The organism is Agrobacterium tumefaciens (assembly GCF_009649785.1).
GTDB classification, from domain to species: domain Bacteria; phylum Pseudomonadota; class Alphaproteobacteria; order Rhizobiales; family Rhizobiaceae; genus Agrobacterium; species Agrobacterium tumefaciens.
In genome coordinates, this window is record NZ_WJOK01000016.1 from 55,271 (window position 1) to 110,867 (window position 55,597).

Below are 55,597 nucleotides of genomic sequence, written 5' to 3' on the forward strand. Positions count from 1 at the left end.
GGTGGGCTGAAGCTTTCTGCAAAGCCATCCAGATAGTCTACGATTTCTTGCCTGAGCATGAAGCCATTCGGATCCGCTCCCTTATAGTGCCAGCCGGGCAGCCGGCACTGCCAGTTTGGTGTGACCAGACAGAAACTGTCCCAGCGATTGTTGCGCCAGCTTTCGAACTTTCGGTGGCGCTCGAGAACGATATGCTCGATCCCTTCCTGCATCAGATACCAACTGACAGAAAGACCAGCCTGGCCGCCTCCGATGATGAGAACTGGTACGTGTGGTACAGTGGCGTCGGTCATAACGAACCCTTTCATGACATCGAGAGGCAGGTGACCTTGGCGTCAGCCGGCTGAGCGGCAGCTGTCGTTTCGATCTTTGCCAGTTGGTCGAGTGCGGATGAGCAGGCGAAGCCGAATTTCGCCGCGACGCGGTCTGATGCCTCGTTCAGCCCGGTGCGGGCACGTTCGACAAATTCAGTCAGCGGATAGGTGCACCCGGCTTCGAGATGGTGCGTTATGGCGGTCGAGGGCGAGTAGCAGCTCTCCTCCGTCCCATCAGGCCATCGGATTGTAAAGCGTACTTCAGGCATGGGCTATCTCCTTTGCAAGCGCGATATAGGGGGCTGCCGCGTAGTCCCAGAACGTTGCCCTGGCGCCACCGCTCGTCAAATCGATCCGGGAGCTGTCCGTTGCGTGACCGATGGCAGATGCGCTGATGTCCCGAGCACCAAATACTGAGCAGACCTCGTTTGCACGTTCCCGCCGAACTGAAAGGAGGAAGCCAAAACTCGGAAATGTGCGCAGCCAGCGGTCGACTGCAACACCCCGCGGAAGCGAAATGTCAGCAAGCTCGATGTCAAACCCGCAGCGGGAGGATTCAGCTAACATAAGCGCGGTGCCGACAATGCCGCCCTGGCTGATGTCTTTTCCGGCATCCACCAGACCAGCCTCGGCGAGCTCCGGCAGGATCTCGTAGTCGCTACGCAGTCGTTCATGAGGTGCATCAAGGGCCGCGCACCAGTTGTCGAAGCTCGGCCGGTAATGCCCGCGATGATCGACAGCTGCGATAAGCACATCTCCAGGGGCGGCCGCAAAGCTGGAAATCAGCCTCTTTGCACGTCCCGTGACGGAAACGGCAAGATTGAGATCTTTGCTGCGGAGGTTGGTATGCCCGCCGACGATCGGCACGCCGTAGGCCATCGCTGCGTCGCGAAGGCCGGCAAGCAGGGGCTCGGCGGATGCTGTATCCGGAGCCCACACGGTGTCGAGCAGTGCGGTCGGGCGTCCTCCCATCGCTGCGATGTCCGAAAGGTTCACCATTACACCGCACCAGCCGGCAAACCACGGATCGTCCTGCACGAACTGCGGCATAAAACCTTCGCCCGCCAGCAGATCCCAGGTGCCGTCCATGGCTCGGATTGCTGCGGCATCGTCGCCGGGCATTCCTGGTGCTCCAGCAGACAATGAGAGCGCCCGCGTCGTGCCTGCTATGTCAAGTTTGCTGCGAATAGACGGGTGAGCTGCGAGTGCTGCCGCCAATGCATGGACATCCATCACGACCTCCTTGCTCTAGTCGACCAGCCGGTGGCCGGGTCACATGGCGGGGGATAATGGTCGAGTGAAGCCAGCATGTGCATGTGCCGCACGCCATGCAGGTCGATCTCTCCTTGCGGCTCCCAATGCAGCCGGCGAAAAAGAGGTACGTTCTGAAGCTGGACATGGGCGTGAAATTCTAGGCATCCGATGCCGTTGGCGGTGCTTACCGCAAGCCTGATCAGCTCCGCACCCAGCCGACCAACTCTACGGTATGCAGGGGCGACCGCGAGCCGCGATCCCCACCAGATGCCGGGCGCGGGTTTGTGGATGCGGACCGTTCCCACGACCTCCGCAGGCTCGGCCGCCAACGTGGCGATTGCCGCAAGGGGGATGGCACGAGCGTCGATTTCGTCGTGGTCGCTGCCGACGAAGATGCGCTGTTCCTCCACAAACACCTGGTGTCGGAGACGAGATACCCCTTGAAGTTCCCAGGTTTCGGTTGCTGCCCGGATGATGAATTCAGGGCAGATGAAGGTGGAGTGATCCATGAGGCTCATGCCGGGATCCTCAGTTTCTCGTAAGTTGAGAGCGCCGAGCACGCACCGCATTTTCCGCAACCGGCCTTGATATCCGAGGCCTTAAGTCCGCCGTCGATGATGATCTGCGACAGGGGAGCCAGGATGGAGGCCATGAAATCGGATTTCGGTGCGGGGTGACTTTCTAGCGGCGTGCCTGAGATAGGCACGAACGGGACGACAAATGGGTAGACGCCCATTGCGACCAATCGCGCGGACATATCTAGGATCGCTTCGCGCGTATCGCCCAGACCGGCGAGGATGTAGGTCGAGACCTGACCCCGCCCAAACACTCTGACTGCGGCCTCAAAGCTGGAAAAGTATTTTTCAAGCGGAACGCTTGCCTTGCCAGGCATGATCCGATCGCGGACTTCAGGTGTCACCGCTTCAAGGTGCATCCCCAATGCGTCTGCACCCGCGTTCTTCATTCGCTCATGCCAGATATCGTCTTCCGGAGGCTCGCATTGCACCTGAATCGGCAGGTCGACGACGGCCTTAACCGCGCGCGCACTCTCTGCCAAAACAGCAGCACCGCGGTCCTTGCCCGAAGGTGTGCCAGTGGTCATCACCATGTGCTTGACGCCGTCGAGTTCGACGGCAGCCTTTGCGACCTCTGCCAGTTGCGCGGGAGTTTTGTGCGCGACAGTCCGGCCGGCGGCAAGGCTTTGGCCGATCGAACAGAACTGACAGGTCTTCTTGCGGCTTTCATAACGAATGCAGGTCTGCAGAATGGTCGTGGCAAGTACGTCGCGCGAATGAAGAACTGCGATCTTGTTGTACGGAATGCCGTCTGCCGTGATCAGATCGTAAAAACGCGGCCGATTGGGAAATCGAATTCGCGCGACTTCTGATCCTTCCCTGGTGATGCGCGCGCGGCCCTCGGCATCGGGCGCTTCCACGAGATAGGGACTGTCGAATGCGGGTGCGGTATGTACCGGCACCATCACGGTTGTGTCTCCGAAATTGACCGCTTTATGGTCGGAAGGACCTGCGCCACCGCGCCTGCTCTCGTGGCCGGCACGCGGATCGACGAGACGCATTCCTCGTGTCTGGAGGTCGTTGATGAGTTCCGGATCTATCGATGGCAGCTCACGCATCCTGAACCTCCTCAAATAGCTTGTCTTGCTCCGCATCGGGAAAATCGCCTGAAAGGCCGACCTGCTCGCGTGCGCGTGCGGGCGTCGTGTCATGGACAAGGTGCAGCAGTTCAGGCCGAGCATAGTGTCCGACCGAATCCATCATCCGCTTGCGCTTGGTAATGAGCCGCATGTCCAGATCGCCGACCAGGATGCCTTCGCCCGAGGTCAGCGGCGGTACGACATGGCGTCCTTCCGGCGTGATGATGCAGGTCATGCAGCCATCGCGCAGCCCCTTTTGCAAGGCGGGGTCCGGATGAATAGATGCGATCTGCTCCTCGCTCAGCCAGCCGGTGGCATTGACCACGAAACAGCCCGATTCCAATGCGTGGTGGCGCATGGTGACTTCGATTTGCTCGCCGAATATCGGGCCGACCAGTGAGCCCGGGAAATGAGAGGCGTGAATTTCCTCATGCTGGGCCATCAAAGTATAGCGGGCCAGAGGATTGTAATGCTCCCAGCATGCCAGGGCACCCACGCGACCGACGGCAGTGTCGACAACCTTCAAGCCGGCGCCATCGCCTTGGCCCCAGATCATCCGTTCGTGATAGGTCGGCGTGATCTTGCGACGCTTGAGTTTCAGGCTGCCATCCGCGTCGAAGATCAGCTGAGTGTTATAGAGCGAGCCGTGGTCGCGCTCATTGACGCCAAGGACGATAACCGCACTGCGTTTGCGCGCGGCGTCCGCGACGGCCCGTGTTTCTGCTGATGGTACCGTGACTGCTTCCTCATAAAGCCGAAGATGCTCAGGGCCTTGCTGGACAGGTGGCAGAACGAAGCTGAAATAGGGATACCAGGGCACGAAGGTCTCGGGAAATACGATCAGCTCGGCGCCTTTGTCCGCAGCTTCGGCGATTGCATTGAGGACCCGCTCGACGGTGCCGGCGCGTGACGTCAGGTCGGGCGCGATCTGGACTGCTGCGGCACGTACTGTTTTGGGCATGACTGGCTCCTTTGAATAACCTGAAACGGCGCACCCCGTTCACTGCCGAACGGGGTGTTGAGGTCAAATCAGACGGTCCATGTGTCGATGATCAGGGCGTTGGCCTTTTTGTGCAGAAGCACGCAGTCCAGGACGTCCTGAGGCAGGATCGGGATGATGCCGGGGATCAGAGCCGGTTCGCCGTGCCCATAAAGGGCCTGCAGAGCGAAACGACACGCATAGACCTTTCCGCCTTCCTTCATGAAGCGCTCAAGGTTCTTGTTGAAGTTCAGATGGCCCGGGAACGCTTCATCCCCGAGCTTGGGGAAACCTCGCTGGATCCCCAGTGTGACGCCCGGCCCGTAAAGAAGGATCGAAGTCTCATAGCCTTTCCGCTGCAGGCGAATGGCGTTGAGAATGTTCACAAGCCCGATAGAGCCTTCGAACGCCACGGTGTGGAAGGTAACAAGCGCCTTTTCACCAGGATCGGCTTTTACGTCCTCAAAAACCTTGGACTCGTAGTCGACAAAGAAGTCACCATCCTTGTGCGGCGGCTGCGTTACTTCAGGCATGTCTGCATCTCCTTATGCGGGGTTGATGCAGAAACGATACGAACGAAATTGTATGAATCAATAGTCAGTTTATTATGCATACAATAATTCTTTGATGAAACGTAATTCTGCACATTGGACATACGTTGTGCTCAAATAATAGCTTGAAAATCAGCTTTTATGCTCAATTCATGATCAAGGATTCGTTGTCAAATCAACACTTGAATCCGCGTCGTGTTATCCATACAATGTGAAACAATCTATATTTGAGGTATGGTGAAATGTTGAAGTGGCTCCCTGAACTTCGTCCTGACGGCAAGCCTCGTTATCTTCAGATTGCGGACGCGATCGAACTGGCGATAAAACGAGGAGATATCGCCGCTGGTGATCGATTGCCGCCACAACGCAGGCTCGCCGAGCGTCTCAAGATTGACTTTACGACAGTCAGCCGCGCCTACGCCGAGGCGCATTCCAGACGTCTCGTGGAGAGCCACGTCGGAAGAGGTACCTTTGCACTCGGCCGCCCGAAAGAGGAGCATCGTATCGATCCGCGCCGCGCAGGGGACGAGGATCTGTCGATGAACATGCCTCCCGAGCCGCAGGACCCGGATCTCGTGGCGAGAATGCAGGAAGGGCTGCAGACTGTTTCAGCAAACCTTATTTCCCTTCTCCGCTACCAGTCGACGACCGGCGGAGAGCAGGATAAGGCCGCGGCATCTTCATGGCTGTCAAAAAGGGGAATGGTGCCAAGTCTCGAGCGGATAGCGATCACCCCGGGAGCGCACGCGACGATGACAGCGCTTCTTTCGACGATGACCAGACCGGGCGATGTCATCCTGTGCGAGGCGGTGACGTATCCCGGTTTGCGGGCGATCGCAGCCCGTATGGGATTGCAACTCGTCGGAATTGCGATGGACGCTTCCGGCGTTCTGGCCGATGCGCTTGACGCGGCTATCCATTTACATCAACCGAAAGCGTTGTATCTCAATCCTACGGTCCATAATCCAACGACGCTGACCATCCCGCGCGAGCGGCGCATGGAGATCGCCGAGGTTATCCTTCGGCATAGACTGCCTTTGATAGAGGATGATGCATACGGCTTCATTCCCGCAACGGCGCCCGTACCTTTTGCTACGCTTGCTCCCGACCTCACCTGGCATATCGGGGGGCTGGCCAAATGCCTGGGCGCAGGCCTGCGCCTCGCTTATACAGTTTCCCCTAACTCCAGAGCCGCCTATTCCCTTGCCCAGGCAATGCGAGCCAGCGCCGTCATGCCTTCGCCAATTTGCATGGCGCTGGCGACACGGTGGATCGAGGATGGGACAGCCGACGCGATCCGCCGGTTTGTCCGGGCGGAAAGCGCTGTTCGTCACGAGATAGCGGTTGATACTCTTTCTGGCTTGGACATCAAAGGTGAGCCGGAGGCCTTCAACATTTGGCTGAAGCTGCCAACGGGGGCGAGCAGGGCGGAACTGATGGGGCGCATGGCAGGGCGCCATATTGGCTTAATGCCGTCGGACGCATTTACCGTTCTCGGCACACCTGACGAGCATGTCCGGGTATGCCTCGGCGGCGTCATCAATCGCGAACAACTGCGCGCAGGGCTGCTTTTTATGGCGAATTCGCTTTCCGGCTCCGGCTGGATGGGCTGACGGTGCACGTCAGCCTCCTTCAATATGAAACAATTGGTGGAAAATGTTCGTTTCGGTCTGAATGGTCATATGGTCACGTCCCAAAACTGTAGCGATGGCGTTCGGCCGCCGAACGTGTGATGCCGGGAGTCCTGCAACGTCTTCCGCTTCCAAGCCGTTCGACCACGCACGGCACCGGCTTGCCCGCGTGGCTGTTGCGAGGTGCCAGATGCGTGGCCTGGTTGACAACCGAGATTAGGTCGCCAGGTTTCTCGGATCGGCCGAGACCCGATCATAGAAATTTCTGGATCACCGCGGATCCCAAGAAAACTCCATCCGACATCCTCCCGGTTCGTAGATCATGAAGTGGATTTTTGGCCCGGTGCCAGAAGCTTCTGGACTAAATTCAATACGAACATCGGGCCACTCTCTGGTCTTGTCGTAGAGCAGATGAAGGTCCTCGAGGGTCCGCACTTTCAGTGCAAGATGATGAAGCCCGACATTTTGGTGACGGTCGAAACCTTGGCTGTGAGATTGATCTTTGATCTGCCAAAGTGTCACTTTGAGGTGGCCGTCTGTAACGAATGCCGCTGGATAGTCGGGCTTTTCGCCGAATAACCTCCAGCCGAGGCAGTTCGTGAAGAAAGCGAGGGAAGCGCTCAAGTTCATAACGGTTAGCCCGATGTGATCTACGCCGGTTGTTATGCTTACCGTTGGACTGACATCGCCCATCTAAAATCTCCTTTTGCTGGCAGCGTTATCATGAGTACTTAGAACCTGGGCTTCGGACCGGGTGGGTTTAGCTTCCCAGTGTGGTGGTCTGGACGCTTCGGCACGGCCTCGGGTCATCGTTTGGGCCCTCGGCCCATTGATCAGTAATCCGGATAGCACCTGGATTTATAGAAGCTTTCTCTCCTAATTTAGCTGTTCGAAGAGCACCATGACCATATCGGCGACTAGCGAAGCGCTTAAGCGCGATGCGGTTCGTCAGATCATGGAGCGATGCTATCCGGTTGGATACAATCCGCAGCGACGCGGGGTCAGTCGCCATTCACCTTCCCATGTCTACTCTTTCGTGTCCGAGCGCGGTGCTGTTTCCGCAGAAATGTGGTGGTTGCACGAACAGTATCTTCCTGGGTCTTCACCCCTTTCGCCACCAAAACCATCGCCCACCGCGCCTGGTAGTCTCTGAGTGGCGGATGCCCAGGCGCTGCTGAGATCTGCCGAAATATACCAGCGCGCGGCCGAACGCTTTGCCAGCACTAGTCTGGCCACTTTAACGCCGCCGCCGTCGGTTCGCGACCACAAACGTCCGTCGGAAAAAATTCGCAGCGCCTCAAAAAAATCGTTGACACCCAAAATCGCCGTAGCTACTGTACCAATCAGTCAAGAGTTGACCAATAAGTACACAGAGACGGTTTGCAAAGGAAAATCAACATGTCACGTCCTCCTCTCCCCCCTTTCACCCGCGAAACTGCTATCGAAAAGGTCCGTTTGGCCGAAGACGGCTGGAACAGCCGTGACGCCGCCAAGGTTGCTTTGGCCTACACACTGGACACCCGCTGGCGGAACCGCGTTGAATTCGCCACCAACCGCGAAGAAGCCCAGGCATTTCTGACACGCAAGTGGAACAAGGAGCATGAATACCGCCTTATCAAGGAGCTCTGGGCTTTCACCGGCAACCGCATCGCTGTACGCTACGCCTACGAATATCGCGATGATAATGGTCAATGGTTCCGTGCCTATGGTAACGAGAACTGGGAATTCGCAGAGGACGGCTTGATGGCGCACCGGCACGCATGCATCAACGAAATGCCGATTGCTGAAGGCGATCGCTTGTTCCATTGGCCGCTCGGCCGTCGTCCGGACGACCACGCTAGCCTCAGTGATCTGGGCCTCTGATCATGGCCCGCATGGTCGCTGAAAGATCCGACGCCGTCGCCTCCGTGGCCGAAGTTTTTCGCGAGCATGGATACGAAGGAGCGAGCCTTGCCTTGATCGGCAAGGCCACCGGTCTTGGCAAGGGCAGCCTCTACCACTTCTTCCCGAATGGGAAGGAGGAAATGGTCCAGGCTGTGCTCGTCGAAATCGAGCAATGGTTTGAAAATTCCGTCTATTCTCCCCTGCGAGACGGAGACGATGCCGATGCCGCGATCACGGCGATGCTCGATGAAACCGCGAAATACTTCAGGTCGGGCAGGCGCGTCTGTCTCGTCGGCGCTTTGGCTGTTACCAACACCCGAGACCTATTCGCCCAAGCCATCCGAGGTTACTTCGTCGCCTGGGTGGACGCTCTGCAGGCAGCGCTCGTCCGGCAGGGCCGCGACGCTGAGCGGGCGCGCATCCTCTCGGAAGACGCCGTTCTCTCTATCCAGGGCGCGATCGTCCTCTCCCGGGCGCTCGACGATCCCGCCGTCTTCCAGCGCGCAATCGATCAACTCCATGCTCGATTGGCAGCCGATGGAAAGACGCTCGTCGATAATGCTTCGGATAGCGGGTCGCTTTGATCTCTCGCTGCTTCCTGACCTGAGGCATTGCATCTGCGGGCTCGCCGCCTTGGCGAGCCGGCGGGCTGCGTAGTTAGTGCATTTCGCGAATTCATCGTCGTCGCGATAACCCAGTTGGTTTTTACGGCGACGTAATTTGCCGCAACGGGGCCGCTCGGCGGCCGATATCTGAAGAGATCTCACATGAAGACTTTCATACTGGCCGCCGCCATAGGCGCGCTTGCCGCCAGTTCTGTGCTTGCCCACGACACCGAGCAGGAGACCGGCCTCAGAGCGAGGCTTGCGGTCAAAATCGCTGAGATGGCCGTCGCGGCGTGTGCGGTAGACGGTTACAATGTGTCGGCGGCGGTGACAGATCGATCTGGAGCCCTGCTCGCCCTGATACGCTATGAGAAAGCCGATCCACGCACGATCAACGCGTCTGCGCAGAAGGCACTCATCTCGGCATCGTTGCACAGCCCCACAAGCGCGATGGTCGAGAACCTCATCGGCAGCGCGCATGAGGCAGCGTTCACAGATATTTCAGGCTACTTTGTCTCCGGGGGCGTTCCTATCAAAGCCGGCGAGGAGACGATTGGCGCACTTGGCGTTGCGGGCGCGCCGAATGGCGGCTTGGACGAAGATTGCGCCTACGTCGCAATCGAGGAAGTCAAAAGCGTCCTCAAGTGAGCCCCCCACAAAAATGTGTTTCTTGAAGCCGCGTCTAAGGCTCGGTGGTTTTGGAGATTGGCCATGACTGGCGCTGAACTGCTCGTTAGGGCCCTTGAGAATGAGGGCGTAGAAAAAATTTTTGGCATCCCCGGGGAGGAAAATCTTTTCCTGGTCGAAGCCCTGCGGAAATCCTCGATCCAGTTGGTCGTCACTCGTCATGAGCAAGCGGCGGCCTTTATGGGGGCAACCTATGGCCGGCTGACAGGAAAGCCGGGCGTCTGTATTACGACGCTCGGGCCAGGCGCGTTGAACTTATCCACCGGCGCGGCGTACGCCCTTCTTGGTGGGATGCCGTTGATCCTCATTACGGGGCAAAAAGGCGTCATGTCTTCCCGGCAGGCACGTTTTCAGGTCGTCGACGTCGTCGCTAGTATGAAGCCGCTGACAAAGCTCACGCGTCAGATCATCTCGCCCAGGATGGTTCCAACCCTGGTTCGTGAGGCCTTTCGGGTGGCGCAGGAAGAGCGCCCCGGTCCAGTTCATCTCGAATTGCCCGAGGATATCGCCGCGGCAGATGGCGGAGAGATCATCATGGTTCCTCCACACGCTCTCGATCTTCCAGTTGCGAGCGGCGAGGCGATAGATCGGGCCGCGGCAATGATCGGCGCTGCAGAACGGCCCTTGATCATGCTCGGTGCGGCAGCCTCGCGTCCGCGATCGACGGCTGATCTTGCAAATTTTGTGATCCGCACAGGGATACCATATTTTACGACACAGATGGGCAAGGGAACCGTTCCCGGCGGTATGGAGCTTTATCTGGGCACCGCCGCTCTTTCCGAACGGGACTACGTCCACGAGGCCATCGAACGGGCTGATCTCATCATCACGATCGGGCACGACACGATCGAGAAGCCTCCCTTCATCATGAACGTCCACGGAGCCAAGGTCGTTCATGTCGGCTACCAGCCCGCCACTGTCGAGCAGGTCTATTTCCCGCAGGCTGAGGTGATCGGGGATATCGGCCCCACCCTCAAGCTCCTGGCGGACCGCCTCGAAGGCAGGCTTCCGAACGCAAAAGCGCTGATCTATCTCAGGCAAGGGATCCTCGCACGCATTGCCGATCGAGAGCTTGAAGCTCGCTTCACTCCGCAACGGATAGTCCACGATGTTCGCGCCGTTATGCCAGCCGATGGGATCCTTGCGCTCGACAACGGCATGTACAAGATCTGGTTCGCTCGCAATTACCGGACCCATGTCGCGAATACGCTGCTTCTCGACAATGCCCTGGCGACGATGGGGGCGGGTTTACCTTCCGCAATGATGGCCTCCATGCTTTACCCGACCCGGCGCGTCATGGCTGTCTGTGGGGATGGCGGCTTCATGATGAACAGTCAAGAGCTCGAGACCGCGGTGCGTCTGCGGCTCAACCTTGTCATCCTCCTGATCAAGGACAATGCATACGGTATGATCCGCTGGAAGCAGGCGATCGACAGGCTCACCGACTTCGGGATGAGCTTCGGCAACCCCGATTTTGTGAAATACGCCGAGGCCTATGGTGCAAAGGGCACACGCGTCGAGCGCATCGAAGATCTGGAAACGACCTTGGATAATGCGTTCAAGGGCGGCGGCGTACATCTTGTCGAAGTCCCAATCGACTACTCCGAGAACGAGCGCGTTCTGATCCGAGAGTTAGCGCAGAGGCTGCCGGTGGTATGAGATGGTCTGTGATCCTATCGATCCCGCTCGGTAACGACGCGAGCATTGCTGCAAACTGGTAGCAAGATCGTCGCAGTGTTTCTGGTTGCGATAGCCGCGGTCGGCCCTCATCGCGTTCTTCGTGATGACGGGTGCTCTGTTTGGACCTGGGCCTGCCGCATCATCGATAAACCCACGACTGTAAGCGTCGAAGGGGTGCCGTATGTTGCACCTGAAGTTGGCCCCTTCATTTGGAACGTCTCTGGTCTCTCGCTTCTGTGAGCTGTATGAGGAACTCTGGATGAACCGGCGGAGGCATGATCTCCTGCCGACTAAATGACTATCTCCTATATTTGTTAGCAAAAAGGACGCATCGGCCGTGGCAAAGCAATTCGAGAGCATCGACGCTCGTCTCCAGGACTTTATCGGTCGGCAGCACATCTTCTTTACCGCCTCGGCCACCGGCCATTCCCGGGTGAATGTGTCGCCGCGGGAGACCGGCTGCCTGCGGGTAGTCGATGCAAATACGGTGGTCTATCTGGACAGGACCGGGAGTGGAAACGAAACCGCCGCGCATTTGCGCGCGGATGGTCGGCTGACGATCATGTTTTGTGCCGTCGAAGGGCCGCCAATGATCTTGCGCCTTTACGGTCGCGGACGCTCCATCCGCCGCGACAGCCCCGAATACGAAAATATCTTGACCACTCACTACAACGGTTCGGAGCCCTCAGGAGCCCGGCAGGTCATTCTGCTGGACATCGACCTGGTCCAAACCTCTTGCGGCTTCGGCGTCCCTCTTTTCGACTACAAGGCCGAGCGGCCAAGCCTTGACCAATGGACCAATGCAAAAGGCCCTGATGGTATCGAAATCTATCGTCGGGAAAAGAACACATACAGCATGGATGGCCTACCGACGGGGATGTTCGACGACGCCTAGTCGGGCCGCGAACAATTTCCGCTCCGGCTGGGTGGGATCGCCATTGCCGCCAAGGTTGCCCTGACGACCTGGGTCTGGCTTCAATCGGCCATCCGCCGTTTCCCTTGACGCTCGATCGACCTGCGCGCGCTGGGTTCGCATCAAATCCTGATGGCAGTTGGCGTCGTTGCCATTACCAATTCGCGATTAGCCAGATGCGGGTTTGCTCCGCCGCCGCCGCGATCCCAAGGGGCGGGGAGCGGAATTCAGGGCACCCTCGGTCAAATCATTGGCCGTTAGTGTCGCGCAGAATCTCGAACGGGAACCAGACACGCTTCTCGGCTTTGTCGATCCAGTTCTCGATCAGACTGGCGGTCGCGCCGTCGCCATACTCATCGCAGACGTCATGCAGCGAGCGCATGCTTGCGACAAGGCTGCCATTGTCGTCGCGCAGTTCGGCGAGCATTCCATGTGGATGCACGCAGTCGGCATCATTGTCCGCGATCTGTTGCTTGCGCGAGATGTCGCCGATCGACCGCAACGTGTCGCCGCCAACCTTGCGGACCCATTCGGCGAGCGGATCGGTCATCGCAAACAGTTCGTCGCCGTGCTCGTCGAGCAGCAGATGGTAATCGCGGAAATCCGATCCGGACATATGCCAGTGAAAATTCTTGGTCTTGATATAGAGCGCGAACACATCTGCCAGCACGGTGGGCGCGCCGGCGGAGATGTCCCTGACCGCGTCGCTGTCCAGTCCTGTCGGACCTCTCAGCGCAGCGGCAGCACGCGATTTGACCGATTTTCCTGAAAATGAATTGACTATGACGGAGCTGGCGAATCGCTCGAGCGTGCGGCGCGATTCGCCAGGTTGCGGTCGCCGAAGAGGGGCGAAAGCGCCGCCCTTCGGTTTCATTGGCCGAGACAGCCGCGGCGCGGATCATTCGCGCCGTATCGGGGTCAGCCCTTGACAAAGGCCAGCAGATCGGCGTTCAGGACATCGGCGTTGACGGTGAGCATACCGTGAGAGAAGCCGGGATAGGTCTTGATCTGGCCGTTCTTCAGAAGCTTAATCGACTTCCTGGCGGCATCAGCAATCGGCACGATCTGGTCGTCCTCGCCGTGCAGGACGAGCGTCGGGACGGTGATCGCCTTCAGGTCTTCCGTCTGATCGGTTTCGGAGAAGGCCTTGATGCCGTCATAATGAGCCTTTGCGCCGCCCATCATGCCCTGGCGCCACCAGTTCTGGATCACGCCTTCCTGTACCTTGGCGCCATCCCGGTTGAAGCCGTAGAACGGGCCAGCTGGAACGTCACGGAAGAACTGCGCACGGTTGGCGGCAAGCGCTGAACGGAAGCCGTCGAAAACCTCGATCGGCAGGCCTTCCGGGTTGGCGGCGGTCTTGACCATCAGCGGTGGGACGGCCGAGACGAGAACCGCCTTGGCGACACGACCGGCCGGCTGACCAAACTTCGCCACATAGCGTGCCACTTCGCCACCGCCGGTGGAATGGCCGATATGCACGGCATTTTTCAGATCCAGCGCTTCGACGACAGCGAAAGCGTCGGCGGCATAGTGGTCCATATCATGCCCTTCGGAAACCTGGGCAGACCGGCCGTGGCCACGCCGGTCGTGAGCGACGACCCGGTAACCGTTGGCGTGGAAGAACAGCATCTGCGCGTCCCAATCGTCCGACGACAGGGGCCAGCCGTGATGGAACACGATCGGCTGGGCATCCTTCGGGCCCCAGTCCTTGTAAAAGATTTCAGTGCCGTCTTTAGTTGTTACGAAGCCCATGTCGATATCTCCTTGTGATGAACTGTTTGTGGAAGAGGTTTGTGAGAAGGCGAGCGCCGGGATGCTCACGCTGGCAAGTGCGATGCTTCCGATTAGTACGCTGCGTCTCGACACGAAAAACCGATCTGTGTCGGATGCCATTGTATTTCTCCTGTCGCGCTGTGTTTGCGAATTCCGTATTTGACAAAGAGAACTTAGCGCCATTATCTGGCGGAAACACGTGGCGGAAATGACTTTATCCGAGGCAAAAGTGGCAAATACCAAAGCGCCTGATTTCATTGAGGTGGGCTTACTGGTCTACCCAGACTGCCAATTGGCTGCCGTCTACGGATTGACCGATCTGTTCCGCGTCGCGAGCGTCTGGTCGACGGATCTGCAGGTGCCGACAAGCCTTCGCAATATCCGCGTTAGCTATTGGAAGATGGCGGACGGCGATGTGTCGTGCACATGGGATACACACCCTGGAATCCCGCACGTGCTGAGCTACGTTATTGCGCCACCAAGTATCATCATGCCGGAGAAAATGCAGAGCATGAGTCCCGCTTCGCAATGGCTCGCGGCCCAGCACGCGCGCGGTGTTACCGTCTGTTCGATTTGTGCCGGGGCGTTTGTCCTTGCTGAGACCGGGCTCATCGACGGCCGACGTGCCACGACCCACTGGGCTTTTGCAGACAGGCTTGCTGAACAGTTTCCCAATATCGACGTCTCACCCGATAACATGATCATCGATGATGGCGATGTCATCACCGCTGGCGGAATTCTGGCCTGGGCTGATCTTGGTCTGCTCCTTGTCGAGAAGCTGCTCGGGCAGGCCGTGATGCTTGAGACGGCACGCTTTCTTGTCGTTGATCCGCCGCGTCGCAGTCAGAGCCAGTACAAGGCTTTTCTTCCCCGTTTCGATCATGGCGATAAGGAGGTCCTGCAGGTTCAGCACCATTTTCATGCGACGCCTGAGCTGCAAAAATCGATCGGTGAGTTGGCGGAGAACGTGCGTCTTTCAGAACGGACACTTCAGCGCCGCTTTTTCCGAGCGACACGGCTGAAACTGACCGAATATCTGCAGAACGTTCGCATCATGAAAGCGCGACAGCTACTGGAAACGACAAATGGTTCCATCGAGAGCATTGCCTGGGCGGTCGGATACTCCGATCCCGCAGCATTCCGAAAAATATTCGGCCGATTGACCGGTGCAACTCCAAATGTTTACCGTGGCGATGCGCGACATTGATGCAGCACCAAACCTGGGGCTATTTCGAACTGTAGTGTTACGACAAGCGCAACCCGGCTGGAATGATGCCCGATCTTAAAAATGAACGCGCCAGCGCTGAGGACTGCGCCGGCGGGGTCAAACGTCATTGATAGAGCGATTTAGAGGCCGAGATCGCTCAGCGATGGATGGGCGTCTGGACGGCGGCCCAGCTCCCAATGGAACTTACGATCCGCCTCGGCGATCGGCATCTCGTTGATGCTAGAGTGGCGGTGCGACATCAGACCGTCTGCGGCAAAAAGCCAGTTCTCGTTGCCATAGGCCCGGAACCACTGACCGCTGTCGTCGCAATATTCATAGGCATAACGAACGGCGACGCGGTTGCCGGTGAAGGCCCAAAGCTCCTTGATGAGCCGGTATTCGTGTTCCTTATTCCATTTGCGGGCCAGGAAAGCCTGGGCTTCCTGCCGGTTGGAAGCGAATTCGACGCGGTTACGCCAGCGGGTGTCGACCGAGTAAGCCAAGGCGACCTTCGCTGCATCCCGCGAGTTCCAGCCGTCCTCGGCCAGGCGGACCTTTTCGATGGCGGTTTCGTGGGTGAAGGGCGGTACCCGAGGGCGTGTCACTGTCGCAGCTTTCGTGATTTGACTGGTTTCGGCAAGTGCCGAACCTACGAGGGCAACGGCGGGCAGGGCTGTGATGAAAGTGCGGCGTTTCATGCGAATGTACCTATCAATCTATTGGGCTGCACCGATTGGTACAGACAGGGTGCGCTTATGCGTGCCTTAGGCAATCAAGCGGGTTGATACCGCAAGCCCCCTGAGGATCCGAGCTGTCTGCACATCAACTCGGGTCACAACCCGGGGGCAATTCACGGCGGCGCCCGTGGTTGCGGCCGTGTCAGGTGCGAGGCATGGCCCCGCGACCGGAAAGAGGTAGCCCGAGCGCGCAAGGCGTTGCGGTGGCTATCAGCATCGTCAAAACGGCTTTGTAGGAAGGTATTTGCCGTCGAGCGTAATGACTGCTCGGGAGCCGCCTTCTGGATCTTCAACCTTCTCGATGCTCAGCTTGAAGTTGATGGCGCTGATAATGCCGTCGCCGAATTTCTCATGGACCAGAGCCTTCAGCGTGGTCCCATAGACCTGCACGATCTCGTAGAAGCGGTAGATGGTCGGATCGGTCGGCAAACCATTCCCGATGCTGCCGCGGATCGGAACCGTCTGAAGCAGGGCAACGGCGGCGTCGTCGAGATCGAGCGTCTTGCCCACGGCCTTGGCGGCGTCCGCTGGGAGAGGATGCTGGCCGAGCAGGGCTGCGGTGACGAAGGCCTCCGACAGACCGGTGCCTTCAGTGATCTGGGCGTAGCTCAGGTCCTTCTTGAGTTTCGATGCGAGGATGACGTCCGTCAGGTCTTGGCGAGCGGCCTGCGTGGCTTGAGACTGCAACATTGGTATTATCTCCTTGGTTGGGATTGGGGCTCAGGCAGCGCGCCTGGCCTGATATTGGATGGCCTGGACTTCGGGATTGTCCGCAAGGGAAACGAAGGCGCCCTTGCTGCCATCGAAAGCTTCGATAAGGCCGCTCGCGATGTCGTAAATCCAGCCATGCAAGGCTATGCGGCCCTCTTCGAGAGCCAGGCGCACCGACGGGTGCGTCTGGATATTGGCGAGCTGGGCGATGACATTTTCACGCACCATGGATGCGACCTTGGCAGGCTCGTCCTTGTGCTGCCGGGCCTCGTTCACCACACGGGCTGAGTCCGCGTAGCGCAACCAGCTGCCCACAGCAGGCATGTGGTCCAGGCATTTGCATGTCGCGATGGCCGTCATTGCACCGCAATCGGAGTGACCGCAGATCACAATGTCAGAGACCTGTAGTGCCGTGACCGCATATTCGACGGAGGCAGAAACGCCGCCCGGCTCGGGGCCATAAGACGGAACGATGTTGCCGGCGTTTCGGATGACGAAGAGGTCGCCCGGCTCGCGCTGTGTAACCAGCTCAGGCACCAGGCGGCTGTCCGAGCAGGAAATGAACAGAGCCCGCGGATTCTGCTGATTTGCCAAGTCCTTGAACAGCTTGACCCGCTCAGGGAAGGCTTCCCGCTGAAATTTCAGAAAGCCGTCAATAATGTCTTTCATCGCTGCAATCTCCGTTTCGCGATCTGTCGAGGATGAAACTACGGAGAGCGTGGCATAATGTAAAAGTCTCGTTTATTATGCGCTGGATTAGATAATCTTATAGGTCTTAATATGCTCTCTCGACAGGTTCGTTACTTTCTCGCAGTGGCGGAGCAAGAGAGCTTCACGCGGGCTGCGGCGGCCTTGCATGTCTCCCAGCCGGCGCTTTCGCAGCAGGTCAGGTTGTTGGAGGAGAGCCTGGGTGTGCAGCTGTTCGACCGAACGGGTCGTACGACACGATTGACGGACTCCGGGGAGGTTTATCTGCAATACGTGCGCCGCGCTTCGCAGGAGTTCCTTGAAGCCAAGCGCGCCCTCCACGACGTCGACGACCTCAGCCGTGGTTCGCTGAGGGTGGCGGTGACGCCGACCTTCACGACCTATCTGGTGGGGCCCTTGGTCGAGGCGTTTCACAGCCGCTACCCGAGTATCTCCCTCAATCTGCGAGAGATTTCCCAGGAGCACATGGAGAATCTACTCCTGTCTGACGAGATCGATGTGGGGATCGCCTTTTCCGGCACGCCGACAGCAGATCTCGACCTCGACTCCCTCCTGGTGGAAACCCTCGCCCTAGTCGTCAGAGCCGGGCACCCTCTGGCAAGTGAAAGATCCGTTGGACTTGATGCGCTGAGCGCGGAGTCACTGGTGCTGTTGAGTGCTGAGTTTGCGACGCGAGATCAGATCGACCGATTCTGCCGTCAGCACAGCATTCAGCCGCGTGTTCAGATAGAGGTCAACTCTATAAGCGCAGTGGTCGAAATTGTACGCCGGACAAGTCTCTCTACACTCCTTCCCGCAACAATCGCCTTCGCGCATCAGGATCTGAAGGCTATTGCACTCGATCCGGTGCGCCTCGAGCGTACCGCTGTACTGATGCAGCGCCGGCACGGCTACCGAAGTGCCGCGGCCAAGACCTTTGTCGCACTGGCAAAAGAGGTCGCGGCCGGGTTGGAGGGTATTCAGGAAGCGTGACGCGACCGCGCAGTTGTTCAGCCGCAGAAAGCGACGTCCACGCTCACCTTGCGGATCATCTGCGCCACTTGCGGTAACGCCCTGACCACTGCGCCCTTGTTGGTCCCGATAAACACGTCCTGCATCGGGAGACGGGAGTGGGTCCGCAGCGAATGCACCTTGCCTGCTTTAAGCTGCGTATGAAGCAGTCTGCCTGGCAATATGCTGATGCCCGTGCCCGCTTCGACCAGATTGAGGATGGCTCCAAGACTGTTGCAGACATTGAGGCGAAGACCAAGCTCGCGGTTACCGCTGAGAGCAGTGGTTGTCAGGGTGTGGAGATTGGATGGCGCGGGTGTCGAGAATATCCGTTGTCGCAGGAGCATCGCGTCCGAGACGAATTCGCGGGGCATCTCAAGTTTGGGGCTGGCAAACCATTCCACCGTCTGACGGCCGAGGAGTTCCAGCGCAACGTTGTCGTGCTCGGGGGGTGTCGACAGGACGGCGATATCGAGAAGCCCTTCAGAAAGCTGTCGGGCGAGGTTATGGCTCGTGTCGACAGTTGCTGCAACGCGGGTCTCGGCAAAGCGGCCGTCCAGTTCGTCCAGCAGTGCCGGGAGGCAGACTGTGGCAAAACTATCCATCACACCCACTCTGAGCGTCGGCAGGCGCGTATTGCGTGTCTTGATGTTAGATTCGATATCTCTGGCAATGCCGATCATCGCCTCGGCGTAGTGCTTGAGGGCTTCACCCTCGCTGGTCAGCTGCAGCTGCCGTTTTTGCCGAATGAAAAGCGGAACACCGAGTTGTTCCTCCAACTCCTTGATCCGATACGAAACCGTCGGCTGCGTGATGCTCAGCTTTTCTGCCGCGGCGTTGAAGCTGCGCAACTGAGAGGCCCAATAAAATGCTTCGACCGCCGAGAAACTGAGAGCCATTTTCTTCCATAGAAAAATTCGATCGATACCTGCCAATATCCTAATTGGATTTTGAATTCATTCAACCTTAAGCTCGCTCAATAAGCAGTTTATACAGGTGATCAAAAAATGTACAAAACGATTTCGCGTGAGCATATTCTCGAAGATCTGCCTGAGATAGCGGATATCCAGTCGGACGAACTTCGAGAGAAGGTTATCGACGCCTGGGTTTTTGCTCTCGAGCGCTCATCTTTTGATCGCGTCACCGACATCCAGGGCGAGGGAAGCCCGAACATCTTTTCGCTCAAGCGTGGTACGCAGGACGCGCATCTGCGCGGCGTGACCCGGCTTGCACTGTCGATCTACGAGGAGTTCAAGGCCACATATCCCGAAGCCAAGGTTGATCGCGACATTCTCCTGGCCGGCGGGCTTTGCCACGACATCGGCAAGACCTGGGAATTCGATCCCGTCATGCTGAAGCGCTCCGAAGAACGTGGCGACCGCTATGGCGATCCCACGTTCCGCCACTCGGCCTACGGCGCGCATGTCTGCCTTTCCGTCGGTCTGCCCGATGAAGTCGGCCATATTTGCATGGGTCACGCAATGGAGTTCGGTCAGATCGGCCACAGTACAGAGTGCTTCATCATCCGTCAGGCCGACCACACCTGGTGGCTCGTCGCTGCAGCCCTCGATCTATGCCATCCCGATACGATCGCACAGGCGGGCAAGAACATTCGCGTCCGTCCCTTGGGCGCCGAATAAAACCGGGCACGGACTGTCACCATACGCGAGGGCAAAATGGCATATACATTCCAGTTCGCATCGTTGGTCCCATATCTGTCGCAGTTTCTCAGCGGTCTCTGGCTGACCATGCTGCTTTCATTCGTGGGCATATTCGGCGGCTTCGCCCTTGGCGTCTTCTGCGCGGTCGTTTCCACGCTTCCCGGACTTGTGCCGCGCCTGCTTGTACGCTGTTACGTGGAACTGATGCGCAATACGCCGCTGCTGGTGCAGATCTTCGTGATCTTCTTCGCACTGCCAAGCCTTGGGCTACGGCTTTCTCCCCTGACATCGGTGCTGGTCGCGCTCATCCTGAACAATGGCGGCTATATTGCCGAGATCGTTAGAGGCGGCATTCAGGCCACTCACCGGAGCCAGTTCGAAGCGGCGGAAAGCCTCGGGCTGACGTACCTCCAGACACTTCGATTCGTGATCCTGCCGCCCGCACTGGAGAAGGTATTCACGCCGGTCGTTTCGCAATGCGTCCTACTGATGCTCTCGACCAGCCTTGTATCGGCGATCGGCGTCGAGGACCTGACAGGGGCTGCGATGATCGCAAGTTCCGAGACGTTCCGGACGATGGAAGTCTATCTGGTAATCGCCGCGATCTACGTAACCCTCAACTTTGTCTTCCGAGCCATCCTCAACGCCGCAGGTCTGCTGATATTCACACGTTCGCGCCGTAAACTCCTCGGGAGGGCATGATATGCGCACATTCGGTACCAACGAATTCCTCTTCATCGTCTATGCCCTTCAATGGACCCTGACCCTGACCGCAATCGCCTTCGTAGGCGGGGGGATACTTGGGGCGGCACTTGCCCTGCTGCGGATATCGACCAGCCGGACACTGAGAACTTTGACATCGGCTTACATGCAATTCATCCAGGGATTGCCGCTGCTGATCCTGATGTTCATCTGCTACTACGCGCCGTCGCTTTTCGGCTTCGAGCTTAGCGCGATCACGGCGGCCGCAATCGCCTTGACCATAAATTCGGCGGCGTTCCTTGGTGCCATCTGGGAAAGCGCCTTGCGCGCCATTCCCAAAGCACAGTGGGAAAGTGCCGAGGCACTCGCCATGCACCCGCTGAAGGTCCTCCGCTTCGTCATTGTGCCGCAAGCGGTCCGGCTGGCAATGCCTTCGACTGTCGGCTTCCTGGTGCAGATCATCAAACAAACGTCGATTGCGTCGATCATCGGCTTCATCGAGATCACACGTGCCGGACAACTCGTCAGCAATGCCACGTTCGAGCCGCTGAAATCCTTCCTGGCGGTTGCCGCACTTTATTTCATCGTCTGCTTCCCGCTGACACAAATCAGCCTCTGGCTGGAGCATCGAGCTGCCAAACGCGGATCGCGCGCCTAAATTCTTAACGACACGCAGAAGGTCGTTTTCACTAAACCCGGAACTCAAAAACTGTGAGGATAACAATGCGCTTAAAGTCTCTACTCATGCCCCTTGTCGGATTGGCAATCGCGTTTGGAACAACCGCTGCTTCCGCCTCATCGCTCGACGACATCATCGCCCGCAAAAAGGTCATGATTGGCGTGGATCTATCCGTTCCTCCCTTCGGAGTGACCAATGAGCAGATGCAACCCGATGGCCTTGACGTCGATGTTGCGAAGCTGCTCGCGAAGGATCTCGGCGTCCAGCTCGAGCTTGTGCCCGTTACCGGCCAGAGCCGCATCCCGTCGCTTCAGACCGGCAAGGTCGACTTCGTTGTTGCCAGCTTCGGCATCTATACCGAACGCGCCCTGTCTGTTGCTTTTTCCAATCCGTACGGCGGGCACAAGTCGGTCATCATCGCCCCCCAGGGTACCGAGATCAAAAGCCTCGAAGACTTGAAAGGCAAGCGCGTTGGCGTGCCTCGCGGAACCGCGCATGAGAAGATCCTTTCTGCGGCTAAGATCGACGGTATGGAACTGGTTCGCTTTGACGACGACAGCACGACGCTAAACGCACTCGTTGCCGGGCAGGTCGACGCAATCGGGACCGTCAATTACATCGCAGCTCAGCTCCAGCAGCGCTATCCCGATAGCAAGTTCGAGGAAAAGGTGACCTATCTTCAGAGCTTCTACGGCGTCGGCATGCGTCGCGGCGATCCGGATCTTCTGCACTGGTTGAATACCGTCCTGTTCGTTCACAACCAGAGCGGAGAACTGGGGCAAATCTACGAGAAGTGGATGAAGACACCGATGCCAGCTCTGCCATCCTTCTAAGCGCGGCCTATCGCGAGGTGCCTTGTCGCACCTCGCGTCCCCACCAGGAGATTTGAGATGTCCGTAGTAGTCGCAAACAATATCCGGAAAAGCTTCGGGCCGCTGGAAGTGCTTAAGGGCGTTTCCCTGACAGTTGGGGGCGGTGAGGTCGTCGCACTGATCGGCCGAAGCGGGTCTGGGAAAAGTACCTTCCTGAGATGCCTCAACGGTTTGGAAACGATCAACAGCGGCGAGATTCAGATCGCCGGCCATGCGATGTCACGCAAACCCGCCGCGCTGCGCGAACTGCGACGCGACGTCGGCATCGTTTTCCAGAGCTACAATCTGTTCCCTCACCTGACCGCTGGCGAAAACATCATGCTCGCGCCCATTCAGGTAAAAGGCGAGGCCAAGGCTGCGGCCCGTGAAGAAGCCAAGCGGTGTCTCGCACTGGTCGGCCTGGAAGATCGCTTCGATGCCTATCCCGATATGCTTTCGGGTGGACAGCAGCAGCGTATCGCCATCGCACGATCACTGGCCATGCATCCCAAGGTCCTTCTGTTCGATGAAGTCACATCCGCACTCGACCCGGAACTGACCGGCGAAGTGCTTGCTGTAGTCGAAAGCCTCGGCCGTCAGGGCATGACGATGCTGTTGGTCACCCATGAAATGGGTTTCGCTCGTCGGGTCGCCAACAGGACGATCTTCATGAAGGACGGAGTGATCCACGAGGAAGGCCCGTCTTCCGAATTCTTTTCATCGCCGAAGACACCTGAGCTCCAGGCCTTCCTACGGTCTGAAGACGGCTGATCGAGCCGTCCATTCTATCGCGAAACATTGGCTGCCTTTGGCAGAAGAGGAATTGCTATGTCCACCAAACGGAAAATCGCGCTCATCGGCTGTGGTGTGATGGGAAATGCGATTGGTTCGCGCCTTCTGTCAGCAGGGCATGATTTGATCGCATTCGACCTGGATCAGGCCAAGCTCGCGCAGCTTGAGGCCAAGGGCGCATCCCCGGCGACGTCGGCATCGGATGCGGCCGCTCGCGCCGACGCCGTTGTTCTCAGCCTGAACTCGGCGCGGATCGTTCGAGAGGCCGTCTTCGGCGAAAAAGGGGTCGCAGAAGGAGCCCATCAGGGGACCGTGGTCATCGACATGTCGTCGATCGATCCGATCGCAACACGCCAGCTCTGCGCGGATGCCCTTGAGTCCGGTATGAAGTGGCTGGATTGCCCGCTTTCGGGCGGCGCACCGAAGGCGCTGGAGGGTAAGCTCACCGTCATGGTCGGGGGCGACCCGGTAGATTTTGCCGAGGCGAAGCCAATCCTCGACGACCTGTGCCAAAACCTGACTCTCATGGGCCCGAGCGGTGCTGGCCAGACAACCAAGCTGATCAACCAGGTCCTGTGTGCGCTCAATTTCGTCGCCGTGGCCGAGGCGACCAAGCTGGCAATCGATTCCGGTGTGGATGCGCAGCGGATTCCCGCGGCGCTGAGTGGCGGCCGCGCCGACAGTGCGATCCTGCAGGAGTTCATGGGTAAGATGGCGCGCAACGACTACTCGCCGACCGGCCGCATCGACAACATGGTCAAGGATCTCTCAGCCGCGCAGTCACTAGCCATCCACACCGGCACGGCAATGCCCATGACATCGCTTTGCATGGAGATCCATCGGCTGATGGTCTCCGCAGGTCTCGGTGCGGCGGACAATGCCGCCCTGATGAAGTTTTACGACGGCCCGAAGGCCTAACGAGGAGGAATGACATGCTGATCCGCTACGCAGAATTCGTTGGAACGATCAAGGCCGGCAAGGAGGACGAATTCTACAGTTTCGTAGAGAAAACGCTGACGCCGCTATGGGCCAAATTTGACGGCGCGGTGAGCGTTGCCGTCTGCCGCGAGCTCGAACGCGACGAGGGTGCGCCGTCCATGCCCCTGCTTCTGGCCATCACCTATCCGGATCAGGCCGCGCTCGAGCGCGCCATGGCCTGCGACGCACGCTTTCAGTCGCGCGAACAGACACAGCAACTGCTGACCATGTTCGACGGCAAGGTCTATCACCGCGTCACCAGTGCCGCGATCCACGATCTCTCGGCACAGGGGTAAGCGCAATGACGTTCCCGCTTTTCGACCTTGCCGGTCTGTCACTCCGGCGGGCGATGTGAAGGACTGTCCGACATCGCTGGCCGTTTCAACTTTTTCATCCAACGGCGCTTGAAAATTCGCGACGCTTGTATCAGTGCCGCTAGCAACCAGCAAAGATTGCGAGGACCACTATGGATCGAGAGATCATTATACCCGACGAGATGCAGGAGATCGTCAGTCGAGCCGGCTATGCTCCCGCGGTTAAAGTCGGAGACACAATTTACGTCGTCGGCCAAGTCGGGCGGACCAAGGATCTCAAGATTATTCACGATCCTTTAGAGCAATTCAGAGCTATGTGGGACAATTTACGGATTGTCCTCGAAGCCGCTCATTGCACGTTCGATGACATCGTGGAAATGACAAGCTATCACGTCGAAATGTCCAAGCACATGGACGTGTTCCGGACAGTCAAAAACGAGGTGTTTCCGAAGGGAACCTATGCGTGGACCCGGATAGGTGTCTCTGAGCTCGCGCACCAGGGGCTCCTCGCTGAGGTGAAATGTGTTGCTGTAAAGCGATGCTGGAACCTTTGTGTCGCGAACGAACCTTTCCACGCTGAGCATTAAAGTTACAGCATCTTAGTTTATCGGAGGCGGTGGACTTTGGTTCGATTCCCTTCAAGTACACGATGCTGGCAGCGCGGTTTTGATGGGCCACTCGCGGTCCGCACGCAATGATCGCTTCGCACCCCACATCCGGCCATTTTGAGTCTGCTGCACCCGGCTGAAGTTTGTGTTGAGGGAGAGCCTCGGGAAATACAAGTATACATGGGCTACCTGTGCGCATAAAGATATCGACATGGATGGATTGTGAAGGTGCGTATCGTCATGGAATTAGATCCGATTTGCTTCTCCTCGGACTGCCCCAGCAGGACACTCTTCGATCAGATCGCCGATAAATGGTCCATGATGGTTCTGGCGGTTCTGTCGGACGGACCTCATCGGTTCAACCTCATCCGTAAGCGTCTGGAGGGCGTGAGCCAGAAGGCTCTGACACAGTGTCTCCGCAAACTGGAACGCAACGGCCTCATCACTCGTCGCATCGTGTCCGTATCGCCGGTGGCTGTGGAGTATGAGATCACAAAGCTGGGCCAAACACTGCAAAAGCCGTTCGGCGAGCTTCACCGGTGGACGCTGGACAAGCTGCCGGAGGTCAATGCAGCGCGAGAAGCCTTCGACGCCCGACGATCAGATGACGGTTTCAGCGGTATTCAGCTGGGAAAACGCGCTGATTGAGCCCAACCAAGACGGCGACCAGGTATCCTCAGGCCTACCAAGGCGATTCAAGGTGCCTGATTGACAGCAAGTCTACAACGTATACCTAGGCGTCCAGATCAACTGGAGCGTCAAAATGACTGAGTTAAAACTGCTGACCCCGCTGAAGACCGAGATGTTCGAATTCAAGAACCGCGTCTTCATGGCCCCGATGACAAGAGCGCGGTCACCAGACCATGTGGCGAACGAACTCACTGCAAACTACTACGCCCAACGCGCCACCGCTGGCCTGATCATCTCTGAGGGGACTCAGATCAGCGAGCAGGCGATCGGCTGGACGAATACGCCGGGAATCCACACGGCCGAGCAGATCGAGGGATGGCGAAAGGTCACCCGGGCCGTGCACAACGCCGGGGGCCTCATCTTCGCCCAACTCTGGCATACCGGCCGCGCTTCTCATCCAGACTTCCATGGCGGAGCCTTGCCTGTCGCGCCTTCGGCTGTGCCCTTCAATAGCCAGGCTTTCACGCCCGAGGGGCCAAAGCCGACCGTCACGCCCCGGGCTCTCACCCTCGACGAGATCCACAGTACGATTCAGGACTACGAGGCCGCCGCGCGTGCGGCCAAGGCCGCTGGTTTCGATGGGGTTGAGGTGCATGGCGCCAACGGCTATCTGCCGGCCCAATTCCTCGAGGACGGTTCCAACAAGAGAACGGACGCCTATGGCGGCCCTGTCGAAAACCGCGCCCGCTTCCTGCTCGAAGCAACCGACGCCGCAATCCGGGTATTTGGGGCTTCCCGTGTTTCGGTCAGGCTCTCGCCCCGGATACCCTATAACGACATGGGCGATAGCGACCTGGAGGGCACCTATATGTTCGCCGTCGAAGCTCTCGAAACGAGGAAGGTGGGCATTCTTCACTTCATGGAGTCGGCGCAGCTTCCCGAGGGTCTCAAGCTGCTGGCGCCCGAGGCGAGAAAGCGGTTCTCCGGCTTGTTTGTCGTAAACGTTGGATATGACCGAGAAAGTGGCGAGCGGGCGATAGCAAGCAATCTGGCGGACGCGGTGACGTTCGGAACTCTCTTCATTAGCAACCCGGACCTGCCCGAACGCTTCCGTCAAAATGCCCCATTGGCGCCGTCCGACCCGTCCAGCTACTACGTGGGCGACGAGCGAGGCTATACCGACTATCCACCCCTCGGCTGAAGCATGTCAAGCTAGGCTTCATCTGCTGTCCCGTCGCTCACTCCATTATGGACAGAGTGACGGGATCGTCGTGAGAGCAGTTCCTGATGGCTCTAGATCGTAACGAGCGGCTGCGAAGTAGTTCAGCCGTTCCTGGGCGATAGAGGTCAAGGATGGGGCGATGGTCGCCCGGAGGCCATGAATGGTTCGCTCGGCGTTTTTTGCAAGTACGCCCTCAGTTTGGGCAAGGCCATTTCAGTGACCATCGACGCCGATGCCGCAATGGCCGAACTCGGACAAGGCGGCAGATTCTTCGATGTTCGCTCTAGCCTTTGACACCCCAACACCAGACAGTCCCCGCGCGACCCCCTTCCCGACATTCCAAGTAGGCCAGGTACTTGATCTGGCGTGGTTATCTGCGAGTTTGCATTTGAAGTAGTGGCAGGTCGACGGCTCGATTCCGTCCAAGGCGGTTGGTACGCACACTGCACGCCTGCCTCGTTGATGAAATCCAGGTTGGATGACATCCAAGCTTCGCCGCGACTTTGTGTCGTTCTGATCGGATGGTCCTAAAGAATAGTCAACTGTGATCAGTCGACAGCGTTTAAGTTGAGCGTCGAACGACAAGCTCTCCCCGAAGAGTTACCGTCTTCAAAGCCGAACTCCCCTTGATCATACTCAGAATTGCATCAATCATTTCGTCGCGCGGTTGCTCGTAGGTGGTAATACCGTATCCGAACGAACCGGATATCTCGTAGTTGTCGAAACCCACTATCGCAATATCTTCGGGAACTTGAAGGCGAAAGTTTGCCCGGATCTCATCCATTGCGCCCATCGCCAGAATGTCGTTTTCGCACATTAGCACATCGACGCGATCTTGCGGTGAAGTCTCGCTTAAGTACTTCCTCACCGAGGCCGCACCAGCGTCCAGACTGTATTTTTCCGCGCTCATTTGGACGATGTTTTGGATGCCTTTTTCTGCCCAGAACTCCGTGAAGTAATGGCTTCTTTTTAAAGCCGTGGACAAAGCGGCAGCACCGCTCATGAAGCCCGGGCGTTTGTATCCCTGCGCATGAAGGTGGTCGACGATCTCCCTGAGAGCAAGTTCCGCGTCGCAGACAACCGCTGGCACGCCGTCGATCTGACTGTCACGTGCAAGCACGAACATAGGCGGCATGCCGCGTCCGTGCTGCAGGTCTGTCAGGGTTTCGTCGCGAAACGCTGTACCAAACAGAATGATGGCATCGACCTGACGCTGGTCCGCATGGAGAAGTGCGTTCACATGGTTAAAGTGGCTATTGATATTGATCAGCATCACGACCAGGCCTGCGGCCTGGAGCTTCTCGGTAAGCGCCTCAAGGAAAGGAAGCTTTTGCGGGTTGGAAAAGTCGTCCACGAACACAGCGATCTGCCCCGTCGAGTTGGTAGCAAGGCTTCGTGCAAGAAGGTTCGGCGTGTAGTTCAAAGCTGCAGCGGTCTCCAGTACCTTCCGCTTGCTTTCGTCGGTAATCGAAGCTCCCGGTGTGAAAGCTCGTATCACGGTCCACTTGGAGACTCCCGCCGCATCTGCCACCTGTTTAGCCGTTGCTCTCTTCCGCATAAACTCTCCGGTAATGGAACATAAATTCCATTTTTTTGATTCAGTGAAATGAATGCTTGCTTTTAACGCATTCTGACATAACATGCACCCGCTTGCACCCGGTAGCAAACACATTTGCACCCGGTAGCATTCGAATTCGTCACTCAGAGGAGTGGGTGACATTGAGGAGGAAAAAATGAAATCCATTTGGAAGAATTTCGCTTCTGCGGCTATTGCCGTGTCACTGATTGGCGCTTGGTCGGTTGGCGTCAAAGCCGAGGAGCAGCCCAGCATCATCGCCGTCACTCATGGACAAGCTTCTGACCCCTTCTGGTCGATCGTGAAAAACGGAATGATGCAGGCCGGCAAGGACATCAATGCCAAGGTTGACTACCGGGCACCCGAGACCTTCGATATGGTCGCAATGGCTCAGCTCATTGAGGCCGCAGTCAATCAAAACCCGGCGGGCATTGTAATTTCCAATCCCGATCCGGATGCGCTAGGCCCGGCGATTGCCAAGGCCATCGCGGCCGGTATCCCCGTCATTTCCATGAATTCCGGCATTGCCGCAACGGAAAAGCTTGGCATCAAGCTTCATGTTGGCCAGGACGAACTTACCGCAGGGGCCAAGGTCGGCGAAAAACTCAAGTCTCTGGGCATGAAGCATGTGCTGTGCGTAAACCAGGAGGTGGGAAATGCCGCCCTTGACCAGCGCTGCGCAGGTACCGCCAAGGGCTTCGAAGGTGGAAAGGTAACGGTCCTGCCGACGTCCGCCGACCCGGCGGAAATTGAATCAAAGATCCAGGCTGCTTTAACCTCGGATTCTTCTGTCGATGTCGTGCTTGGCCTGTCGGCACCGCTCGTCGGTGAGCGAGCGGTTGCTGTTGTCGAGAAGATGGGCAATGGCGACAAGGTCAAGGTCGCTTCTTTCGATCTCTCGGCCAATTTCCTGAAGGCTGTTTCGGAAGGCAAGGCGCTTTTTGCCGTGGATCAGCAACCCTATCTCCAGGGATATCTGCCAGTCACATTCCTCGCGCTGAATGCAAGATATGGCACGATTCCTGCTGGAAACGTTGCCTCGGGTCCGAGCTTTGTCGAGAAGGATACCGCCGCTTCGGTGGTCGAGAAATCCTCCCAGGGTATCCGCTGAGCGAGACCCATCCGGCAGCTCCCGCACCTCCAGCGGGGGCTGCCCTCATCGCCCGACATCCGATCCGCGTGAAGCGTGAACGGCAGCCGATGGCGCACGTAAACAACTGACATCTGAGGTACGACCATGACGCTGGCCAACGAACAGAACGGGTCCCCGACTCGATCCGACGAGCGCCTGAAAAAGGTTTCGACTTTGACCGCGCTCGCGCGACGTCCGGAACTCGGCGCAGTCGCAGGACTGGTGCTCGTCACAACATTCTTCATGCTGACCGCAAACCCTGCCATGTTCACACTTGCAGGCGTTGTAAACTTCATGGCGCCAGCTGCTCAACTGGGGATTCTTGCGGTTGGCGCGGCACTCTTGATGATCGGCGGCGAATTCGATCTGTCGATCGGCTCGATGGTCGCGTTCGCAGGGCTAGTTTTTGGCACGGCCCTTGTGGTCCTTAATCTGCCGCTCAGCGTCGCGATCCTGATCGCGCTTGCTTTCGCCGTGGTCATCGGTGTCACCAACGCCCAGCTCACCATGCGCACCGGACTTCCATCGTTCATAGTAACGCTTGCGTTTCTCTTCATTCTTCGTGGCCTCACGCTCGTCGGACTGAAGTGGGCGAGCGGCGGTTCAACACAGCTTCGCGGCATGAGGGAAGCTGTGGCGGACAGTCCCCTTGCGCCGCTGTTTTCAGGCGATGCCTTCCCGGGCCTCTTCACGTGGCTTGGCAGTGCAGGCGTCATCGAGACCTTCCCCAATGGAACGCCGAAAGTCCCCGGTATCCCCGTAGAAATCCTCTGGTTTGTGCTGATTGCACTCGTCGCGACCTGGGTTCTTCTGCGCACGAGGTTTGGAAACTGGATCTTTGCATCCGGAGGCGACCCGAAGTCAGCTCGCAAGTCGGGTGTCCCCGTCGCGCGCGTAAAGACGACCCTCTTCATTGTTACCGCCATGTGCGCCACTCTTGTCGCGATCCTCACCGTGCTTGATGCGGGTTCAACGGACGCACGACGGGGATTTCAGAAGGAGTTCGAAGCCATCATTGCGGCCGTCATCGGCGGATGTCTCCTGACTGGAGGATATGGTTCGGCAATCGGTGCGTTCTTCGGATCGATCGTCTTCGGCATGGTCTTGATCGGTCTCACCTACACGTCAATCGACCAGGATTGGTACCTCGTCTTCCTCGGCGGGATGCTGCTGATTGCGGTTATTTTCAACAACATCATTCGCAAGCGTGTGACGGGAGAACGCTGATGAGCACGAGCCAGACACCACTCGTCGAGGTCAAGAACCTCGTAAAGCACTTCGGCTCGATTATCGCACTCAACGGCGTTTCGCTGAGTGTTCACGCAGGAGAGGTTCTGTGCCTCCTCGGAGATAACGGAGCCGGAAAATCAACTCTGATCAATACTCTTTCCGGCGTTCACAGACCGACATCCGGCGACTTCCTCGTCGAGGGGAAACAACATCTCTTTACCGGGCCAAGAGATGCGCTCGATGCGGGGATTGCTACCGTCTACCAGGATCTGGCGATGATCCCGCTGATGTCTGTCACTAGAAACTTCTTCATGGGTCGCGAGCCGTTGAAGGGTTTCGGTCCGTTCAAATACATGGACATGGAATTCGCGGATCGCGTGACCAGCGAAGAAATGAAGAGAATTGGCATCGATGTTCGTGAACCCGGGCAGGCCGTCGGCACGCTCTCCGGTGGCGAACGTCAATGCGTGGCGATCGCACGCGCCGTGTATTTCGGGGCGAAAGTCCTCATTCTCGATGAACCGACATCTGCACTCGGTGTTGCGCAAACCTCGATGGTCCTGAAGTACATCGATCAGGTTCGTCGCAAAGGTCTGGGCGTGATTTTCATTACCCACAACGTCCGACACGCTTTTGCCGTCGGCAACCGTTTTACAGCTCTGAACAGGGGAAAGACGCTTGGCACATTTGCCAAACATGAAATCAGCCTCGATGGCCTGCAGAACCTGATGGCCGGCGGCAAAGAACTCCAGTCGATCTCCGCGGAGCTGGGCGGCACCATTTGAAGACACTTGGAAACATGAATTTTGGCCCGGCGCGTTCGCCGGGCCTTGGGACAGTCATATCCAAAATCCAGGGAACCACCCCAAATGAGCAGTACGAATAACACCCCGTTTCCGTTAGCCGCCTGCGCGGAGATGCTGTGGCGGGACAAGCCTATCGAATGGCGCGCTTCCCGATTGAAGGAGCAGGGATTTGGCGTGGGCCTCTGGAATTGGCCAGAGCACGACATCGCCAAGCTCGAAGCCACAGGTGCGACCTTCACAATTATGAACGGTTACCTGACCGGGCGTCTTACGGATGAAGAAGGTGCAGCCGAACTTTTGAGAACCGCGCGCGAAACAGCTCAGATCGGTAAACGTCTTGGCGTGCAGCGCCTCAACCTTCACGGCACTGGCCTCGGGGATCGTGGACTACCGATTCAGCCTGTCGAGGTCGTCACGGGAGCCATGTGGCTGAAGGCTCAGGATACGCTACGCCGAATCGTCGACCTCGCGGAAGAAGAAAACGTGGTTTTCACGCTGGAAAACCTCAATCTTCCCGTCGATCACCCCGGCGTTCCGTTCGGGCGCGCCGAAGACACGTTGGCACTCGTATCGAGCATCGACCACCCGCGCCTGCGTTTGAACCTGGACCTCTACCACGCGCAGATCGGTGAGGGGAACCTGATCGAACTTTGCCGAAGCAGCCTGCCGTGGATCGGTGAGATTCAGGTGGCCGATGTACCCGGGCGATTTGAGCCGGGCACCGGCGAAGTGAACTGGAAGGGGATCGCAAGAGCCCTGAGCCACATGGGCTACTCCGGCCCGATCGGGATGGAAGCATGGGCATCCGGAGATGCCGACACCGCGCTTGCTGCCTTCCGCGAAGCCTTCACTCTCTGATTTCAAAAACAGGACTAAAAATCATGACCAAGGTCAAAACAGTCAACGTCGGACTTATCGGGGCAGGGCGCATCGGTTCGTTTCATGGTGAGAGTGTCGCAAAAAGGCTTGTGGACGCGGAGCTGATAGCCGTCGCCGACCCCGCCCCCGGAGCCGCTGCAAAGCTTGCGGAGAGGCTGGGCGCCGACGCTTCTTACGCCGACGTTGCAGAAATGCTTTCTCACCCCGGTCTGGATGCGGTCATCATTGCGACACCCGCACGCTTTCACACCAATATCCTCGTGCAGGCTGCGGAGGCCGGCAAAGCGATATTCTGCGAGAAGCCAATGGCGCTCACGCTTGAAGATGCGGACCGTGGCATTGCAGCCGCAAAGGCCGCAGGCGTTCCGCTGCAGGTCGGTTTTAATCGTCGCTGGGACCAGGCATTTGCCGAAGGCCGCGAAGCGATCGATGCCGGAAAGGTCGGCGCAGTTCAACTCATCCGGTCGCTAACGCGTGATCCTGGTCCGTTCGGCGGCGACCCAGACAGGATTCCTTTGTGGACCATCTTTTATGAAACGTTGATCCACGACTTCGACACCCTGCTTTGGTTGAACCCCGGCGCAAAGCCTGTCGAAGTGTTTGCAATGGCAGATGCGCTGGTTCGCTCGGACGCACGCAATACAGGCTTCCTCGATACCGCCGTCGTCAATATTCGTTTTGACAACGGCTCCATCGCGGTTGCGGAAGCAAACTTCTCTGCAATGTACGGCTACGATATTCGCGGCGAAGTATTCGGCTCCGGCGGAATGGTTGCGATGGGCGACGTACGACGTTCTAGCATGACGCTGTTCGACGCTACTGGCGTATCCAACGACACATGGCGGCGCGATACGGACCACTTCGTTCAGGCCTATACGGCGCAGCTTGCTTCCTTTGTCGATGCTGTTCGTAACGGTGTTGTTCAGAATGCACCAACAGGAGCTGATGCTCGCAACGCTCTGGCGATTGCACTTGCTGCGATTGAATCCGTGTCGAAAAAACAGCCGGTTCCTGTGAGTTGAAGGCATAGATGGCAGGGGCCGATATTGCTCCTGCCATCACATAGGTATTGGAAAAATCAGCCACTCAGAAACGCATCGGCGGGGCGAAAGACAATCGTCATGGCAACGAAATCAACAGTTCAGAAGCCCAAAACAGTATATGATTTGAGAAACATGCTTGAGGTCAAAAGCTTGAGGCTATCGAGCCATCAAGAGAGAGTAGCGCGAACTGCTGTCGCTTGCCCGGAAGTCGTCGCCTTCGGGACAGCAACTTCCCTTGCTGTTTGTTGTTCCGTCACCCAGTCGACGGTGGTTCGGTTGGCGACCTCTCTTGGGTTTGAGAGTTACCGCGAATTCAGACGCGTTTTCCAGCAGCATGTGAAACTCAACGCAACCTACAGATAGGGGAATCGGTCCCTGAGTCTCGCCGTACACCTACCGTGAGGGAAAGCTGCTATTGCCAAGTTTGTTAGCTCGTGTCTCGCCGCTCGGATAGGAGCACACATTCTCACTAATCGACATCGTGCATGTTTGGCGCAGGCGCGAAAAACTGTCGGTTCACCCGGTCGCGGTATCTTCATCATAAAATTCCGTTGCGCCGGCGAATTGCCGTGAGACTAGCTTGGGCGGCAAACGCCGGGATAGGCAATGCGTTCCGATCAGTTGAGCACAGTTTCGATGCGATCATCCGTTGTGACGTTGACCTGGACTGACATGCCCTCGTAGTCAGCGGCTGTTCCGTCGTAACTTCCCCACAAAGGAACTGCCTGCTTCGGATCCCGCGCCACCCCAACACGGATAAGATCACGGTTGCCCACGATACCGTTGGTTGGGTCGAACTCAGCCCAACCGGCGCCCGGCAAATAGATCTGGCACCACGCATGGGTGGAACCGCCGCCAAGGGTGATTGATCCGTCTCGGTCTGGAACGTAGATATAGCCCGTGACGAACCTGGCCGCGAACCCCAGTGATCGAGCGGCCTCCATCATAAGTAGCGCGAAGTCGCGGCAGGTTCCCTTGCGAAGCTGCAGCGTCTCGGTCGGCGCTTGCGTTCCATGCTCTTGTCGTCGGGCATAGATGAAACTTTCATGGATGGCGTAGCACAACGTCATCAGCAGGTGCCCGGTTTCAGTGGGTTGCCCGGCTCGCACGAATTGGCGCGCCCATTTACCGACCTGATCATGTGGATCAGCGTAATGGCGCTGGATGGTTCGTTCCAGATCCAGCGCTTCGTCTGGATCATATGAAAACGGGTAAGTCAAAGCGTCCTGATCGATTTGCAGATCAATTGCGACATAGGGTGTATGGTCAAGGCGAATGACGGTTTCGAAGCGGAGCTCACGTGAGGGTTGAGCAAAGCCGATAACTGCGACGCAGTTTCCGAACACATCATGGATCCAACGAAGATAGTCCGGTTCCGGGTCGATGAGGAGTCGGGAGCTCAGCAGCGTCTGATCGAAACTGTCTCTCGGTCTGAACAAAAGTCTGTGCTCTCCGAACGCAACCGGCCGTTTATAACGATAGGACGTGACGTGTCGGACGGTAAATATTGTCATCGATCACCGGGGGTACGAGGTCCAGGACGGCTGGCACCGTATCACTCTAAAGAAGCACATGCATTGTTACATCGTTCCAGCTGGCATGAGATAATCCGCGCGGGCGATGGCCCCCAACCTATTGGTGACAATCCGGCTGAGGTTGAAAACCGTGATGCAGCCTATCAAATGTCCCGAAGAAGCCCACGCCTAATCCACCTTGAGCCCGCCCGATGCGTTCGCGACGTTAAGCTAAAATCACTCTTTGTCCACTTTCAGCCGAAGCGAAAGATAGTTTTAAGTCGAAACTTCCGAAGAGGTCGTGATAACGCAACGGTCTGTCAGGGTAGATTCCTACTTCCGCGGTGTGGGGGTCAGCGGTTCACCTCTCATCAAGAGCAAAAAATGAACCTGTTACCCGTCTCAACGGCAGCGAATCTCCTAAGTCAAGCGTACTTTCGCCCGTCTCGAACGCTGAACCGGCGAGCCGCCTTAGCTCGACTGGGCGGCCGTGCTGAGCTTGCGACTTCCTTCAAGCAAATGACGCTGCAAAATTGCACTTGCAGCGTCGATATTCCGATCTCTGCAAGCCTTTAGCAGAGCACGGTGCTCCTCCTGCGATTGCTGCTCATAGTCCAAGCTGGATAGCAATACACGTACGTAGCGGTCGGCTGCATCATGGTGGGTAGCGATAAGGCCGATGAGCCGCTCATTTTGGCAGGCGCCGTAAAGTGTCATGTGGAACTGCTTATTCAGCGTCCCCCAACGTCCCACATCCTTCTCAGCGTCGATCTGGGCGAGAAATGTTGCCGCCCTGTCCAAATCGGCTGTCGTCAGCCCTACATATGATAGGCGCAAGGCTTCCGTCTCCAGTAGCGAGCGAATGGAATAGATCTCCGCAATCTCCTTGGCATCTATTCTTGCCACGAAGGCCCCCTTTGTCGGGTGAATGGTTACGAGGCCCTCGCTTTCCAGAAGCCTCAAGGCATCACGCACAGGCATGCGGCTGAACCCAAATCGTGCGGCCAGCTCGTCTTGTCGGAGCGCGACGCCACTGCGAAGCTCTCCACCGGAAATCGCTTCCCTCAGAACCCTTGCGATACGATCCGCCACGGTCTCCGGCCGGATGGTTTCAACATTTATTGCGACGAAATCGTTCATGGCCAACCTTCTCCGAGACAGCAATCATCTTGATCATGCCAAGCAACCTCGTATACGAGTATACCGCTCAGGAGATTTTTGCCATGCCCTTATCAACAGGCGTCGTTCCTTATTTCAGTCAGTGGGAAACACCGGAGATGACATTGCCCGTGCTTGCCGAAGGATCTGCGGCGCTGCTGCGCGATCCGCTCTGGCGGCAATCGGGTGCCGAGACGATCGAGGAATACGCGCGCTGGGCGGTCAATGTCTGCGGCATGGCCTGCCTGAAGATGATCCTGGCAGCGCGCGGCGACCTGCTTCCGACGCTTGCTCTCGCCCGTGCCTGCACCGCCTATGGCGGCTATGTCGTCAACGAGCTGGATGCTTCGATCAAGGGACTGATCTATGCGCCCTTCGTGACCTATGTGGGCGAGCGCTTCGGGCTCTCGGCAGAAACGATGACGGGTGTCGCAACAGAGAGCATCCCCGGTCTGCTCGCTGAGCGCCCGTTCTTCATCGCCTCGGTCAATAGCGGCATACGCTGGCCGGAACGCATGCCGCCCTCAAAAGGCGGGCATCTCATTCTGGTGACGGCAGCCTCGGCTGATACGGTCCGTTTCCACAATCCATCCGGTCATGATGCTGCGAGCCAGGCGGATGTGCTGCTACCGCTTGCCATATTCGACCGCTTCTTTGCCAATCGCGGCATCTCGATCGGCTTCTGACATCTATTTAGACTATTTAGACACGAGATTATTTTGGGGGTTTTCATGACATCTTCCCGCGGCAAGCTGCGCATCGCCGTTCTCTTCGGCGGCCGCTCGGCCGAACACGACGTCTCCGTCATGTCGGCGACGAATGTCGTGGGGGCACTGGAGCCCTCGAAATACGAGGCGGTGCCGATCTTCGTGACGCGGGAAGGCGAGTGGCTGCTCAGCCATTTCGAAAATGGCGTGCTCGCCAGGCCGGCAAACGGCACCGAAATCGCATTGGTGCCCGGCGGGCGTGGGCGGATGATCGCCATCGACGGCGGCAGGATGAGCGATGCCGGGAAGATCGATATTCTGTTCCCGGTTCTGCATGGTATTTTCGGCGAGGATGGTTCCGTGCAGGGACTGGCGGAGGTGGCCCGCGTGCCACTGGTTGGCTGCGGCATCCTGGGTTCAGCGACAGCGCTTGACAAGGATATCGCCAAGCAGCTGCTGCGGGCGGCGGGGTTACCGGTGGCGCGTGCTGTTACCGTGCATGCGGATCGGGTGCCGTCCTTCGACACGCTTGAGATCGCGTTGGGTTTGCCGCTGTTCGTTAAGCCGGCGCGTCAGGGGTCTTCGGTCGGCGTGCGCAAGGTTTCCGGCAACCAGGAATTTGCGCCGGCGCTCGCGGAGGGCTTCAAGCATGACCGCAAGCTGCTTGCCGAGGAATTCATCCGCGGCCGCGAGATCGAGTGCAGCGTGCTCGAGGACGCCAAGGGTGGCCTGTTCGTCTCTCGCCCGGGTGAGATCATCCCGGCCGAAAGCCATGGCTTCTATAGCTACGATGCGAAATATATCGACGACGATGGCGCGGCGCTGACGGTTCCGGCAGAGCTTCCGCCAGAGGTTGAGACGAAGATCCGCGAGACGGCAGCACTCGCCTTCCGGGCGCTCGGTTGCGACGGTATGGCGCGTGTCGATTTCTTCCTGACCGAGGACATGGCTTTTTTGGTCAACGAGGTGAACACCATTCCGGGGTTCACCGATATCAGCATGTATGCGAAGGCGATGGCGGCAAGCGGCGTCAGCTATCCTGAGGTAATCGACCGGCTCGTTGAACACGGTTTTGCGCGCGCCGGCCTCTGAGCCGCAAAATGCCTCTTCCCGGTGTAGTAGACATGCACCGGGAAGAAAAACGCCGCAGCTTCGTCTGCTCTTGTGACAAGAACTGGAATAAGCCGGATTAATGCCGTTGCATGCCTGCGTCTGCTGTGTTTCTTGCGTTTTTGGCGGGTATGTATTACATAACTTATTGAAAATTGGTGGTGATAACGATGTCTAGCGTTGCGATTAAGGTACTGTCGACGGTGAACGCCCCTTACGGGACGAACCTTTCGGCTGAGCAACTCGCTTCGAAGATTTCGGATTTTGCGAGCGTTGAGAATTTCGATGCTTCGGCATTCTCATTCTATTCCGAAGTGAAAGCCGAGCTCCAGCACCAGTTTCTGGATGAGATGGAAATCGACCACGGTACAGCATCCGAGATTGCCCAGAAATTCTCGCAGCTAGCTGGATATCCCCTCGCCCTGGCCGCCTGAGGGTTGTCCTGATGAGCCAATGGGAAAGCCTTTTCGACCAGGCTGCGTCAATTATCAATCAGGCGAACTCTTCTTTTAAACTCCTCGATAGCTGGACTTTCGGGGGTGGCACCGCCCTTATGCTCCAGATAAACCATCGTGAAAGCTTCGATATCGACATTTTCGTCGATGATCCGCAGGTCCTCCCATATCTGAACCCGACAACACAGGGCTATACCCTGCAGGTGAACCCAGATGAATATGTTTCGGACGGGACGCATGCGTTGAAAATCGTGTTCGCGGGCATCGGTGAAATTGACTTCATTTGTGCTCCAAGTCTGACCAACGATCCAACATCCCGCGTCGCAGTACGTGGAATCCAAGTTGACCTTGAGACCCCGGGCGAAATCATCGCGAAGAAGGTTCACTATCGAGGATCCTCTCTTCAGCCACGTGACATGTTCGATATCGCGTGCATCGCCAAGGCATGCGGCGATGGATACGTTCTCGAAGCTCTCTTGCCATTCAAAAACAGGGCCGCCGCTGCATTGGCCGTCGCCGAGAGAATGGATGCAGGCCTCGCTAGCACAGTTATGGGGAAGCTTCAGTATAGAGAAGGATATGCGGATATTTCGAAAACTGCTCAAGCGACGACAATCTCGCTTTTGAAAGCGGTGTGCGATCACAAGCCAGCGGTATCCGCAGCGCCTTCCTCTACGTCTCCGCGCTGATTTCTCCGCAACTTGGCGACCTTAGCTATACCGCCGTTCGGTCGATCATTCTTTCGGTGCGCATCATTCCGATTAGCCAGCAAAACCAAGTTAGGGCGGCGCCTGCGAGTGTGAATGAATTGCGTCGCAAAATGCTTAGCCAATCCACGACGCGTGGACGACGGTTCGAATCCGTTCAAGAGCCACAATATTGCTGGGCGTCCTGCGTTGCTGGGCTAACGAGAGGCTTGCGCGTGCGTGTAAAGTGCCACACCAACTTTTTGTGCTGCGGCCGCTAGGCGCTTATCTCTTGTCCACAAGCTTGATCGCCGGTCGAGCAACGTTGAAGTAAGTAAATGCGCATCTGTGTAACCAATCCCCATGCTGAATATCGAATGACGATCAATGATCGTCATTACTTCTGCATGGGTCGCGATTAGCGCCTCGCGTTGAGCTGCTAGGAATTCTAAAACTGCAGCCCTCTCTCTTAAGCTGCCGAGCGCCAATTCGCCCACAACGAATGGGTGGCAGAGCAACTGGTCATCATTGATGATTTTTCGTAGTTCTGAGTCATCGTATCGAAAATGATTTATCCAGATCGAGGTGTCTACCAGGATCACTTTGCCACGTCGCTCCGTCGGCGAGGCGACGCTTCAGCCTCAGGCATAGAGCCGCCAAGCGCGATCAGCCGTTTGCCGGATTCCACACGCACGAGTGTCTCCAGCGCTTGCCGCACGAGAGCTGCTGTTTCCTTGGTGCCCGTGAGGGACTTGGCCCGTTCCATAAGATTGTCGTCGATATTTATGGTTGATCGCATGTTCCAGCCCCCGTAGATGAGTAGCTCATATAGCACCATTTGGTGCGAAAATCCACGACTCATCGCGTGCGGCTAACATCTTCATGTTTCACGGATGGTTGATTCGTATCCGTTCAAGGCGTGGGTATTGGTGTTTTGGGGACATGCACTTAGAAGTAACGCGCATCCTCTCAATAGCTTCAACGCCGAAAATCCAAATGATTGATACAAAGGGGGGCTGTCGATCCCGGATCCCAGCGCTACCGTCGCCTCTCTGATCGGCTGGGTGAGGTCGAGCCCTTTTTCGACCTTGTTCCTGAGCGGGACGACGCAAGATCCATCGTCCGTAGTAGGCCCATTGTAGTCACCGCACGTGCTGCAAGGGCCGACCAGTGTTGAGAAATTCGACTACTCGGAAAATCACCTCGCGAAGTAGCGGGTCGGTGTTGTTCCCAATGCCTTCTTGAACATGACGATAAAGGCAGTAGGGGATTCGTATCCCAAGTCGCTCGACACCCTCTGGACCGTCGCGCCGCTGGCCAGTTCGCGCAACGCGATGACCAGATGCAGTTGCCGCCGCCATCGGCCGAAGGTAAGTCCCGTTTCCTGGACCATCAGCCGCTTCAAGGATCGCTCACTCATGGCAACGTGTGTCGCCCAATCCAAGAGGGTGCGACGATCGCTCGGCTCCGCCATCAGGGCAGCGGTGATCGCGGCGATTTTGGGATGGCTGGAGGCGGGCAAATCCAGCCCCTGTATCGGCATTTGCGCGAGTTCGTCCAGCAAGACCTGCACCATACGGCCGACATGATTGTCCGGAGGAGAATTGACGGGTACATCCGCCAGTCGGAGGATCATCTCGCGGAGCATCGGTGACACAGACAAAGTACAGCACTCATGAGGCAGTGTCGCTGCGCCTGGTTGAACGAACAGATAGGACAGGCGTGCGTTGGACGTCACCTGGTTGCTGTGGGGCACGCCGCCGGGTATCCAGACTCCGCAGTCTGGTGGGACAATCCAGATGCCATTTTCCGTCTTGCAGGTGACGGCCCCATGCAGGGCCAAGATGAGCTGCCCTTCCTTGTGCTGGTGCTGGGGTACTTCAGCCTCATAGTCATTGAAGTCGAGGCGAACAGCGAAGGCCGGACGATCCGACTGGTCGAGATCAATGTCATCGTAGCAGGAACGCAGCAGTTTTGCGGATTGGCCCGATTTCGAGATCATTTGGCACTATCTCCAAATTCGTACGCACAGCAATAGTCTACTAATCGGCGATCAACAACCGCAAGGAGACTGTCATGCGAATTTCTGTCGTCGGTGCCACGGGACGAGTTGGCGCTAAACTTACCCGGAACTTACTGAAGGCCGGGCATCAGGTTAGAGCATTGTCGCGAGGTGGCCCCGCGCTGGGCGCGCTGGTCGAGCTTGGTGCAGAGCCATTTCTGGGAAGCTTTGACACCGGAGAGGGAGACCTTGACCAGTTTTTCCAGGGTGCCGATGCTGCCTTCCTTATGGTGAAGACCGATTGGAACAACATCGAGGGGCATTACCCCGCTGTTGCCAAGCGCTTTGTCGATGCGCTCAAAAAATCCTCTGTCAACCTGGCCGTGAGCCTGACGGCCATGGGTTCGGACGTGAAGGGGAAAACGGGCCATTTCGAATGCTTTCACGATCTGGACGAAAAGTTAAACGAACTCGGCAACATCGATTTGGTCCACCTGCGCGCCGCTTGGTTCATGGACGACGTATCGGCGTGGACGGGGCCGGTTGCCAAATACGGTCGAATTGCCTGGTTCTGCAAACCCGATTTGAAGATGCCCTGGGTGGCGACCGATGACATTGCGTGGCTGGCGGCCAAGGAATTGACCAATCCGAGGGGCAGACACCGCGTATACCTCGAAGTAGGCTCGGAAGATGTCTCGATGAACGAACTGGCCGAAATCATTGGCAAGAAGATCGGCAAGCCGGTGGATTACCGATACATCGAAACGACCCGTAAAGACGTCGAGGCTGAATTTCTGGCACGGTTCGGGACGCTGGAGAAATGGCAGGACGACACCCTCAGTGCTGACGCTTTGAACAGTGGCATCGTAAGGTTCCATGGGGAGCACGAGTATCGTCCGAAATTGCCCACGACGATGGAGACGTTCATTGCTGATGTCTGGAAGACCCGCTATCTGGACGCGGTCAAAGCGGGAGAACAGCGAGAAACGTTTTTCATGTGGGCTGCCAGAGACTAGCTATGGCGGCTCTTTTGACCCGTCCCCCACGCGTTCGACCATCCCGGATGCTACCGCAAATTGTTGATGTGCGGTAGCTAAACGAGCGAAATTTGCGCAGCTTGGCCACCAAACCGAGATCACACCACTGCACTACGGATCAGTCTTTAATTTCCATCGCCGCGCCCTTGAGAGCTCAACGAGTTAACTCAACGGATTTCTGGTTGGGATCCGGTCTGCTGACTGTCGCTGCTCAGCATTTCAACGATCGGTTCATAGCCATAGAGAGTAGCGAGGCTCAGTGGTGTTAGGCCCGAGTGAGTTTTCAGATCACGGCGAGCACCAGCGCGCACAAGGGATGCAACTGCATCTACGTATCCATGCCAAACAGCATCGTGCAAAGCGGTCAGGCCATTGTAAGGACCCTGCGCATCGAGCTCAATCTGTGTGTCCCCCTGTTTTGCTGCTGACGTCAGAATATCGATGTGATCCGCCTTCCCAAAATAGGCAGCATCGTGAAGTGGCGAACCGCGCATGAGACCGATGGTGCGGCGAGGATCTGCCCCAGCATCCAGCAATAGGCGCACGATTTCGGCATGACCTTCGCGAACTGCAAGACCGAGAGGCGTGTAGTCGTCATCGAACGTCCCGGTTATCGGCACCCGAACCTCAAAATCCGCGCCATCTGCGATCAGCCGCTTCACCTCCTCAATATTTCCGGCCTTGACTGATGAGATGATCGACAAGCTGGCGATGTGCTTTTCATCCGCCTCATCTCTTTCCTCAATCAGCGCTGCGATTGCTTTCAGGTCGTCATACTTGGCGATGTCGAGCGCGGTCTGTTGCCAGTAATTCCGTATCGTGGTGCGCGCGCGGCGCGACAGCAAAACCCGCACAACAGCTTCGTGCTTGTGAAGCACGGCATCCATCAATGCGGTATTGCCAAGAACTGGCGATTGCTGATTGATGAAGGCTCCGTGGTCAAGCAGAATCCCGATCACGTCGGCGCTGCCGGACTGTGCCGCTTTGTGGATTGCCGTTGCTCCCATTCGAGGGTCCGCCGTCAGCACGTCCGCGCCGGCAGTAAGGAGCAAAGCAACAGCTTGTGCCTGCCCAAGCGCAGACGCGATCATCAACGGCGTGAGACCATCGGGGCCTCTAGCGTTAACGTCCGCCCCGGCGTCGATAGCTTCTTTGACCGAAGCAAGATCGCCTGTACGAAGTGCGTGAGAAAGTATCATGGTTCTATGTTCCTTGATCGATTAGACAGTTGCTGAAACGGCGGCATTCAGGCCGTTCAGGAATTTGATGATTTCGGCATTCACGCGTTCGCGGGCCTCATGATGAGGCCAGTGACCTACACCTTCCAGGCGCACGACATCGACGAGCCCGGGCGCTGTCTTGCGCATCTCTTCCACGGTTGGTGGGACCGGGTGGAACAGTCGGCACAACCCATCTGCATCGCCCCAAATATAAAGCGATGGCTGCTTGATCAGTACGTCCTTGTACGCGGCGAGATGCTCAAACGTCGCCTGCACGCCACGGTACTGGTTCAGACCGCCTCTGAATCCCGTTCGCTGGAACGTGTCGATGTTGTGCTTCACATAGGCTGGATCGGCCCAAGTCGGCAGCACGTCAGGGGCAGGTCGAAACATATTCCGCTTTGCGTCGATGGGGTCCCAGCCGGTTCCTTCGGCGGGTTCGCCCGAGAGCCAATAAAGTGCACTCGGAATAGTCTTGCTGGCATCACGGATACGGTCATCCGTCTCCGGCTTCATCATGTCGAAAGCATAATAGAGATCGCCGAGACCGCGACTGCGTAGCAAGTCCCATGTACTCAGCTCGCCACGCGGCAGGAACGGGATGCCGAGCGTTATGATGCCGTTGAAACGATCCGGTCGCATGACCATCGCCCGTTGTCCGTGGTCGGCACCCCAGTCATGGGATATGATGGTTGCGGTAGGCACCTGCAACGCATCAAGGATGCCAATCAGGTCGCCAACAATTAGGGCCCCGCTGTAAAGTGCGGGATCGTTCGGGGCATAGCTGTCGCCGAAACCCCTCATGTCGAGCGCGATCGCGCGGTATCCGTTTTCTGCGACAACTTGCATCTGGCTACGCCACGTTTCCACAGTGTCTGGAAATCCGTGCAAGAAGAGCACTACTGGACCGCGGCCTTGTTCAACCACATGGAAAGAGGCTCCGTTGGCCTCGATTTGCGAATGGTGTACGGGATGATCCGTGGCGGCTGATGCTTTATGAGTGTGGTTCATTTTCTGCTCCAGGTTATGCTTGATCCGAGCCTTGCAGCGCGTGTTGGATCGGCTACAATTCAATGACTTCACCGCCTGATGCGCGAAGCCGATCAAAGTATGTGGAGTGGTCGATGAGCTGGGCTGGGAAATAGAGGCCCGGTCGGGGCGTATCGCCCGCGAGACCAGCCAAGCGTTCAAGAACGAGCGCGACACCCAGACCCGTTAGCGGCATCTGCCCCCCGGGGTGAACGATCGCGTGACGTTTCCGAAGCTGCTGCCCGGCGTGATCCAGGCCCGAAAGGTTGATAATGATTTCAGTCGATACCGGTCCGCCATTCCGGCGGGTGGAGCTCATTCCAATGGCCAGGTCGAACCGAATATCAGGAGCGCCGGTTGCGTTTGCCAACAACAAGACGTCGTTTGGCGAAAACACGTTCGCGTCCAACTCGGTGCCGTCGATTGCGCGCACCTTCGATCTGGTCTCGGCGCCATGGTACCATCGCCACGCGCCAACCGTTCTCAAAAGAGCGGCAGCACCCGCATACATCTGGCGCTCAAGATCTGCATTCGCTGCAGGTCCGAACGCATCCTGTTCATCGAGCACTGCCTCGATATGAATGTTTTCCAGACGACCAAATTCTCGGGCGAACAAGAGTGACGGTACGCTTGTCGCACCAACGAGCCATTCTGTACCAAGGACGACTGGCGCGGCGGTAGGTCTCTGCATGAATGTAGCAGTTTCCAAGCCCAGCTCGCTTATGCTTGGTGAGATGTTGACGTGCCCAACGCCCAATTGTTGGGCCCAGCGGAGAGCTGCCCCGGTTTTGTCCGTAAAGAGCGTTGCGACCGCCGAGACACGTTGCTCGCCTAGCCCCAGGTCAGAGGCAGTGAGGTCCACTACCACCGCAGACGCGCCGTCGACAGCTGCTGCTGCTCGTATCGCGCGTTGCTCGTCGCGACCGCCAATGAGGATTGGTACATCAGGATATTGCTCACGCAAGAAGCGTGTGGCCCATCGCCCAACCTCGCCGGCGCCGCCGATAATAAGTATTGGGTCGTGGAGACTTCCAGAAGCTTGTAACATCACGATACCTGTGGTTTACTGATTCCTACACATGGTAGGTTACTAAAAGTAGGTATGCAAGTGGAAAAGCAAAAAGCTGCCATCGACAATAGGACTAAAGGCCGACTTTCGAAGTCCGAGAGGCGTCAGCAGCTACTAGAGACGGCGCGCCTGATCGTTCGGGAAGAAGGTGCTGATCGGCTGACACTAGGTCACCTGGCAGTGCGGGCGGGCGTTTCCAAACCTGTGACCTACGAGCACTTCGAGACCAGAACGGGTTTGTTAATTGAACTCTATCGTTGGATAGACACTGAACGCATTGCCGCGTTTCGCACACTTATGGCTCAGGGAAATCGACCGGCGAAAGAGACTATATTGGCTTTGGCTAAAACTTATCTGGCCTGCGGAACCGACCAAGGTGACGAATTTCATGCTGTCGGCGCAGCGCTTGCAGGAAGCGAGGAGAAAGCCAACGTGTACCAAGAGCTAGTCGATGCTGTGATCGAAATGTTCATGGATGTTTTACGGCCTCACTCAAACTTTCAGCCGGAATCGCTGGCATTGGCCTGCGCGGCATTGGTTGCGGCAGGAGACGCGTTGACAAGCGCTGTTACACGGGGAAACTGCTCCGCTTCCGAGGCCGAGGGGGTGTTTTCGAATCTTATTGGAGCTGTGGCCCAGGGTAAAGCGTAGGTAGAGGTGCCGCTTCATATGGCCGAGAGATAGCCGAGTTGAGGGAAGAGCATTCGCTGCCGAACTCTTCGGACATATTTATACGAGAAAACACCCAGCGCTGAATTAGGGCCTTTTGTGAACCTCTATTTCGAAAGCTCGGCACGGTCGTTCCACCGCCGAGCCACGCGAAGGATCCTGAAGCGAACATCGCTCCTGTTCCCACGGGTGTGTCTCCATCCAACGCGTAGAAACAAGACCATCCGTCGCGTCCCACGATTGCTGCCCATAGAGCAGTGAGGCTTTCCGGAAAGCCAAAACCGGCACACATCATGGCGCCGAATACCTCGGCTTCGTCGGGCCGAACTTTTCGTGTTTTCACGGTGCCTGGCGATGGAAGAGGGACCGTGTCCGTGGATCGCCGAAGCTTCGCCCATCCAGGTCCGTAGGCAACCAACCCCTTCGTCTCGATCCACTGTGTCAGCTCGTCCGATGCAGTGTCGGCATTGACTTGTAAGAACCGGTTCCCCGTCTTTCCCCTCATCCAGCTGTAGGCCTTGTCGAGATCTTCACGTGTGGTGAGGCCAAGGATACGGTTGAGGCCGATCGCAGGCGCGCTCGGTAGTGAGATCGTGCATCCACCATTCATGGAAACGCATGCGAACCGCTCCTCGTCCGTCAATCGGCCGCGGGCGGCCTTGTGCAGATCAATGAAAGCTTTGGCCTCAATGGCATCCTCCTGCGTGAGGCAGGGCTGATCAGAAGAACAAGAATCCAAGAGAGTACTCCAATGGCCGACACTTCGCCGAAAGCAGATAACGGAACCGTCGGATTAAAAATAGAACAATTTCATCGGCGAATCCTGCACGCCCGTCTGGGCCAGAAATGCCGTTGATGAGGATTTGCGCCGACTTTGGCGTTGAGCGATTTTGAGCGAGCTAGACGATCTTCCAACACCATCGAAGATCTGCGAAGAGGCCTGGCAACCTTCATCTTGAGCCAGCCTGCGGTGCAACCTGTCTCCATACGCCTTGAAAACTGGCCAGCGCGGTATATCGTTAGATTTTTTGAATTGTGAGAGCAGGGTGTCACACGATCTCGGGTTACAGACATTGTCGAAACAGACCGCTTTCCAGTTTGGAGATTTCCGTTTTCTGCCAGAAGCTCAATCCCTCCTGTACAAGGGGCAACCCGTCGGCCTCGGTGGGCGAGGTTTCGACATTCTGACCCTGCTCGTGGCGCGGGCGGGCGAGGTTGTCAGCAAAGCCGATCTGTTTGCGCATGTATGGCCAGATTATATCGTCCACGACCATAACCTGAAGGTCAATGTCGGCAACCTTCGACGCTCGCTGGCCGAACTTGATCCTTCTATGGAGTACATCGCAACCATTGCTGGGCGAGGTTACAAGTTCGTCGCCGCCTTGGAAAGCGATCGCCCGGCGCCAGCCCGGCAAGTGGTTGCCAGCACAAGCCATTATATCGCGGCACCACAGGTTCGGCCGCTCCTCGGCCGCGATGAAGCGACCCGGCAGATCTCGGAAAAGCTTGATCAAGCGGGTTACGTCACCATCGTCGGGCCAGGCGGCGCGGGAAAAACGTCTCTTGCGGTTACGGTTGCTGAGCAATCCTGCGGGGCAAACGAAGCCATCGCCTTTGCGGATCTCTCGACGCTGAGCGACCCGCGATTTGTGGTTCCGGCGATCGCGTCTGCCCTCGGCGTGTCGCTTGGGTTTGATGATCCCATCGCAGGCGTGATCGACGTCCTTCGCAGCAACCGGCTGCTTCTCATCATCGACAATTGCGAGCACGTTGTCGCGATGGCCGCGACGATCGTTGAGCGGATATCCGCGGACGTTCCTTCGGCGCGGATCATTGCGACCAGCCGCGAGCCGTTACGGACGCGGCACGAGCAGATTCATTTTCTCTCAGGATTGGCTTATCCGCACCAGACGACGACAATGTCCATCAGCGACGCGCTACAGTTTCCGGCAATCCAGCTGTTCATTTCAAAGGCGTACGGCTTAGGCGATATAAAGCCTACTGATGAATATGTCCGCAGTGTTGTTTCGATCTGCTCACGGCTGGACGGCTTGGCACTCGCCATCGAACTGGCCGCCGGTACGGCCAGTGTTCTTGCACCCTCTGCGCTCGATGACCTCTTCAGGGATGGCTTTGATACCATGAGCCGGGGAGCAAGGGATGCACCCTTGCGCCACCAATCCTTGGAGGCGACGCTCGACTGGAGCTATCGGCTTCTTCCTGACCGTGAGGCGGTCTTGCTCGGTCTGCTTTCGGTATTTTCCGGCCGTTTCAACTCCGACGACGTGGAGGCGATGTATTTCGCCGGCGCCCTGGAGCCGATGACCGGGCGAGACGCACTGTCGCAGCTCGTGGCAAAGTCGCTGGTATCAGCGGAATACGACGGCGGGACTGTGCATTACAGACTTGCCGAAAGCACGGGTGCCTATGCCGCGCGGCGTCTTTCAGGTTCCCTCTACAGAGAGAAGGCAAGACGACATTTTGCCGTTCGAACAAAGGACAAGCTGCAGATTGCCGAACGGGATTGGTCGTCGCAGACATCTCGCGAATGGCTCGGCAAATATCGGAGGCAGATCGACGACGTTCGCGCGGCCATCGGTTGGGCGTTTGATCCCGCAGGCGATGCGGCTTTGGGTGTCGAATTGGTGGTCGCTGCCTTGCCGCTGTGGCAAGAACTATCGGCGTTTAGGGAAATGCTGGAGGCCATCGACCTTGCCGGGTCAAACAGCGCTGCCCTCATGGGGCTCGCGCCACTGGGCCGAGCCAGGCTCTCCACGGCTCGGGCCTGGGCCATGACACTGGCGCGCCACATGCACCCGCAAACCGATGATGCTTGGCGCGAAAGCATCTTTCATGCGAACGGGTCGCGCGACGAGGAATTTGAAATACGATCGGTGTGCGGACAGGCCGTTTTTCTGGCCTATTCCGGCCGGCCCCGCACGGCATTGCGCAGCATGAACGAGTTTGCGGCAGCAAAGGCTCTGGACTGGTCGACGGCGCCCGACGGCAAACGACTTTTAGCGCATATCAAGATCTATGCAGGCGAGTTCAATTCGGCATCGGCCGACCTGGAGGCGCTGATGGATGATTGGGGTCACCTGGAGGAAGGGCATGGCTTGTCCAGGTTCCAGGTCGATTTGCCTGCCGGTATTCGTTTTTCTCAGGCATTTCTGTCTTGGTTACAGGGTGATTCTGATCGTGCCTCCCGGCTGGCCGGTCAGGCGATCGATCGTGCCGCCGATCTCGATCACATGATCTCCTTGGGCAATGCAATTTCGCTTGCGGCCCTTCCGATCGCTTTCGTGGAGGGTGATCTCGAAACTGCTTCGCGGCTTCAGCACCAACTGGCCGACGTCAGCCGGCGAGAAAGCGTCGGCATTTACGAGGGGACAGCCAAGTTTTTCGCCGGTGCTATCCAGTCCTCTCGAGGTGAGCAGGCAGGCTTTACCCTGATGCAAGACAGTATCAACGGATTGCTTCGGGGGAACTGGCGTGCTCGCGTCCCCTTCTACCGGAGCCTGTTGGCGGAGGCATATCTTGCCGCAGGCGAACTGCAGCTTGCGGAGGATAGTCTGCGCGCCGTGCTTGCAGAAACTGGCATACGTGAAGAGCGTTGGTGGCATCCGGATCTTTGGCGCGTTGCGGGAATGATTGCAGCCGGAAACAGTCGGCCCGACAAGGCGATGCGCTATTTCCAGACGTCATTGGATCGTGCCCGCGCCATGGGTGCAGGTGCTGCTACCAAACGGACCCGGCTTGCCATCGATGCAACGGACTTTGGTTGACCTTGCTGCACTCACCCTGGGTTTGTGCTTAGTCTTTTCGTCGCAAGTCGAGGCGCTCCCGCAGTGACGCATTTTCCTGCTCAAGCTGAGCGACCTTGTCCAGAAGATGTCGCGAGGCGGCCAAAAATTCGGCTTCGGTGTAACGCGGCACGATATGCTGCGGACAGTTCCAGTCGAACGCCTCGAGCTTCAACCTGAAAATGCGTTCAGCCTTGGCTCCATAAGCACCATCGGTGATGGCCTCGGTAAGTACCGGATCGGCGTCAAGGGCCAGCTTCTCGGCACGGGCATAGATCTTCAGCCGGGTGCGCGCGGGGTAGTCGATCAGGAACAGGCATGTCCGGTCGTTTTCTGTCAGATTGCCGGTGGTGATATATTGGCGATTGCCGCGGTAATCGACGAAGGCGAGTGTGCGATCGTCGAGGACCTTGAGAAAGCCGGCAGGCCCGCCTCTATGCTGAACGTAAGGCCAGCCTGTTTCCGAAACGGAGGCCATGTAGAAGCTGTCGCGTTGTGCGATGAATGCAGTCTCCTGTGCCGTGAACCGGTCGAATTCGCGGTGTCCCTTGAAGTCGGACCAGAAATGATCCGCTCCCATTTCCGCTTGCGCCCTGCGAACTGAAGGCGTGATCGCGATATCCATGAAACCGTAACTCATATCATATCTCCCTAAAGTGTGGTCTGTTCGCAGGGCGTCGGATGCACAAAGTACTAGATTGCCTCTCTAGCGGCCTGCTGCGCGCGGGCATAGCTCTCGGCCACGGCGGCATAGTTCGGTGCGGCAAGTCCGTAGAGCTTGCCAAGCTCGGCAGCCTCGGGACGCGCCCAGGTGCGGTGAAGCTCAGACAGCAATGCATTGGTAGATGTCGGCTTGACGCCGCCCTGCACGAAGCGGGCAAGTGAAATCCGCGAGGCCATTTCGCTCGGATCCCCCGAGGCATCAAGCACCGCATAGACATCGTAGCCAGCAGCGCGGGCATCGAGCGCCGGAAACATCACACAGACACTGGTCCAGACGCCTGCCATGATGAGAGTTTTGCGGCCGGTTGCGCGAACGGTTGCGACGAAATCGTCATTGTCCCAGGCGTTTACTTCTCCCTTGCGCGGCACATAGTCGGCGTGCGGCGCCAATTCATGGATCTCGGGCATCAGTGGACCATTGGTGCCGGCAGGTTCCGAAGCAGTGGTGATCACCGGGATGTTCAATAGAGTGGCGAGCCTGGCGATCATCTCCACATTCCGGCGCAGATCAGACACGGATATGTCCTTGACCGTCTGGAACAGCCCCGACTGGTGGTCGAGAAGCAGGATCAGCGCGTCGGAGGGATCGATGAGGGCTGCGCCGCCGCCGGTGGGAAGGACGCTCGGCTTGGATTTGCTGTTATACATGGTCATTTTCCTTTTCTTGGGTTCCAATTAACGGATCAGGTTTCGGGCGAGGAAGTCGTGCATGACCGGGATCATCTCGTCCGCCTTGTCCTCCAGGGCGAAATGTCCGGTATCAAAAAAATGAAGCTCGGCTTCGGGCAGGTCGCGGAGGAAGGCGCGTGCGCCTTCCGGCAGGAAGATGGGATCATTTTCGCCCCACAGGATCAGGGCCGGCGGCTGATGGGCGCGGAAATAGGCGTGGAAGTCGGGGTAGAGCCCGACATTGGTCCTATAGTCGTAGATGATGTCCAGCTGGATGTCCGTGCTGCCCGGGCGGTCGAGGAAGAATTGATCGTATAACCATGCCGCCGGATCGATCCGCGTCTCATCTTTTGTGCCAGTGAGATATTGGAAACGTGTCCCGTCAAGCGATAGAAAAGGCCGCAGCGCGTCGCGGTTTACCGGGCCGTTGTCGGCCCAGTAAGCCCGCGTCACTCCCCAGAAATCCCCCATGCCGTCTTCATAGGCGTTGCCGTTCTGGACGATCAGGGCGGTCACCCGATCCGGATGCGCGAGCGCCAGACGAAACCCGGTTGGCGCGCCATAATCCATGACATAGAGCGCGTAGCGTTCGGCGCCCAGCTGTTCGAGGAGACCGGCGATGACATCCGAGAAAGTGGCAAAGCTGTATTCGAATTCGCTGGAAGACGGCATTGCCGACAGACCGAACCCCGGAAGGTCGGGCGCAATCACATGATAGTGGTTGGCAAGCGCTGGGATGAGGTTGCGGTACATGTGCGAAGAGCTTGGAAAGCCGTGCAGCAACACCACGACAGGGGCGCCTTTCTCTCCAGCCTCGCGGTAGAAAATTTCGACGCCTTCAACGCTGGTGGTTCGGTGATGGGTGACGGGCCGGGTCATTGTCCGGCACCTTCGGTCGGCGTTGCGGCCAAGGCGGCGGCTGCGATGAACGCCGCGACGTCCTGCGGGTGCGACAGCATCGCGGCGTGACTGCTGTTGATCTCGGTGATCGCAGCACTCGCACGCTTGGCCATCCGGCGCTGCGCGCTAGGCGGCACCATCCTGTCGGCGGAAGCGACGAGATAGAAGCTGGGTTTGGTCTTCCAAGCTGCGTGGGTAAGGGGTGCTATGACCGCTGCAAGGCCCCAGGACAACTGCGCCGCCGCCATGAAGCGCGTGGTCGTGATGTCGACATCGGCGGCAAATGCTTCCGGAAAGCTGGCAGGATCGACAACGAGGTAGCCGTCCTGCGGCGGCAGCAACGGTGCCTTCGTTTCGCCGGCCTCTTCCGGAGCTTCGTTCAGAGCGGCGACGGATTCGCCCGCATCCGGCACGAAAGCCGCGATGTAGGCCAAAGCCTGGACTTTCGGGTTGACGCCAGCCTCGGTGATGACGGCTCCACCGTAGCTGTGGCCCACCAGGAGAACCGGGTGGCGAGCTGCGGCAATCAGGCGCTCGGTCACGGCAACGTCGCCTTCAAGCGAGGTCGTCGGGTGTTGAGCGACGAGCACTTCAAAGCCGCGGTCGACAAGTTCGCCATGGACCTGTTGCCATCCGGAGCCATCGACAAATGCGCCGTGCACGAGGACGATCGAGAGGGACGGGGCACAGCTGTCTGGGTGCCCGAAACGGGACTGGTCATGATCTTTTCCTTTGATGGGGGAAGTTGCGGGGCCGCTGGCCCCGCGGAACGGATTGGCTATCGATCAGTTGCAAACCTTGCGGTCGAGGAAATCCCGGATGAGCGGCACCATCACATCGAGCTTGTCTTCGAGGGCGAAATGGCCGCTATCGAGAATGTGCATCTCGGCATTCGGGAGATCGCGAAGATAGGGGTGCGCGCCAGGTTCCGGAAAGATCTTGTCGTTCTTGCCCCAGACGATCAGCGTTGGCGGTTCGTTGTCGCGGAAGAAGGCCTGGAATTGCGGGTAAAGCGGTACATTGCTGCCGTAGTCGCCCAGGAGATCCAGCTGGATGTCCTTGTTGCCCGGCCGGTCGAGCAAGGCCTGATCGACGACCCAGTTGTCGGGGCTGATATGTGAGACATCGCCCATTCCGTCGGTATACTGGAATTTCGTGGTTTCGAGCGTAACCAGACCGGCGAGCGCTTCCCGGCGTTCCGGCGTCTTCTCGGCCCAATAGGCCTTGATCGGATCCCAGAACGCGGCAAGGCCTTCGGTATAGGCGTTGCCATTCTGCACGATCAGGGTTTCAACCCGCTCGGGATGTTTGAGCGCGAGCCGGTATCCGATCGGTGCGCCGTAATCCATCACATACATGCTGTAGCGATCGGCGCCGACTTTTTCTGTCAGCTTGTCGACGACGTTGGTCAGGTTCTCGAATGTGTAGGAAAATTTGGTGTGGTCGGGCGCATCACTCTGACCGTAGCCGGGATAGTCAGGCGCGATCACGCGGTAGCGGTCTGCAAGCAGCGGAATGAGGTTGCGGAACATATGGGACGAGGTCGGAAATCCGTGCAGAAGCAGTAGCACCGGTGCGTCTTTGGGGCCGGCTTCACGATAAAAGACTTTTACGCCATCTATCGTCATGTTTTTGTACTGAATGACGGGAACGGCTTTCGCGGCGATGACTGGGGTGTTCGGCACGCAGCGGGCTTCAGCCGCAACGGGAGAGATGGCCATGAGAAGTGCGACAGTGGCGAGCAGATGCTTTTTCATGATGCTTTCCTTTTCCAAATTGGGTGCCGATCCACATCAGCGCCTCTGGAAAAAGGACTAGCACCGCCGGTCTTCGGGCCTGGGATAAATAAGGGTAAAAAGTTGAACAGTTGGCCGTCAAAGCACTAACAATGAGCAGCGTGAATGGCTCGATCCAAACGAAAGCCGATCCGTTTAAGCAGCCTCATGGGAAGCTCTCCACGTCTGCGGTTCTTTAAACGACCGATAGCTTTGACGGTCATAGAGAGTGTTTTTGCGGTAGGATCAGCGTGATAAGTTCTTCGGTTTGCCGGTTCTGGGTTCGATTCCTGTCAAGGCGTATGATGCGGAGTGTGTCCAAATTGAAAGCGGTCGCAAACAATGAGGACTTGCTGCAACGCTGCATCTGCCTGCGCACCAGACCGGCTAGTGGCAAACCAGCAGTCACGACTTGACAACCTCACTCTGCATCTTGTCGCGATAAAGGGAACGGTAACGCGCCGGCGATTGGCCGATGGCGCGGCGGAACCTGGCGGCAAAAGCGCTGTCGGATCCATAGCCGAGCGACTGTGCAATCCGTGGCAGTGGCTCGTTGCCACGCCGCAGCCGGGCGGCGGCAAGCCGCATCTCCAGTTCGCGAGATAGTCGATCGGCGGTGCTCCGACGGTGGCACGAAATCTTTCGGCAAATCCGGAGCGGGACTGGCCAGCAAGAGACGCCAGTGCTTCTACCGTCCAGCGGCGCGATGGATCGGCGTGGATGGCCCGCAGTGCCGGCGCCAGACGGGCATCCGCAAGGCCGGCGAGCCAGCCGGGATGCTGTGATGTCTGGCGCGCCATATAGGCACGCAGGACGTGGATAAACACCAGCCGCAACAGGTCGTTGCAGGCGACGCGAGCACCCGGTGCTGCGCTGTTCCACTCCAGGTCCAACTGTTCGAGCAGCCAGCCAATCGGTCCGGCCTCTTCGTGGTCAATCACTACAACAGGCGGCAGGGCGTCGGTGAGGAGTGAGCCATCGACGGTATCGAGGTTGACGCTGCCACCGAGGAGCACGAAATCCCGACCATCGCCCACTGAGACATCGAGATTACCCCCGGCGAATACCTCTGCCGCCGCTATCGGCGTCACGTTGGGATCGCTGCAAAGCGTAAACGCCTTGCCGCTGACCACAAGACAATCGCCGGCTTCAATGCGCAACGGTGCCTCTCCCTCCGAGATCAGCCAGGCAACGCCTTCACGGACTGCGTTGAACTTGAGGTAGCCCGGTGGTGGAAAAGCAACAGACCACGCGCCTCCGGCTGCAAAACGCACGGAGAACAGCGCACGCGCATCGATGGCGCTGAGCACGTCGGACAGGGGATCCTGGATGTTTTGGACGATCACGACAGAAATCCGGATCCTGCAGGCTGGGGACTCCGAGAAGCTACCCGATATAGGGGACGGACACCAGAGCCACAAATGAAGGAGTAACAACATGTCCGAACAGAAACCTATTGGATCTCGTTTCAGCGCATCCAGCACGGCACGCGAGGTCACCGAGGGTATCGACCTTTCCGGCAAGACGGCGATTGTCACCGGCGGCTATTCCGGTCTCGGCGTCGAGACGACGCGGGCGCTCGCTGGTGCCGGCGCTCGTGTCATCGTACCGGCTCGCAATCGCGAAAAGGCCGAACGCACACTTGCCGGTATCGACAATGTTGTTATCGAAGCGATGGATCTTGCGG

60 protein-coding genes and 2 pseudogenes (2 of these 62 cut by a window edge) are annotated in these 55,597 nt (G+C 57.7%); 31 read left to right on the forward strand and 31 right to left on the reverse strand.

The features are described from left to right. From GH784_RS17480 to GH784_RS17510, 7 genes are all read right to left on the reverse strand, one after another. Window positions 1-293 carry the 5' portion of an MSMEG_0569 family flavin-dependent oxidoreductase gene (locus GH784_RS17480; protein ID WP_153793628.1) on the reverse strand. It extends 964 nt beyond the left edge of the window, so only the first 293 of its 1,257 coding nucleotides appear in the window; its start codon is at window positions 291-293; the stop codon falls past the left edge of the window. A gap of 11 nt (window positions 294-304) precedes the next feature. Then, window positions 305-583: an MSMEG_0570 family nitrogen starvation response protein gene (locus GH784_RS17485; protein WP_013637307.1), complete on the reverse strand. Its 279-nt coding sequence runs from the start codon at window positions 581-583 to the stop codon at window positions 305-307. Beyond that, complete coding sequence (locus tag GH784_RS17490) at window positions 576-1,547, reverse strand: sll0787 family AIR synthase-like protein (RefSeq protein ID WP_025591200.1); 972 nt, start codon at window positions 1,545-1,547, stop codon at window positions 576-578. The genes GH784_RS17485 and GH784_RS17490 overlap by 8 nt, the downstream gene beginning before the upstream one ends. Next, complete coding sequence (locus GH784_RS17495) at window positions 1,547-2,086, reverse strand: MSMEG_0567/Sll0786 family nitrogen starvation N-acetyltransferase (RefSeq protein WP_153793629.1); 540 nt, start codon at window positions 2,084-2,086, stop codon at window positions 1,547-1,549. The genes GH784_RS17490 and GH784_RS17495 overlap by 1 nt, the downstream gene beginning before the upstream one ends. Continuing rightward, a complete protein-coding gene (locus GH784_RS17500) occupies window positions 2,083-3,201 on the reverse strand; it encodes an MSMEG_0568 family radical SAM protein (protein ID WP_153793630.1) in 1,119 nt (372 codons plus the stop codon). The genes GH784_RS17495 and GH784_RS17500 overlap by 4 nt, the downstream gene beginning before the upstream one ends. After that, on the reverse strand, window positions 3,194-4,183 hold the full coding sequence (locus GH784_RS17505) for a Nit6803 family nitrilase (protein ID WP_153793631.1): 990 nt from the start codon (window positions 4,181-4,183) through the stop codon (window positions 3,194-3,196). Before GH784_RS17505 ends, GH784_RS17500 begins: the two co-directional genes overlap by 8 nt. Before the next feature lie 68 nt (window positions 4,184-4,251). After that, window positions 4,252-4,734, reverse strand: a complete 483-nt coding sequence (locus GH784_RS17510) for an MSMEG_0572/Sll0783 family nitrogen starvation response protein (protein WP_013637302.1) — start codon at window positions 4,732-4,734, stop codon at window positions 4,252-4,254. Window positions 4,735-4,994: 260 nt separating this feature from the next. Here GH784_RS17510 and GH784_RS17515 point away from each other — a divergent pair, with 260 nt between their 5' ends. Then, window positions 4,995-6,365 carry an aminotransferase-like domain-containing protein gene (locus GH784_RS17515; protein WP_153793632.1) on the forward strand — a complete coding sequence of 457 codons (1,371 nt, stop codon included), beginning with the start codon at window positions 4,995-4,997 and terminating at the stop codon, window positions 6,363-6,365. Between the two features lie 288 nt (window positions 6,366-6,653). Here the strand turns inward: GH784_RS17515 and GH784_RS17520 are convergent, their stop codons facing one another. After that, complete coding sequence (locus GH784_RS17520; RefSeq protein WP_035201064.1) at window positions 6,654-7,076, reverse strand: VOC family protein; 423 nt, start codon at window positions 7,074-7,076, stop codon at window positions 6,654-6,656. A gap of 705 nt (window positions 7,077-7,781) precedes the next feature. On the opposite strand from GH784_RS17520, the gene GH784_RS17525 reads away from it, so the two are divergent. The 5 genes from GH784_RS17525 to GH784_RS17545 all read left to right on the forward strand — a co-directional run bounded on the left by GH784_RS17525 (window position 7,782) and on the right by GH784_RS17545 (window position 12,134). Further along, on the forward strand, window positions 7,782-8,246 hold the full coding sequence (locus tag GH784_RS17525; RefSeq protein ID WP_035201061.1) for a nuclear transport factor 2 family protein: 465 nt from the start codon (window positions 7,782-7,784) through the stop codon (window positions 8,244-8,246). A 2-nt stretch (window positions 8,247-8,248) separates the two neighbouring features. Beyond that, window positions 8,249-8,851 carry a TetR/AcrR family transcriptional regulator gene (locus tag GH784_RS17530; protein WP_153793633.1) on the forward strand — a complete coding sequence of 201 codons (603 nt, stop codon included), beginning with the start codon at window positions 8,249-8,251 and terminating at the stop codon, window positions 8,849-8,851. Between the two features lie 183 nt (window positions 8,852-9,034). Next, a complete protein-coding gene (locus tag GH784_RS17535) occupies window positions 9,035-9,520 on the forward strand; it encodes a GlcG/HbpS family heme-binding protein (RefSeq protein ID WP_035201059.1) in 486 nt (161 codons plus the stop codon). A 63-nt stretch (window positions 9,521-9,583) separates the two neighbouring features. Further along, window positions 9,584-11,218, forward strand: a complete 1,635-nt coding sequence (locus GH784_RS17540; protein ID WP_153793634.1) for an acetolactate synthase large subunit — start codon at window positions 9,584-9,586, stop codon at window positions 11,216-11,218. Between the two features lie 358 nt (window positions 11,219-11,576). After that, the gene (locus GH784_RS17545) at window positions 11,577-12,134 is read left to right on the forward strand and encodes a pyridoxamine 5'-phosphate oxidase family protein (RefSeq protein WP_174073223.1); all 558 of its coding nucleotides are present in this window, start codon (window positions 11,577-11,579) and stop codon (window positions 12,132-12,134) included. A gap of 265 nt (window positions 12,135-12,399) precedes the next feature. Here the strand turns inward: GH784_RS17545 and GH784_RS17550 are convergent, their stop codons facing one another. Next, a complete protein-coding gene (locus GH784_RS17550; protein ID WP_153793635.1) occupies window positions 12,400-13,026 on the reverse strand; it encodes a Dps family protein in 627 nt (208 codons plus the stop codon). Between the two features lie 44 nt (window positions 13,027-13,070). Beyond that, complete coding sequence (locus GH784_RS17555) at window positions 13,071-13,907, reverse strand: alpha/beta fold hydrolase (protein WP_153793636.1); 837 nt, start codon at window positions 13,905-13,907, stop codon at window positions 13,071-13,073. A gap of 229 nt (window positions 13,908-14,136) precedes the next feature. Between GH784_RS17555 and GH784_RS17560 the strand changes: the two genes are divergently transcribed. Continuing rightward, complete coding sequence (locus GH784_RS17560; RefSeq protein WP_153793657.1) at window positions 14,137-15,135, forward strand: GlxA family transcriptional regulator; 999 nt, start codon at window positions 14,137-14,139, stop codon at window positions 15,133-15,135. A gap of 140 nt (window positions 15,136-15,275) precedes the next feature. Here the strand turns inward: GH784_RS17560 and GH784_RS17565 are convergent, their stop codons facing one another. The 3 genes from GH784_RS17565 to GH784_RS17575 form a co-directional block, all read right to left on the reverse strand. Then, entirely contained in the window at window positions 15,276-15,740 is a 465-nt protein-coding gene (locus tag GH784_RS17565) for a nuclear transport factor 2 family protein (RefSeq protein ID WP_076846011.1), read from the reverse strand. 351 nt (window positions 15,741-16,091) lie between these two features. Then, on the reverse strand, window positions 16,092-16,562 hold the full coding sequence (gene cynS, locus GH784_RS17570) for a cyanase (protein WP_111800966.1): 471 nt from the start codon (window positions 16,560-16,562) through the stop codon (window positions 16,092-16,094). 30 nt (window positions 16,563-16,592) lie between these two features. After that, entirely contained in the window at window positions 16,593-17,252 is a 660-nt protein-coding gene (locus GH784_RS17575) for a carbonic anhydrase (RefSeq protein WP_153793638.1), read from the reverse strand. 111 nt (window positions 17,253-17,363) lie between these two features. Here GH784_RS17575 and cynR point away from each other — a divergent pair, with 111 nt between their 5' ends. Then, on the forward strand, window positions 17,364-18,263 hold the full coding sequence (cynR, locus tag GH784_RS17580) for a transcriptional regulator CynR (RefSeq protein ID WP_153793639.1): 900 nt from the start codon (window positions 17,364-17,366) through the stop codon (window positions 18,261-18,263). A gap of 17 nt (window positions 18,264-18,280) precedes the next feature. Here cynR and GH784_RS17585 read toward each other — a convergent pair whose 3' ends face one another. Next, window positions 18,281-19,216 (reverse strand): LysR family transcriptional regulator, encoded by a 936-nt coding sequence (locus GH784_RS17585; protein WP_236775937.1) that lies wholly within the window; start codon window positions 19,214-19,216, stop codon window positions 18,281-18,283. 72 nt (window positions 19,217-19,288) lie between these two features. On the opposite strand from GH784_RS17585, the gene GH784_RS17590 reads away from it, so the two are divergent. From GH784_RS17590 to GH784_RS17635, 10 genes are all read left to right on the forward strand, one after another. Then, a complete protein-coding gene (locus GH784_RS17590) occupies window positions 19,289-19,921 on the forward strand; it encodes an HD domain-containing protein (RefSeq protein WP_035201052.1) in 633 nt (210 codons plus the stop codon). Window positions 19,922-19,957: 36 nt separating this feature from the next. Further along, entirely contained in the window at window positions 19,958-20,644 is a 687-nt protein-coding gene (locus tag GH784_RS17595; protein WP_076845996.1) for an amino acid ABC transporter permease, read from the forward strand. Window position 20,645: 1 nt separating this feature from the next. Then, window positions 20,646-21,302, forward strand: a complete 657-nt coding sequence (locus GH784_RS17600) for an amino acid ABC transporter permease (protein WP_035201049.1) — start codon at window positions 20,646-20,648, stop codon at window positions 21,300-21,302. Between the two features lie 65 nt (window positions 21,303-21,367). Beyond that, complete coding sequence (locus GH784_RS17605; RefSeq protein ID WP_153793640.1) at window positions 21,368-22,156, forward strand: transporter substrate-binding domain-containing protein; 789 nt, start codon at window positions 21,368-21,370, stop codon at window positions 22,154-22,156. Between the two features lie 57 nt (window positions 22,157-22,213). Beyond that, window positions 22,214-22,945 carry an amino acid ABC transporter ATP-binding protein gene (locus GH784_RS17610; RefSeq protein WP_153793641.1) on the forward strand — a complete coding sequence of 244 codons (732 nt, stop codon included), beginning with the start codon at window positions 22,214-22,216 and terminating at the stop codon, window positions 22,943-22,945. Window positions 22,946-23,002: 57 nt separating this feature from the next. Continuing rightward, complete coding sequence (locus GH784_RS17615; RefSeq protein WP_111796586.1) at window positions 23,003-23,884, forward strand: NAD(P)-dependent oxidoreductase; 882 nt, start codon at window positions 23,003-23,005, stop codon at window positions 23,882-23,884. 14 nt (window positions 23,885-23,898) lie between these two features. Further along, window positions 23,899-24,240, forward strand: a complete 342-nt coding sequence (locus tag GH784_RS17620; protein ID WP_111796585.1) for a hypothetical protein — start codon at window positions 23,899-23,901, stop codon at window positions 24,238-24,240. 170 nt (window positions 24,241-24,410) lie between these two features. Continuing rightward, window positions 24,411-24,845, forward strand: coding sequence for a RidA family protein (locus tag GH784_RS17625; RefSeq protein ID WP_111796584.1), 435 nt, complete (start codon window positions 24,411-24,413; stop codon window positions 24,843-24,845). 261 nt (window positions 24,846-25,106) lie between these two features. After that, window positions 25,107-25,514, forward strand: a complete 408-nt coding sequence (locus GH784_RS17630) for a winged helix-turn-helix transcriptional regulator (RefSeq protein ID WP_065706106.1) — start codon at window positions 25,107-25,109, stop codon at window positions 25,512-25,514. 115 nt (window positions 25,515-25,629) lie between these two features. Beyond that, the gene (locus GH784_RS17635) at window positions 25,630-26,697 is read left to right on the forward strand and encodes an alkene reductase (protein ID WP_111796583.1); all 1,068 of its coding nucleotides are present in this window, start codon (window positions 25,630-25,632) and stop codon (window positions 26,695-26,697) included. A gap of 583 nt (window positions 26,698-27,280) precedes the next feature. Here the strand turns inward: GH784_RS17635 and GH784_RS17640 are convergent. Next, complete coding sequence (locus GH784_RS17640) at window positions 27,281-28,276, reverse strand: LacI family DNA-binding transcriptional regulator (protein WP_019565639.1); 996 nt, start codon at window positions 28,274-28,276, stop codon at window positions 27,281-27,283. 175 nt (window positions 28,277-28,451) lie between these two features. On the opposite strand from GH784_RS17640, the gene GH784_RS17645 reads away from it, so the two are divergent. From GH784_RS17645 to GH784_RS17665, 5 genes are all read left to right on the forward strand, one after another. Next, window positions 28,452-29,405 (forward strand): sugar ABC transporter substrate-binding protein, encoded by a 954-nt coding sequence (locus GH784_RS17645; RefSeq protein WP_153793642.1) that lies wholly within the window; start codon window positions 28,452-28,454, stop codon window positions 29,403-29,405. A 126-nt stretch (window positions 29,406-29,531) separates the two neighbouring features. Then, complete coding sequence (locus GH784_RS17650) at window positions 29,532-30,653, forward strand: ABC transporter permease (protein WP_065662701.1); 1,122 nt, start codon at window positions 29,532-29,534, stop codon at window positions 30,651-30,653. Further along, window positions 30,653-31,441, forward strand: coding sequence for an ATP-binding cassette domain-containing protein (locus GH784_RS17655; protein WP_019565642.1), 789 nt, complete (start codon window positions 30,653-30,655; stop codon window positions 31,439-31,441). Before GH784_RS17650 ends, GH784_RS17655 begins: the two co-directional genes overlap by 1 nt. An 84-nt stretch (window positions 31,442-31,525) precedes the next feature. Further along, complete coding sequence (locus tag GH784_RS17660; RefSeq protein WP_111800973.1) at window positions 31,526-32,320, forward strand: TIM barrel protein; 795 nt, start codon at window positions 31,526-31,528, stop codon at window positions 32,318-32,320. Between the two features lie 23 nt (window positions 32,321-32,343). After that, window positions 32,344-33,363 (forward strand): Gfo/Idh/MocA family oxidoreductase, encoded by a 1,020-nt coding sequence (locus GH784_RS17665; protein WP_153793643.1) that lies wholly within the window; start codon window positions 32,344-32,346, stop codon window positions 33,361-33,363. Window positions 33,364-34,001: 638 nt separating this feature from the next. Here the strand turns inward: GH784_RS17665 and GH784_RS17675 are convergent. Both GH784_RS17675 and GH784_RS17680 read right to left on the reverse strand, forming a co-directional pair. Further along, window positions 34,002-34,898, reverse strand: coding sequence for a transglutaminase family protein (locus GH784_RS17675; protein ID WP_153793644.1), 897 nt, complete (start codon window positions 34,896-34,898; stop codon window positions 34,002-34,004). Window positions 34,899-35,369: 471 nt separating this feature from the next. Continuing rightward, window positions 35,370-36,038, reverse strand: a complete 669-nt coding sequence (locus tag GH784_RS17680; protein ID WP_025591213.1) for a GntR family transcriptional regulator — start codon at window positions 36,036-36,038, stop codon at window positions 35,370-35,372. An 83-nt stretch (window positions 36,039-36,121) separates the two neighbouring features. Here GH784_RS17680 and GH784_RS17685 point away from each other — a divergent pair, with 83 nt between their 5' ends. The 4 genes from GH784_RS17685 (at window position 36,122) to GH784_RS17700 (ending at window position 39,017) form a co-directional block, all read left to right on the forward strand. After that, window positions 36,122-36,742: a C39 family peptidase gene (locus GH784_RS17685; RefSeq protein WP_173995475.1), complete on the forward strand. Its 621-nt coding sequence runs from the start codon at window positions 36,122-36,124 to the stop codon at window positions 36,740-36,742. Between the two features lie 45 nt (window positions 36,743-36,787). Beyond that, window positions 36,788-37,855: a D-alanine--D-alanine ligase family protein gene (locus tag GH784_RS17690; protein WP_019565647.1), complete on the forward strand. Its 1,068-nt coding sequence runs from the start codon at window positions 36,788-36,790 to the stop codon at window positions 37,853-37,855. A gap of 188 nt (window positions 37,856-38,043) precedes the next feature. Continuing rightward, window positions 38,044-38,307: a hypothetical protein gene (locus GH784_RS17695; protein ID WP_013637284.1), complete on the forward strand. Its 264-nt coding sequence runs from the start codon at window positions 38,044-38,046 to the stop codon at window positions 38,305-38,307. Between the two features lie 11 nt (window positions 38,308-38,318). After that, entirely contained in the window at window positions 38,319-39,017 is a 699-nt protein-coding gene (locus GH784_RS17700; protein WP_003519101.1) for a nucleotidyl transferase AbiEii/AbiGii toxin family protein, read from the forward strand. 215 nt (window positions 39,018-39,232) lie between these two features. Here GH784_RS17700 and GH784_RS17705 read toward each other — a convergent pair whose 3' ends face one another. The 3 genes from GH784_RS17705 to GH784_RS17715 all read right to left on the reverse strand — a co-directional run bounded on the left by GH784_RS17705 (window position 39,233) and on the right by GH784_RS17715 (window position 41,016). After that, on the reverse strand, window positions 39,233-39,616 hold the full coding sequence (locus GH784_RS17705) for a type II toxin-antitoxin system VapC family toxin (RefSeq protein WP_060642074.1): 384 nt from the start codon (window positions 39,614-39,616) through the stop codon (window positions 39,233-39,235). Beyond that, window positions 39,613-39,813 (reverse strand): type II toxin-antitoxin system VapB family antitoxin, encoded by a 201-nt coding sequence (locus tag GH784_RS17710; RefSeq protein WP_013637280.1) that lies wholly within the window; start codon window positions 39,811-39,813, stop codon window positions 39,613-39,615. Before GH784_RS17710 ends, GH784_RS17705 begins: the two co-directional genes overlap by 4 nt. Window positions 39,814-40,212: 399 nt before the next feature. After that, window positions 40,213-41,016, reverse strand: coding sequence for an AraC family transcriptional regulator (locus GH784_RS17715; protein ID WP_060642075.1), 804 nt, complete (start codon window positions 41,014-41,016; stop codon window positions 40,213-40,215). Window positions 41,017-41,090: 74 nt separating this feature from the next. On the opposite strand from GH784_RS17715, the gene GH784_RS17720 reads away from it, so the two are divergent. Further along, a complete protein-coding gene (locus GH784_RS17720) occupies window positions 41,091-42,032 on the forward strand; it encodes an NmrA family NAD(P)-binding protein (RefSeq protein ID WP_060642076.1) in 942 nt (313 codons plus the stop codon). Between the two features lie 188 nt (window positions 42,033-42,220). On the opposite strand, the gene GH784_RS17725 is transcribed toward GH784_RS17720, so the two are convergent. From GH784_RS17725 to GH784_RS17735, 3 genes are read right to left on the reverse strand one after another with little or no spacing between them, the layout of a single operon-like run. Further along, window positions 42,221-43,252, reverse strand: coding sequence for an ankyrin repeat domain-containing protein (locus GH784_RS17725; protein ID WP_019565654.1), 1,032 nt, complete (start codon window positions 43,250-43,252; stop codon window positions 42,221-42,223). A 21-nt stretch (window positions 43,253-43,273) separates the two neighbouring features. Beyond that, on the reverse strand, window positions 43,274-44,284 hold the full coding sequence (locus GH784_RS17730; RefSeq protein ID WP_127966499.1) for an alpha/beta fold hydrolase: 1,011 nt from the start codon (window positions 44,282-44,284) through the stop codon (window positions 43,274-43,276). Between the two features lie 52 nt (window positions 44,285-44,336). Further along, complete coding sequence (locus tag GH784_RS17735) at window positions 44,337-45,350, reverse strand: saccharopine dehydrogenase (protein WP_080850459.1); 1,014 nt, start codon at window positions 45,348-45,350, stop codon at window positions 44,337-44,339. A 54-nt stretch (window positions 45,351-45,404) separates the two neighbouring features. On the opposite strand from GH784_RS17735, the gene GH784_RS17740 reads away from it, so the two are divergent. Next, window positions 45,405-46,022: a TetR/AcrR family transcriptional regulator gene (locus tag GH784_RS17740; RefSeq protein ID WP_113556452.1), complete on the forward strand. Its 618-nt coding sequence runs from the start codon at window positions 45,405-45,407 to the stop codon at window positions 46,020-46,022. On the opposite strand, the gene GH784_RS17745 is transcribed toward GH784_RS17740, so the two are convergent. Then, a complete protein-coding gene (locus GH784_RS17745; protein ID WP_236775938.1) occupies window positions 45,991-46,779 on the reverse strand; it encodes a GNAT family N-acetyltransferase in 789 nt (262 codons plus the stop codon). The two genes, GH784_RS17740 and GH784_RS17745, sit on opposite strands and share 32 nt — an antisense overlap. Window positions 46,780-47,113: 334 nt before the next feature. Between GH784_RS17745 and GH784_RS17750 the strand changes: the two genes are divergently transcribed. Further along, complete coding sequence (locus GH784_RS17750) at window positions 47,114-49,825, forward strand: ATP-binding protein (RefSeq protein ID WP_153793645.1); 2,712 nt, start codon at window positions 47,114-47,116, stop codon at window positions 49,823-49,825. A 28-nt stretch (window positions 49,826-49,853) separates the two neighbouring features. On the opposite strand, the gene GH784_RS17755 is transcribed toward GH784_RS17750, so the two are convergent. The 7 genes and pseudogenes from GH784_RS17755 to GH784_RS27480 form a co-directional block, all read right to left on the reverse strand. Next, the gene (locus GH784_RS17755; protein ID WP_111790975.1) at window positions 49,854-50,483 is read right to left on the reverse strand and encodes a pyridoxamine 5'-phosphate oxidase family protein; all 630 of its coding nucleotides are present in this window, start codon (window positions 50,481-50,483) and stop codon (window positions 49,854-49,856) included. Between the two features lie 53 nt (window positions 50,484-50,536). Beyond that, entirely contained in the window at window positions 50,537-51,214 is a 678-nt protein-coding gene (locus GH784_RS17760) for an isochorismatase family protein (protein WP_019565661.1), read from the reverse strand. A 27-nt stretch (window positions 51,215-51,241) separates the two neighbouring features. Then, window positions 51,242-52,114: an alpha/beta fold hydrolase gene (locus tag GH784_RS17765; protein WP_153793646.1), complete on the reverse strand. Its 873-nt coding sequence runs from the start codon at window positions 52,112-52,114 to the stop codon at window positions 51,242-51,244. Beyond that, a pseudogene (locus GH784_RS17770) lies at window positions 52,111-52,856 on the reverse strand (alpha/beta fold hydrolase). The gene GH784_RS17765 and the pseudogene GH784_RS17770 overlap by 4 nt, the downstream one beginning before the upstream one ends. Window positions 52,857-52,920: 64 nt before the next feature. After that, window positions 52,921-53,892 (reverse strand): alpha/beta fold hydrolase, encoded by a 972-nt coding sequence (locus GH784_RS17775; RefSeq protein ID WP_153793647.1) that lies wholly within the window; start codon window positions 53,890-53,892, stop codon window positions 52,921-52,923. A gap of 423 nt (window positions 53,893-54,315) precedes the next feature. Then, a complete protein-coding gene (locus GH784_RS27475) occupies window positions 54,316-54,498 on the reverse strand; it encodes a helix-turn-helix domain-containing protein (RefSeq protein WP_246670470.1) in 183 nt (60 codons plus the stop codon). A 266-nt stretch (window positions 54,499-54,764) separates the two neighbouring features. After that, window positions 54,765-55,349: pseudogene (locus tag GH784_RS27480) on the reverse strand (cupin domain-containing protein); the annotation flags it as partial. On the opposite strand from GH784_RS27480, the gene GH784_RS17785 reads away from it, so the two are divergent. Further along, window positions 55,348-55,597, forward strand: the beginning of a protein-coding gene (locus GH784_RS17785; protein WP_019565666.1) for an oxidoreductase. 728 nt of this gene lie beyond the right edge of the window; 250 of the gene's 978 nt are visible here — the first part of the coding sequence; it begins with the start codon at window positions 55,348-55,350; its stop codon lies beyond the right edge, outside the window. The pseudogene GH784_RS27480 and the gene GH784_RS17785 overlap by 2 nt on opposite strands.

Coding starts and splice junctions, on each gene's coding strand:
- GH784_RS17485 (WP_013637307.1), bottom strand. CDS start 583: ATGCCTGAAGTACGCTTTACAATCCGATGGCCTGATGGGACGGAGGAG.
- GH784_RS17490 (WP_025591200.1), bottom strand. CDS start 1,547: ATGGATGTCCATGCATTGGCGGCAGCACTCGCAGCTCACCCGTCTATT.
- GH784_RS17495 (WP_153793629.1), bottom strand. CDS start 2,086: ATGAGCCTCATGGATCACTCCACCTTCATCTGCCCTGAATTCATCATC.
- GH784_RS17500 (WP_153793630.1), bottom strand. CDS start 3,201: ATGCGTGAGCTGCCATCGATAGATCCGGAACTCATCAACGACCTCCAG.
- GH784_RS17505 (WP_153793631.1), bottom strand. CDS start 4,183: ATGCCCAAAACAGTACGTGCCGCAGCAGTCCAGATCGCGCCCGACCTG.
- GH784_RS17510 (WP_013637302.1), bottom strand. CDS start 4,734: ATGCCTGAAGTAACGCAGCCGCCGCACAAGGATGGTGACTTCTTTGTC.
- GH784_RS17515 (WP_153793632.1), top strand. CDS start 4,995: ATGTTGAAGTGGCTCCCTGAACTTCGTCCTGACGGCAAGCCTCGTTAT.
- GH784_RS17520 (WP_035201064.1), bottom strand. CDS start 7,076: ATGGGCGATGTCAGTCCAACGGTAAGCATAACAACCGGCGTAGATCAC.
- GH784_RS17525 (WP_035201061.1), top strand. CDS start 7,782: ATGTCACGTCCTCCTCTCCCCCCTTTCACCCGCGAAACTGCTATCGAA.
- GH784_RS17530 (WP_153793633.1), top strand. CDS start 8,249: ATGGCCCGCATGGTCGCTGAAAGATCCGACGCCGTCGCCTCCGTGGCC.
- GH784_RS17535 (WP_035201059.1), top strand. CDS start 9,035: ATGAAGACTTTCATACTGGCCGCCGCCATAGGCGCGCTTGCCGCCAGT.
- GH784_RS17540 (WP_153793634.1), top strand. CDS start 9,584: ATGACTGGCGCTGAACTGCTCGTTAGGGCCCTTGAGAATGAGGGCGTA.
- GH784_RS17550 (WP_153793635.1), bottom strand. CDS start 13,026: ATGAAACCGAAGGGCGGCGCTTTCGCCCCTCTTCGGCGACCGCAACCT.
- GH784_RS17555 (WP_153793636.1), bottom strand. CDS start 13,907: ATGGGCTTCGTAACAACTAAAGACGGCACTGAAATCTTTTACAAGGAC.
- GH784_RS17560 (WP_153793657.1), top strand. CDS start 14,137: ATGACTTTATCCGAGGCAAAAGTGGCAAATACCAAAGCGCCTGATTTC.
- cynS (WP_111800966.1), bottom strand. CDS start 16,562: ATGTTGCAGTCTCAAGCCACGCAGGCCGCTCGCCAAGACCTGACGGAC.
- GH784_RS17575 (WP_153793638.1), bottom strand. CDS start 17,252: ATGAAAGACATTATTGACGGCTTTCTGAAATTTCAGCGGGAAGCCTTC.
- cynR (WP_153793639.1), top strand. CDS start 17,364: ATGCTCTCTCGACAGGTTCGTTACTTTCTCGCAGTGGCGGAGCAAGAG.
- GH784_RS17590 (WP_035201052.1), top strand. CDS start 19,289: ATGTACAAAACGATTTCGCGTGAGCATATTCTCGAAGATCTGCCTGAG.
- GH784_RS17595 (WP_076845996.1), top strand. CDS start 19,958: ATGGCATATACATTCCAGTTCGCATCGTTGGTCCCATATCTGTCGCAG.
- GH784_RS17600 (WP_035201049.1), top strand. CDS start 20,646: ATGCGCACATTCGGTACCAACGAATTCCTCTTCATCGTCTATGCCCTT.
- GH784_RS17605 (WP_153793640.1), top strand. CDS start 21,368: ATGCGCTTAAAGTCTCTACTCATGCCCCTTGTCGGATTGGCAATCGCG.
- GH784_RS17610 (WP_153793641.1), top strand. CDS start 22,214: ATGTCCGTAGTAGTCGCAAACAATATCCGGAAAAGCTTCGGGCCGCTG.
- GH784_RS17615 (WP_111796586.1), top strand. CDS start 23,003: ATGTCCACCAAACGGAAAATCGCGCTCATCGGCTGTGGTGTGATGGGA.
- GH784_RS17620 (WP_111796585.1), top strand. CDS start 23,899: ATGCTGATCCGCTACGCAGAATTCGTTGGAACGATCAAGGCCGGCAAG.
- GH784_RS17625 (WP_111796584.1), top strand. CDS start 24,411: ATGGATCGAGAGATCATTATACCCGACGAGATGCAGGAGATCGTCAGT.
- GH784_RS17630 (WP_065706106.1), top strand. CDS start 25,107: ATGGAATTAGATCCGATTTGCTTCTCCTCGGACTGCCCCAGCAGGACA.
- GH784_RS17635 (WP_111796583.1), top strand. CDS start 25,630: ATGACTGAGTTAAAACTGCTGACCCCGCTGAAGACCGAGATGTTCGAA.
- GH784_RS17640 (WP_019565639.1), bottom strand. CDS start 28,276: ATGCGGAAGAGAGCAACGGCTAAACAGGTGGCAGATGCGGCGGGAGTC.
- GH784_RS17645 (WP_153793642.1), top strand. CDS start 28,452: ATGAAATCCATTTGGAAGAATTTCGCTTCTGCGGCTATTGCCGTGTCA.
- GH784_RS17650 (WP_065662701.1), top strand. CDS start 29,532: ATGACGCTGGCCAACGAACAGAACGGGTCCCCGACTCGATCCGACGAG.
- GH784_RS17655 (WP_019565642.1), top strand. CDS start 30,653: ATGAGCACGAGCCAGACACCACTCGTCGAGGTCAAGAACCTCGTAAAG.
- GH784_RS17660 (WP_111800973.1), top strand. CDS start 31,526: ATGAGCAGTACGAATAACACCCCGTTTCCGTTAGCCGCCTGCGCGGAG.
- GH784_RS17665 (WP_153793643.1), top strand. CDS start 32,344: ATGACCAAGGTCAAAACAGTCAACGTCGGACTTATCGGGGCAGGGCGC.
- GH784_RS17675 (WP_153793644.1), bottom strand. CDS start 34,898: ATGACAATATTTACCGTCCGACACGTCACGTCCTATCGTTATAAACGG.
- GH784_RS17680 (WP_025591213.1), bottom strand. CDS start 36,038: ATGAACGATTTCGTCGCAATAAATGTTGAAACCATCCGGCCGGAGACC.
- GH784_RS17685 (WP_173995475.1), top strand. CDS start 36,122: ATGCCCTTATCAACAGGCGTCGTTCCTTATTTCAGTCAGTGGGAAACA.
- GH784_RS17690 (WP_019565647.1), top strand. CDS start 36,788: ATGACATCTTCCCGCGGCAAGCTGCGCATCGCCGTTCTCTTCGGCGGC.
- GH784_RS17695 (WP_013637284.1), top strand. CDS start 38,044: ATGTCTAGCGTTGCGATTAAGGTACTGTCGACGGTGAACGCCCCTTAC.
- GH784_RS17700 (WP_003519101.1), top strand. CDS start 38,319: ATGAGCCAATGGGAAAGCCTTTTCGACCAGGCTGCGTCAATTATCAAT.
- GH784_RS17710 (WP_013637280.1), bottom strand. CDS start 39,813: ATGCGATCAACCATAAATATCGACGACAATCTTATGGAACGGGCCAAG.
- GH784_RS17715 (WP_060642075.1), bottom strand. CDS start 41,016: ATGATCTCGAAATCGGGCCAATCCGCAAAACTGCTGCGTTCCTGCTAC.
- GH784_RS17720 (WP_060642076.1), top strand. CDS start 41,091: ATGCGAATTTCTGTCGTCGGTGCCACGGGACGAGTTGGCGCTAAACTT.
- GH784_RS17725 (WP_019565654.1), bottom strand. CDS start 43,252: ATGATACTTTCTCACGCACTTCGTACAGGCGATCTTGCTTCGGTCAAA.
- GH784_RS17730 (WP_127966499.1), bottom strand. CDS start 44,284: ATGAACCACACTCATAAAGCATCAGCCGCCACGGATCATCCCGTACAC.
- GH784_RS17735 (WP_080850459.1), bottom strand. CDS start 45,350: ATGTTACAAGCTTCTGGAAGTCTCCACGACCCAATACTTATTATCGGC.
- GH784_RS17740 (WP_113556452.1), top strand. CDS start 45,405: ATGCAAGTGGAAAAGCAAAAAGCTGCCATCGACAATAGGACTAAAGGC.
- GH784_RS17755 (WP_111790975.1), bottom strand. CDS start 50,483: ATGAGTTACGGTTTCATGGATATCGCGATCACGCCTTCAGTTCGCAGG.
- GH784_RS17760 (WP_019565661.1), bottom strand. CDS start 51,214: ATGTATAACAGCAAATCCAAGCCGAGCGTCCTTCCCACCGGCGGCGGC.
- GH784_RS17765 (WP_153793646.1), bottom strand. CDS start 52,114: ATGACCCGGCCCGTCACCCATCACCGAACCACCAGCGTTGAAGGCGTC.
- GH784_RS17775 (WP_153793647.1), bottom strand. CDS start 53,892: ATGAAAAAGCATCTGCTCGCCACTGTCGCACTTCTCATGGCCATCTCT.
- GH784_RS27475 (WP_246670470.1), bottom strand. CDS start 54,498: ATGCGGCTTGCCGCCGCCCGGCTGCGGCGTGGCAACGAGCCACTGCCA.